Below are 57,671 nucleotides of genomic sequence, written 5' to 3' on the forward strand. Positions count from 1 at the left end.
GATCCGGTAACTTGCTTTTACGAATCGCAATTACGGCATTACTGATGTCTTTTAAAGTAGGATTGAGGATGCTTTTTTTTTCTAATTCTGATGAAATGTCACCGTAAGAAGTATTGATTTTATGGTTGCGTTTTGTCAATTTAAAAACTACCGATGTAATGACATATTGGTCTTTTACTACATTTTTGAAAACACTTTCCCGGTAGCCAAAATGGCATTCGTCTTTTGTAAACGTTTTAATTTCCTGATTTTCTCTGGTCATCGCCTCACAGGAAATGAAAGTGTCTTTAATCTCAGTGCCATAAGCACCAATATTTTGTACTGGAGTCGTGCCCACATTTCCGGGAATAAGCGACATGTTTTCTAAACCGCCAAAATTTTGGTCGATGGTCCAAAGCACAAATTCATGCCAGTTTTCTCCAGCCTGGCTTTCGACCCAAACAAAATCATCGTCTTCTTTTATTATTTCCTTGCCTTTCAAATCAATATGAATAACCAGTGCATCAATATCTTTTGTTAAAAGCATATTGCTTCCGCCACCTAAAATAAATTTATTCTGAGATTTATTTTCTTGTAAAATAGTTTTCAAATCTTCGCTTGAATGAACTGCAACGAACTGTTTTGCTTTGGCTTCAATGCCAAAAGTATTGTATTTTTTTAAAGAGAAATTATGTAGTATTTCCATAAAAGAAAGTGCTTTTTTGAATAGTTTAATCCTAGGCCAAAAGTAAGAATTAAAATTTAGTTGCATACGTTTTCATCCAGATATGCATCATAAACAACGGCATAATGTATGAAGTCATTCGGGTGTCGCCTTTTTGTAAATTCTGAACGAGTTTCTGAATGTCTATGTGTTCGAAATAAGGAATTTGGAATAAATCACTTTTAGAAAAAGATTCTAATTCTTCTTTGAAAGCAGGACTTTTTGTTATGTAATCTCCCCAAGGAGCACTCAATCCTACTTTCCTGAATTGTAGAATTTCATCTGGTAAACGTTGTTCCATTGCTGATTTCAGAATGAATTTCCACTTTTTCCCTGCAAACAGCCATTTGTCCTCCAAGGAGCCTAATCCAACAATCAATCTTGGATCTAAAAACGGTTCCCGACATTCAATAGATGCGCCCATTGTGCAACGGTCGTTTCTGTCCAAAAGGGAACATAGATAGGTGTGTTGGTCAAAATAAAGGGCTTGTCGGCGTAAATTATTCGGATACAAAGATTTCGCTTCTTTGTAAATTTGTTTCCTGTATTCGTTTTTAGGAGGTGTATTAATTCCAAAAGTTTTCGCAATGTCTGCGGGATAAATATTAGAGCCATTGTAAAGGATTAATTCAGATTTTTTTTTGATTTGAGCATAACGCATTAACTTTTCGTATCGTGGGTTTTTTATGAAAACATCTAAATTACTAATGGTTGCAATAGAATTCAATAATGATGGATATTGTAAGGGTTTGTATCGCACATAACCACCCATTAATTCATCAGCACCTTCACCGGAAAGTAATACTTTTACTGATGGTTTTGCCATTTGTGAAACTGCCAAAAGATGTGGTTCACTCAAATGCATAATTGGTTCGTCTTGAAAATAAGTGGAACGGATTAATTCATCATGCAGCTTAGTATCCTCCAATTGCATCGTATGAAATTCATAGTCGAATTTCTCCGCCATCATTTTAGCCAAATGTGCTTCGTTATGTTCTTTCTCTTTGAAACCAATATTAAAAGTTTTTATGCCTTTATAATTTTGATGGTATAATGAAGCCAAAATGGAGGAAGAGTCCAGTCCACCACTCAATAAAACGCCAACAGGAACGTCACTCACCATTCGCAATTTTATGGAATCATCAAAAGTTTCGCGAAACCATTCTACCGGATTTTTTATTTCGGGCTGATTTTGAATTTCCTTTTTTAAGTCCCACCATTTTTTGGTTGTTACTTTTCCACCTTCATGAATGGTCATGATATGTCCGGGCAATACTTTTTTTACATTTTGGTACAAAGTGTTTTCACCGGCAACAAATCGGTTAAAAATATATTCTTCCAGCCCGTCTTGTGCCATTTTGAGAGGAACTCCAGCCGTGAAAAGTGCTTTTTGTTCGGATGCAAAATAAAAAGTCTCGTTGTAAAAAGAATAGTATAGCGGTTTAACTCCCATTCTGTCACGAACAACAGTTAACTTTTTTTCCATTTTATCCCAAATAGCAAAAGCAAACATTCCGTTAAGACGGTTGAGCATTTTTAAGCCATGTAATTGGAATAATTTCATCAAAACCTCGGTATCCGAACTGGTTCTAATGTCAAATCCATTGCTTTTTAACTCGGGATAAAATTCTTTAAAATTGTAGATTTCGCCATTATAAACCAGCACATATCTTCCATCGTCTGACAAGAAAGGTTGGTGCCCGGCTGAGGAAATATCCAGAATTGAAAGTCTTCTATGTCCAAAGCCAATATTATTTTCTATAAACAATCCTTTATCATCCGGGCCACGATGTTCCAGCGAATCGCGCATCTTTGTTAGAATCCGTTCGTCAATTTTTTTTTGTAATTGTAAATGTAAGATTCCATTAATTCCACACATAGTTAATTTGGGCTATTTGTGTTGATTAATTCGTGGTATTTGTTGGCAATAATTGTCATGTTTATAGTGTAATCTGCATTTTTTTCTACAAACTTTCTGTTTTTTAAAACGGCTTCGTTCCGATGCTTATTGTTTTCAAATGCCCAAATTAATTCTTTTGCGAGCATTTTGTAATCATCAACTGTAACTAATTGTCCGTTTTCACGGTGTTTAATCCAACTTTGATTTCCTGCAATATCGGTTACAATTGGATAACAATTGGTAGCCATCGCTTCAAATAAAGAGGCCGAAACACCTTCAGTAATTGGCATACTTATATAAATATTAGATTGCTGCAATAGTTTTGGTAATGCTGTATTTGGAATTCTTCCAGTAAAGTTGACTTTGTTTTCGATATTTAATTTTTTTGCTAAATCTTTCAATGAAGAAAGTTGTGTTCCGTCTCCTATAATAGTAAGTACGAAATCTATTCCTTTTTGGTTTAAAATGGCAAATGATTTTAAAATAATATCATGACGGTATTCCGGAAACAAAGAACGAGTCACAATGGCACAAATTTTTTGGGGATTGGCGTTGTTTTTATTACCGAATTTCTCTAAATCAATTCCCTTTGGTAAAACCAAAACTTTATTCATATCGACATTGGCTGCCAGCATAGAAATTGTCATCACAGGTCCCCAAGCATGAATTAAATCCGCTTTTTTGAAAGCGTAATTCTGAACAAGTTTTTTTAAAGGTAATGAAATCGATTTTTCAGGCCATAAATCGGTTCTGCCTTGCTGTGCAATTGCTATTGGCTTTACACCAGATAATGCGGCAAGAAAGCCATAACTAGTGGTTCTCTCTGCAATTACCATATCCGGCTGCTGGGCTTTTATTATTTTCCGGATTTTAAAAATAGCTAATTCAAATTCGAAAATCCTTAAAATTCGGTTATGAATACAATCACTGGGTGTTTTTAATTCCCAAGTAATGATTTCAAAATCACCAAATTGCTTAAGACCGTTCATCCAAGTGATGGCATCAGCTCTGTAGGATTCTCCCAGAAAAAGAATTTTCTTTTTTTGCATCAGTATAAATTAGAATTACTCAGAAGTTAAAGCGCGATTTATAAAGTCATTTAGTGGTTTCAGGGTAATTAATTTTTTACTCATTGTAGCAACAAAATCTTTTTTTGTTACTTCTGAAATATCAATTCTTTGAGAAGATTCGAAGCTTTTCAGTTTAAGTAAATCAATGGCTGGATGGTCTTTTTCGTACCCTCGTGGTGGGTTTTTTAGTGTATTTTTTTCATTTCGATCAAAATCCTTAAATTCCTTTTTGAAATTTTTATCCTCAAGAATTGCTTCTAAATCATCATGGAAATAAGCAATTTCCTTACGCATTTTTTTCAAATCATCCGCTTCGGGACAATACAATCCTCCGGCAATAAAACTAGCGCCTTTTTCTAAATGAATATAATATCCGGAGCGATTTAAACCTTTTGCACCCGAAGAAAGCCAAACACCTAAGTGCGATTTATAAGGAGTCTTGTCCTTAGAGAACCGAATGTCACGATTGATTCTGAAAGTACAATTTTTTACTTCCAACATTTCCAACGAAGGATCCATTGGTTTCATCACGTCAAGTAAATCAGCAACTAATTGCTGGTAATCTTTCTTGAAAGCTTCGTACCTTTTTTTATTGTCCAAAAACCAATCCCTATTATTGTTGGCCTTTAAATCATCCAGAAATTGGAGTGTGTCTTTTGAAAGCATCTTAAAACTATTGTAATTGTTTTCTTAAATCAGTTTCACTTATAAAACCAGAATGTTTCCATTTTACTTCTTTGTTTTCATACAATAATAAGGTAGGAAGTTCACTAATTTTCATTTCAGTCATCAAGGTTTTATTTTTATCTGCATCCAATCGAATAATAACGATTTTATCTGCTAATTCTTTTTCCATTTGCAAAAGATACGGTTTCATTTTTTTGCATGGAGCGCACCATTCTGCATAAAAATCAATCAATACTTTTTTATCTGAGTTTAATAATTTGTTGTATTCCTGAGTTGATAGGCCAATTATTTTGCTACTTGGTTTAGAAAGGCCAGCTGCATCCCATTTTAATATTCCGCCGTCTAATTGGTATATGCTTGTAAAACCTAATTCACTTAATTTTTCAGCAGCTTTTTGACTTCTTCCTCCACTTTTGCAATACACAAAAACAGGTTTTGATTTGTCGAATTTTTCGGCATTTGTAACAAAATCATTGCTAAGCCAATTTATATTTTTAGCATTGTCAATATGATCTGACGCAAATTCTTCAGGAGTTCGTACATCTAGGATTTGTGGATTTGTAGTCTCCTTTATTCTTTCAGCAAAAGCTTTGGCTTCAATAGTTTTTACGTCTTTTGAAGTTTGTCCATTACAGGATAAAACTACAAAAGATAGGATTATAAGGAATATTGAATGAAATTTCATTGATCTGATTTTAAATTGGAATAGGCTAAATTAGGTAAATTTTCATTTTGGTAACCTTAATTAACTATTAAATAAAATTACAAGTTGAAAATTTTATAGGTCTGATGTGTCGATTTTACAATCGTTTCCGTGCGTTCCGGATGTGTATCTGAAATAAAGAGCTGTCCAAAAGTATCGCTGTTGACCATTTCAATAATTTTAGAGACCCGGCTTTCGTCTAATTTATCAAAGATATCATCAAATAATAGAATCGGTTTTACGCCACTTTGTTTTTTTAGGAATTCAAACTGTGCTAATTTTAAAGCGATTAGGAATGATTTCTGTTGACCCTGTGATCCAAATTTCTTGATGGGATGTTCGTCTATTTCAAATGATAAGTCATCTTTATGAATTCCCACACTTGTATAATGTAACGCCCTGTCTTTATTGATGTTTTCTTGTAAAAGTGTCAACAACTCTTTTTCGAATAAATGACTTTCATACACCAGTTGAACAGTTTCTTGTGAGCCCGTTATGGCTTGATGGTGTGTATTGAAAATAGGAATAAACTGGTCGATAAATTCTTTTCTTTTTTCGAAAATATAATTTCCGAAACTGTTGAGCTGCTCATTATATATAGAGAGCGTATCGTTTTCAAAAACATGATTCAGCGCGAAATATTTTAACAAAGCATTACGTTGGTTCATTACTTTTTGGTACTGAATCAGTTGCTGTAAATAATGGGAATCGAGCTGCGAAATTACGCTATCCATAAATTTTCTTCGAGTTTCACTGCCTTCCACAATCAAATCCCTGTCGGCAGGAGAAATGATTACCAAAGGGATGAAACCAATATGATCTGAAAATTTATCGTACGCTTTCCCGTTGCGTTTCAATATTTTTTTTTGACCTTTCTTTAAACTGCAAAGGATTTGCTCATTTCTTTCGTTTTTTTCAAATTCAGCATCAATCACAAAGAATTCTTCTCCGTGTTTAATATTCTGAACAGCTAATGGATTGAAATAACTTTTTCCGTACGATAAATGATAGATTGCATCAAGCACATTTGTCTTTCCAATACCATTCTTACCTACAAAACAATTTATTTTGCTGTCAAAATCAAAATTTGCTTCTGAAAAATTCTTATAATTGAATAATGAAATCTTTTTTAAATACATCTTTAAGGCTTGCTGGTATTGAGAACTTTGATGTTTTTGAACGGGTTTTTCAAAGCGGGTGCAAATTATTGAAAAATATCGATAAAAATGGCTTTTAGATTTTTTCTATGGAAATTATTTTTCCTTTGGAAAGAAAGAACCTCCTATAATATTTTTTTGAATATAAAAGCATATTTTTTATGTCGGTTTGAATAAAAATTTTATTTTTGCGACTCACTAAATTAAAATTAAATGGCTACGTACAGTAAAAGAGGATATAAAGCACCAAAAGAAAAAGAAGTAAATGATGCGGTTGAAGAGGTTAAAATTGATGAAAAAGACAGCACAACAGCTGGTGTTTTTTCAACATTAGACGAAACAGCTTCAAGAACTGAGGATTGGGTAGCTAGAAATCAAAAAGTCATTATAGGATTAGTTGCAGGTGTTGCATTGTTTACTGTAGGTTATTTAGCATATCAAAAATTTGTTGCTACTCCAAAACAAGATGAAGCGGCTAATGAAATGTTTGTTGCGCAAGAAAATTTTCAAAAAGCTACTGATGGAGTTGCTAGCGATTCATTATATAAGTTGTCTTTGAATGGTTCCGAAGGGAAATTTGGATTTTTAAAAATTGCTGATGAATATTCTGGAACAGATGCAGGGAACCTAGCTAATTATTATGCAGGATTAGCTTATTTGAATACAGGAAAATATAATGAAGCTATCGAATATTTAGGGAAATTTAAATCTGAAGATATTGTTTTAGGTGCTTTGGCAAAAGGAGCGATAGGGGATGCTTATTCTCAAAAAAATCAACCAAAAGAAGCTTTAGAAAATTACGTAAAAGCAGCTGAGTCAAATAAAAATGATTTTACAACACCACGTTTCTTGTTAAAAGCTGGAAAAATAGCTTTAGCGTTAGGAAACAAAGCGGATGCTTTAAAATATTTTACAGATATAAAAGAAAATTTTGAGGCAACTCCAGAAGCTGCTTCAATTGACGTCTTGATAGGATTGGCACAATAGTAAAAATGATTTAAGATTCCTGATTGAAGAGTGTAGGTTTTTGTTTTCAAAATGCTATCTTTAATATCTGAAATCAAAACTCTATAATCAAAAATCAAATGGCTACCGTAAATAAAAATTTATCTGATTACGATAAAAATTCAATCCCAAATGCGAAAGATTTTCGCTTTGGGATTGTTGTTTCAGAATGGAATGATGCTATAACTGAAGGACTTTATAAAGGTGCTATTGAAGCCCTTTTGGAAAACCAAGTTCCACCACAGCATATTATTCGGTGGAATGTTCCTGGAAGCTTTGAACTTATTTATGGCTCTAAGAAAATGTTGCAAACGCAGAATGTAGATGCTGTTATTGCTATTGGATGCGTAATTCAAGGGCAAACGAAACATTTTGATTTTGTGTGTGAAGGAGTAACTCAAGGAATTAAAGATTTGAATGTACAAACTGATATTCCGGTTATTTTTTGCGTTTTGACTGATAATACTATGCAACAATCCATTGACAGAAGTGGAGGAATTCATGGGAACAAAGGTACTGAGGCTGCTATTGCGGCTATAAAAATGGCTTATATTCGTCAACAAGCTTCGTTGTCACATCAAATAGATAATCAACATTTATTGTCTGCAGGAGCTATCCAAATAGAAGAAGGATCGCCTTTAGAGTTGAAGGAATAAATAATATAATTTTATTAAAATTTAAGTAAAAACCTACTCCATTGGAGTAGGTTTTTTATTGAGCCACTAATGCATTTATAAAAGATTCTTCATATATATCTTGGCATTAGCAATTAATAAAGTAGTAAAGAATCTGTGGAAATCCGTTTTATGAATTATAAATCATTACCCAAAGGATTATTCATGTGCATGAGCTGCTTCAAGATTAATATCAGATAGCGCAATTTCTGTTAAGGATACGTCTGTTTTTTTCTCTTCTTCGAGAGTTTTAGCCAATAAAGTGGCAGCTTTATTTTCACCTAATGTTACAGCATAAGCACGCAAAGTACCGTAAGTGGCAATTTCATAATGTTCTACTTTTTGAGCTGCGGCTATAATTGCTGCATCGCGGACCACTCCAATTTCTGTTTCTTCCATAATGCCATCAGCTTCTTTCAGTAATCCTTCCATCGCATCACATTTTTTACCTACTGCTTTTATGCCCAAAGATTCAAATACTTTTTCTAAACGAACTACATGTTCCTCTGTTTCTTTTAAATGGTGTTCAAAGGCATGAATCAGTTTAGATGAAGTTGCATTTTTTGCCATTTTTGGCAAAGCTTTCGTCAACGCATGCTCTGCCCAAAAGATGTCTTTCAATCCGTCTTCAAAAAAATCTCTCAGACCTTGTGCCGCATCTGGTTTTGCTTTTACAGCTCCTTTTTTAGATTCTGCTTTTGCATTTTCTTGTTTTTCATTGGTTGCTTTCATAACGGTTGTTTTTAATTATTTTACTTGTTTGAAATAACAAATTTAAGTTTTAAACGTGTAGAAGGGTTATATAATTTCGTTAAAAAATTTCAAAATTCATACTTTATGTTGTTGTTTTTCAAGTATTTGAATTTTTGTATTGGCCTTGGGATTTTAGTCTTTGATTTAGAATTAGATGAGGTTTGATAATATATGCGGAATATTTGTATCACAGTGGATTTGAGGGTTAGCTTGCTGAAGTTAGTTCTTAACGAGGCTATATATGCCGAATTTTTAGGGTGTGAATTTTTCTTTTTTAAAAGCACATTAATAATAAAACCCAATAGAAATTCATTAAATTTGTAGTTCTTGGTTTTAAATTTTTTTAAACCATAAACTTTAAACCTAAATTTGTTAATGTCGAGTATAATTCAATTACTTCCTGATCATGTTGCCAATCAAATTGCTGCTGGAGAAGTCGTTCAAAGACCAGCTTCAGTTGTCAAAGAGTTGCTTGAAAACGCAGTAGACGCGAGAGCAATAGATATCAAATTAATTATTAAAGATGCAGGAAAGGCATTAGTACAAGTGATTGATAATGGTTTAGGAATGAGCGTAACTGATGCGCGTTTGTGTTTTGAACGTCATGCCACTTCTAAAATTCGTCAAGCTGAAGATTTATTTTCTTTGCATACCAAAGGATTTCGTGGAGAAGCATTGGCTTCTATTGCGGCGATTGCCCATGTAGAAATGAAAACCAAACAAGACCAGGAAGAACTTGGAACACACATTATAATTGAAGGCAGTAAGTTTGTATCTCAAGATGTTGCTGTTTTGCCAAAAGGCACTTCATTTGCAGTGAAAAACTTATTCTTTAATATTCCGGCACGACGCAATTTCTTGAAATCGGATACGGTGGAATACCGTCATATTATTGATGAGTTTCAACGTGTGGCTTTGGCGCATCCAAAAATTCATTTTACGTTTTATCACAATGGCAGTGAAATGTTTAATTTGCCACCTTCCACTTTGCGACAACGTATTGTCAATATTTTTTCGGGTAAAACCAATGAAAAATTAGTTCCGGTTCAAGAAGAAACAGAAATAGTGGCGATTCAAGGATTTGTAAGCAAACCAGAATTTGCCAAGAAAAATCGTGGCGAGCAATTTTTCTTTGTGAATGACCGTTTTATAAAAAGTGGTTATTTACATCATGCTGTTATGGCTGCTTATGACGGGATTTTGAAAGATGGTGCACAACCTAGTTATTTTTTATATTTATCTGTGCCACCCAATACAATTGATATCAATATACATCCTACTAAAACGGAGATTAAGTTTGATGACGAACATGCTTTATATGCTATTTTAAGAGCTTCAATAAAACATAGTTTAGGACAATTTAATGTGGCTCCGGTTTTGGATTTTGACCGGGATTCTAATTTAGACACTCCTTATCATTATAAAGATTTAGAAGGCGCTACACCAACCATTCAGGTTGATGGAAATTTCAATCCGTTCTCTGATGATAAACCGAATAAACATTTTTCAAATTACAAGAAACCAGAATCAACAGCAAATTGGGAAAGTTTGTATGTAGGTTTAAAACAAGATACGGATGAAATAGGACATATTACTTTCGAAAATGAAGAAGTGACTTCCTCTTTATTCAATGATGAAGAAGTAGAACATGCGGTTCATAAAACCTATCAAATTCATAAAAAATATATTGTTTCCTCCATAAAATCAGGAATGGTAATTGTTGATCAACAGCGGGCGCATCAGCGTGTTTTGTACGAACAATTCCTTGTTAATATGACAGTTAATCAAGCTTCAAGTCAGCAGTTATTATTTCCATTGAACTTGTTTTTTTCATCAAGCGAAATGGATCTTATCGCTGAATTGCAACTTTCATTGATGAATACTGGGTTTGTTTTCGAAGAAAATAATACAGATCATATCGTCATTTCAGGAATACCGGTGAACGTAACAGAGAGTGAAGTCTCAATTGTTTTGGAACAATTATTAAGTGATTTACAAGACGGAATTCCAGAAAGCAGTTTTAGCCAGAACGATACAATTGCCAAATCTATGGCGAAAAGTTTGGCCGTAAAAACAGGAACACACCTTACAGAAAAAGAACAGGAAAATTTGGTTAACGGGCTTTTTGCCTGTAAAGACCCTAATGTTTCCCCATTTCATAAACCCACTTTCATCACTATGCGTGTGGAAGATTTAGATAAAAAATTTGCACTATGAGAAACGTAACAGAGACGGTTAAGCAATTAATCATTATTAATATTTTATTTTTTGTTGGTACACTTGTCATAGGTGATCCAGCTTATAAAATGCTTTCCATGTATTTTCCTGAAAATCCAAATTTCCAAGTTTGGCAGCCTATTTCACACATGTTTATGCATGGTGGATTTATGCATATTTTCTTCAACATGTTTGCGCTATATTCTTTTGGTTCTGCATTAGAAAGTATTTGGGGAAGCAAAAAGTTTCTCTTTTTCTATATTTCTTGTGGCTTAGGTGCAGCATTGCTTCATACAGGAATCAACTATTATTACTATCAGGATGGAATAAATTCTTTAATGGGGCAAGGATTTTCAAAAACAGAAATTTTGGCCGTTTTGAATGGAAAAGGTAACGACCAGATAGTTCCAATTTTAAATAGTCCCGGTTTTCAAAATTTCGTAAGTGCCTATTTTGGAACTGTTGTTGGAGCTTCTGGAGCTATATATGGTGTAATTGTTGCTTTTGCTTTTATGTTTCCTAATGCAGAATTGGCTTTAATGTTTATTCCAGTGCCAATAAAGGCAAAATATTTTGTACCCGGTTTAGTTTTAGTAGATTTGTATTTAGGAGTGTCAGGAAAATCAATTTTTGGAGGCGGCGGTGGAATAGCTCATTTTGCTCACGTTGGAGGTGCCTTATTTGGTTTCATTATTATGTGGTACTGGAAGAAAAATCAGTTTAATAGTAATCGTTGGAATTAATTTAAGAAAATGGGTAATATTTTAGACGACTTGAAATTGCAGTATAAATTAGGTGGAATAGCCCAACGGTTAATCTATTGGAATGTTTTTTGTTTTCTGGTTTCATTACTTTTTTTTTATCAATTTAAAGTTGGTGCCTTTGATTTTCCAAATTGGATTGCGCTTTCTTCAGAGCCTTCTAATTTTATTATAAAACCCTGGACTTTTCTAACCTATGCTTTTTTTCATGATGGATTCTGGCATTTGTTTTTTAATATGATGGTTTTAAATTTTTCAAGTAGTTTGTTTTTGACTTTTTTTACACCAAAGCAATACTTAGGGTTGTATTTATTGAGTGCTATATTTGCCGGAATAGCTTTTGTAGCCGGTTATTATTTTTTAAATTTAAGTTCATCAATTGTTGGCGCTTCGGCTGCAATCATGGCTGTTCTGGTAGCTACAACAACGTATCATCCTTTGATGAATATTAGATTGTTGCTCATTGGTAATGTGAAATTATGGCACATCACTTTTGTGATTATTTTGATCGATTTAATGCAATTCAGATTAGGAAATACAGGAGGGCATATTTCTCATCTTTCAGGAGCTTTTTTTGGTTTTATTTTTATTAAATTGCTTCAAAATGGGATTGATTTAAGTAAAATTGTTTCTCGTATTCTAGATTTTTTTACAAATTTGTTTAAAAAAAATGCAGCAACGCCATTCAAAAAAGTACATAAAAATTATAGCAAGCCAGTTGAAAAAAGTACTTCGAGAATAATAGCCAAAGATAAAGCACAGCAACAAATTGATGAAATTTTAGATAAAATAAGTCAATCAGGTTATGATAGTCTGACCAAAGAAGAAAAAGAATTTTTGTTCAAAGCGGGCAAATAAATTAGCAGTTTTAGTTAGAGAAAATAAAAAAAATGAAAAACCTTTCATGGTTCAATAAAGTAATGTTTGTATTTAATATAGCGCTCGCTGTAATGACTTTCATTGCTTATGTTTTTCCTTTTTTAGCACCAAAATCGTTCCCTCTTCTATCAGTATTGACGCTTTTTATGCCTCTTTTCTTTATTATAAATGGATTGTTTTTCGTTTATTGGGCTCTTCAATTCAAAAAGCGAATGATTGTCTCCGGTTTGGTACTTTTAATTGGAATTACTTTTATCAATAAATTCTATAAATTTTCTGCTGTCGAATTGCCCAAAGGAGAAAATGATTTTACTATAATGAGCTACAATGTTCATTTATTCAATGTGTTTAAGTGGATTGATAGAGATGATGTTCCTTCTGAAATTTTAACCTTTATAAATGATAAAAATCCTGATGTATTGTGTATTCAGGAGTACTCTTCTTCAGCCGATATTGATTTTAAAGTGTATCCGCACCGCTATATTTTTACAGATGGAAATAATATTAAAAGTGGGCAGGCTATTTTTTCTAAATTCCCCATTATTAATCAAGGAAATATTGTTTTTGCGAACACAACTAACAATATCGTTTTTGCTGATATTAAAAAAGGAAAGGATATCATCAGAGTGTACAATATGCATTTGCAATCATTGAAAATATCTCCCGATGTTAATGAAATTGATGAAAATATTGATGTGATTAATCAGAAGAAATCAAAAAAGATGCTGATGAGAATTAGTGAAGGTTTCAAAGAGCAACAAGAACAAGCTGAGAAGCTAAAAGAACATGTTAAAGATTGTGAATATCCAATTATCATTTGTGGGGATATGAATAATAGCGCTTTTTCGTATGTTTATAGAGGTATAAAAGGAAAGCTAAAAGATAGTTTTGAAGAAGCAGGAAAAGGTTTTGGAGAAACGTATAAGTTTCGGTATTACCCAGCACGAATTGATTATATCTTTGCCGATGAAAAAATTAAGGTCAAGAAATTTGAAAACTTTCCCGAATTTATTAATTCAGATCATTTTCCTATTATGGCTAGATTATCTTTTGAACAGCAATAATTATAACTTCTATTTTATAATAAGTTTTTGTTTTTTCAAATACTCCATAGCAAATTTTCCTTCATTAAATAATAAATCCAGAACACTTAGATTGTTAATGAATCCATGTTTATCATCGAAAACCTGAGTGTAAGGTTCAAATACGGATTTGTCTTTTTTTCCTTCTACCAAGCCTCTACAATCAGTTATTACAGTTGTTTCAACTTCATGAAAATATTCAGTTGTAGTTGAATATTCGATTTTAAAACGCAAGCATTTAGATAGAATGGCTAGAGTTTCAAAATTTAAATCCAATAAAAAAGTTTGCTTTTTTTCGAATATTGGACGTAAATCATCTTCAAAAAATTCAAAAAAGGGAGAGCTTCTGTACGCCGCTTCCAATGATTTAAAATGCTGTTTTTGCCAATCGAAATCGGTTTCTATTTTTATATCTTTTGTCTTTTGATGACTTTCTTTCGAATGTTTTACAGGAATATTCAATAACTGAATTCCATTTGGACTGTAAATATAAGTGCGATTGCGATTGGTTTGTTTTTGGAAATTATCTTCAATTTCAAACGTAATACTTTCAACCTGAGCCATGGCCACAAAATGACTAATTGATGGAAAATAGGTTGGATGTAATAAAGTGTTCATCTTTGAAAGTATTTTAAAAACAAAAGTCATAAAAACATTTTATTGAAATTATGACCTTAGTTATCTATTGTGAAATTTTAGTATTTATCAATCTTCAAATTAATCTTTTTTCGCTTTTCTTTTTTTCCAGAAATATTCTCCAACAAAGAAAGCTACTAAAGCAAGTAGGAATAATTTAAAGTACGATTGTGGCTGGCCTTCACCGCTAACAGTCGTGAAAACCCTGTCCCAACGAATTTTATTTATTCCTTTTCCATGAGGGTCTATGCTTAGCCATATAAAGATTGGTTTTCCTACAATATGATCTTCTGGAACATATCCCCAATACCGGCTGTCTTCAGAGTTATGGCGGTTGTCTCCCATCATCCAATAATAATTTTGGTCGAAGGTGTAACTGTTAACTACTTTCCCGTCAATTCTTATTTCGCTTCCATTTACTTTTAAGTCTTTTTTCTCGTATTCAGAAATAATCATTCTGTAAAATGGTAATGTTTCAGTTGTTAAAGAAACTGTTTTCCCTTTTTGTGGAATATAAATCGGACCAAAATTATCACGATTCCATTTGTTGATATGAGGGAATATACCGCCTTCTATACCTTTTGAGATTTGTCTTGTTACGGATACAACTCCGGGAACATTTTTTAATCTTTCTGCTCCGGCAGCAGTAAGTGCTTTTAAGAATAAAGTATCTCTTAAATCATTTTTAAACCCGGCATCATCCGTAATATCCAACTCTTTTAATAAAGATTCAAAATCGATTGATGTTTTTCCGTCTAGTGCAACTGCATAAGAAAATTGCGGTTTAGCTCTTTCCGGTAATTGTAATATTTTGCCGTTGATGTAAACTATCCCGTCTTTTATTGACAAGCTATCGCCAGGAATACCAACACATCTTTTTACATAATTTGATTTTTTATCTACTGGTTTGTAAGCTCTTCTTTTTGATGTATCAAAAAACTTATAAACGGTGTCTACAGGCCAGTTGAAAACCACTATATCAGTTCGATTTATGTTTTGAATACCAGGTAATCTCAAATAAGGCAATTGTGGCCATGTAAGATAAGATTTGCTTTTAGTCAAAGGAATTGAATCATGAACCATTGGCAAAGCCACAGTAGTCATGGGAACTCTTGCTCCATAATTCATTTTGCTCACAAATAAAAAATCCCCAATTAATAATGATTTCTCCAGTGAGGATGTAGGTATGGTATACGGTTGAATAAAATACGTATGAACTAAAGTAGCTACGATAACTGCAAAAAGTAACGAACTTATAGTATCTGCCGTTTTATTTTCAGGTTGTAAACTTCTGTCTGCTATGTAATCTAATTTTTGGGTATAGTTAACATAATAGATATAGAATCCAAAAGTTACAATGCCTAAAAAAGTATCTAAAGAAGATTTTTTTCCAAAACTCCTTAAGGTTTCAACCCAAATTACAGGGAACATAATGAGGTTAATAATTGGGATAAAAAGTAAAACCGTCCACCAGGTAGGTCGATTTATTATTTTCATTAAAACAATAGCATTATAAACAGGAATGGCCGCTTCCCAACGCTTTCTACCTGCACTTTCGTATAATTTCCAAGTTCCTAGAAAGTGGACTACCTGCATAATTAGAAAAAACACAAACCATTGATATGCTGTCATAATTTTTTATTTAAAGTTTAAAGTTGTTTCATTCGAAACTAGCTTAGATTGAAACAAGTTTATTTTAAATTTAAAACGTCTTTCATTGTAAAAACACCTTGTTTGCCTACAATCCACTCTGCTGCAATTACGGCTCCAAGGGCAAAACCTTCCCGATTGTGTGCGGTATGTTTGATTTCGATAGCATCAACAACGGAGTTATAAGTTACTGTATGGGTTCCGGGAACGGTCCCAGTTCTTTTGGTATCGATGTAAATTTGATTCGCTTCAGGATTTTCTAATGTCCAATTAGTGTACTTACTATTTTCAATTACTCCTTTTGCTAATGAAATCGCAGTTCCACTTGGTGCATCCAGTTTTTGAGTATGATGAATTTCTTCCATTTCAACAGTGTAGTTGTCGAATTTTGACATTATTTTAGCTAAATACTCATTGAGTTCAAAGAAAATATTTACACCTAAACTGAAGTTAGAGCTGGATATAAACGCTCCGTTTTTTGCTGCGCACAACGCTAGCATTTCATCATAATGTTCTAACCAGCCTGTAGTTCCTGAGATTACAGGTACATTAGCATGAAAACAACTTGAAATGTTACTTACAGCTGCTGTTGGAACACTGAAATCGATAGCCACATCAGCATTTGAAAGCCCTTCATAAGTATTGAATTCATCCTTTTTCAAAACGATTTCATGACCTCTTTCAAGAGCAATTCTTTCTATTACCTGACCCATTTTTCCGTATCCTAAAAGCGCAATTTTCATTTGTTTTATTTTTTAAATTTAAATAAATAGTAACCTGACGAGTCGTATCGTCCTGTGGTTAAAAGTTATAGTTAAGAGTTAGTCCGAAGTTTGTTTTGAATGTTACATCATTTGGATAAATATTTGGTCTTACGGATAAGTTTTCATCCACATTAAATTGCAACAGGGCAGCATCCACATTGGCGTCAACAATATTTAGAACATAAAACCCTAAAGTTACCAAAGCGGATAAATCCCTATTTCTCTGATAAAATTTCTGACCTGCAATTAATCGGCTATTGTCTAAGAAGGCTAAATCATCAGTAGTATATCCTTCTAATCTGCTTTTATAAGCATCTCTATATTGATGGTACTTTTTATTATTGCTAATGTAATAATAAAGGCTAGTTCCCATAGCACCGTAAACAAGAGGTATTTTCCAGTATTTTTTGTTGTAAGCTTGTCCAAGTCCGGGTAGAATTGCCGAATAAAAGGCTGCTTTTGCAGGAGTCAAAGGGTCTATATCATTCGATTTCAAAGTGTCTTTTGCTATCAGAACCGCATCCTTAGTTTTCGATTGTGCAAAAACAGTAGCGTTTCCTGTTATAAAGAGGAATAGACCTATGAAAATGATTTTACGCACTACTCGTTTATTAATTTAATAATTCTGTTGAAGTCTTCTTCAGAGTGAAATGGAATAGTGATTTTCCCTTTACCGTTTCCGGCTACTTTTACATCCACTTTGGTTCCAAAATAATTCGTAAAAGTACTTTTGTGAGCATCTGCAATTTCAAACGAAGCCGCTTTAGGTTTAACGGCAGGCTTTGGTTTTAAACTTTCCTGATAGTTTTTTACCAAAGCTTCTGTGTCGCGAACCGAAAGGTTTTGACTGACAATTTTTTGATAAATATCAGTTTGAATATCTTGATCTTCAATGTTGATTATTGCACGACCATGCCCCATACTGATAAAACCATCACGAATTCCGGTTTGGATTATCGGGTCTAATTTTAAAAGTCTCAAATAATTGGCAATTGTAGAACGTTTTTTTCCTACACGCTCACTCATTTGTTCTTGAGTCAGCTGAATTTCATCAATCAAACGTTGGTACGAAAGTGCAATCTCAATTGGATCCAAATCATGGCGTTGAATATTTTCAACCAAGGCCATAACCAGCGACTCATTATCATTTGCAATACGAATGTAAGCGGGAACGGTAGTCAGTCCCACAAGAGTTGACGCACGAAGACGACGCTCACCCGAAATCAGTTGGTATTTATTGAAGTCTAATTTACGTACGGTAATGGGCTGAATAACGCCTAATTCTTTAATAGAAGTCGCTAATTCTCTCAATGATTCCTCATTGAAATTACTTCTGGGCTGAAACGGATTTATTTCTATCGCATCAATTTCAAGCTCAATAATATTCCCCACAACTTTATCGGCATTTTTATCGTTTACGGATTTTATATCGTTTTCCGGATCTTTCAATAATGCAGATAATCCTCTTCCTAATGCTTGTTTTTTTACTGCTTTTGCCATAAAACTATTTACTGTTTTTCTTTATAACCTCTTGAGCAAGATGTAAGTAATTGGTAGCTCCTTTGCTTGTCGCATCGTAGTTTATTATACTTTCTCCAAAGCTTGGCGCTTCGCTCAGTTTTACATTTCTTTGAATAATGGTATCAAAAACCATGTCGTTGAAATGTTTTTGAACCTCTTCAACTACTTGGTTTGATAAACGCAATCTAGAGTCAAACATGGTCAATAATAACCCTTCAATGTCTAAGTCGGGATTGTGAATTTTTTGGATACTTTTTATTGTGTTTAGTAACTTTCCTAAACCTTCAAGTGCAAAATACTCACATTGAATAGGAATAATTACAGAATCAGCAGCAGTCAAAGCATTCAAGGTAAGTAATCCAAGAGATGGTGCACAATCTATAATGATATAATCATACTCGTCTTTGACACTTTCCAATGCTTTTTTAAGCATATACTCCCTGTTTTCTTTATCGACTAATTCGATTTCAATAGCAACAAGGTCAATATGAGATGGAATCACATCTACATTTGGAGCGGAACATTTTATAATGGCCTCTTTCGGCGTATGACTATGCTCCAGAATTTGGTACGTACCAATTTCAACAGATTCAACATCAATACCCAATCCTGATGAGGCATTTGCCTGGGGGTCAGCATCAATAAGTAATACTTTCTTTTCTAAAACACCCAGTGAAGCAGCCAGATTTACAGACGTTGTAGTCTTTCCAACTCCACCTTTTTGATTAGCAATCGCGATGATTTTGCCCATTTATTTTTCTAAATTTTGAACCGTAAAAATACAATTATTTATGGTTTCTAAAAATCTATTTTGTTAACATTTGTTAAAGGTTGATTAGTCGCCATTTGACAGATTCGAATTTTTAAGACGGATATGATTTTCGGGAGCTATTCCTGCGGTTCGTTTCAATCCCGAAGTTTTTTGCTACCCATTGCTAGAGACGAGATTTTAATATTTATTTATCTAAAAACGAAGAATTTCAAGTATTTAAATTAATTGGTATAATAAAAGATATCCTGTGGCTGTACCTAAATTGAAATGTCTATGTTTACATTAACAGCTATAAATAGTAGGAGTTTATTTTTAGATTGCAATGCCTCGATTTATTTTCTCTTAATCGAGGGCTTGTTGCTGAACCTTATTGTCGGTTTTTATTTGAAATTTGAATACTTATCAATCTTTACAATTAGATTTTTATAAAAAAAGCAATTAGCGCCATTTCAAAAAAATAATGTTTCAAAAATATCTGGCAAGGGTAAAAATAGAAATAAAATTATTTCAGTAGTACTTTAATTATTCAAATTAATATGCTTCTTTATTTTAATAAAATAAAAACAATAACATGAAAATTGGATTAATAGGATTTGGAAAAACAGGTAAAGCCGTAGCTTCGGTAATTCTTCAAAATAAAGAATTTTGTTTGGAATGGGTGTTAAGGCAAAGTACACTTTTAGAACATAGATCAGTTCCTGAATTCTTAGGGGTACATTCTGATGAACCAGGATTAATATATTCCAGTTCTAAGATTTCAATGGAAGAACTTTTAGATAAACACCCGGTGGATATTATCATTGATTTTTCTTCAGATCAAGGGATTTATACGTATGGATTGATAGCAGCCGAGCGGGAGATTAAAATTATTTCGGCTATATCGCATTATAAAGAAAAGGAAATAGAATTACTGAAAGAATTAGCACTGAAAACCACTGTGTTTTGGTCTCCAAATATTACTTTAGGGGTTAATTATTTATTATTTGCAGCTAAATTTTTAAAAAAAATTGCACCATGGGTAGATGTTGAAATAAATGAGGAGCATTTTAAATTAAAAGAGGGAACTTCGGGTACTGCAATTAAAATTGCGGAAGCATTGGATGTTGAAAAAGAGAATATAAATTCGGTTAGGGCAGGGGGTATTGTGGGGAAACATGAAATAATTTTTGGATTTCCATTTCAAACGGTTCGACTGATTCACGAATCCATTTCAAGGGAAGCATTTGGTAGCGGAGTGATTTTTGTTGCCGAAAATTTAAAAAATAAAAGTAAAGGTTTGTATAATTTTGAGGATATTTTACAACCTTATTTTACGACTTAGATTATAAAGGTCCATTCTTCGGACCTTTCGGCTTCGCCTTTTCGGGATACCATAATGATTTTATTATACAAAAAAGTCGAACATTTCTGTTCGACTTTTGTCGGGGTGGCAGGATTCGAACCTGCGGCCTCCTGCTCCCAAAGCAGGCGCGATAACCGAGCTACGCTACACCCCGTAATTCCGGTGCAAAGATAGAAATATTTTTTATTTGACCAAGCCAAAAATCAAAATAGGAGAATATTATTTCGGAATAGGTAAAAACGATGTTTTTTTAGTCATAATTTTTATTAAAAAACTACATTTGCAACATCAAAAAATATAATAATCTTTACTATGTCAGATACGATCGAAAAAATTAAATGTCTTATTATAGGTTCTGGTCCAGCAGGGTATACTGCAGCTATTTATGCCGCCAGAGCTAATATGAATCCAGTTTTATATCAGGGAATTCAGCCTGGTGGCCAATTAACAACAACCAATGAAGTGGAAAATTTTCCCGGATATGTTGATGGAGTTACTGGTCCTGAGATGATGGTTCAATTACAAGCGCAAGCGCAACGTTTTGGTACTGATGTACGTGACGGTTGGGCAACTAAAGTAGATTTTTCAGGAGATATTCATAAAGTTTGGATCAATGGCACTAAAGAATTGCATTGTGAAACCGTCATTATTTCAACTGGAGCATCTGCTAAATATTTAGGTTTACCTTCAGAACAACATTATTTAAAAATGGGTGGTGGCGTTTCTGCTTGTGCAGTTTGTGACGGTTTTTTCTATAGAAACCAAGAAGTAGTAATTGTTGGAGCAGGAGATTCAGCTTGTGAAGAAGCACACTATTTGTCTAAGCTTTGTAAAAAAGTAACGATGTTGGTAAGAAGTGAAAAATTCAGGGCTTCTAAAATCATGGAAGAACGCGTTCGTAAAACGGAGAACATAACGATATTAATGAATCACGATACGGTTGAAGTATTAGGGGATGAACAAGTAGTTGAAGGTGTGAAAGCAAAAAATAAAACTACGGGGGAGATTTTTGATATTCCTGCTACCGGTTTCTTTGTCGCTATTGGTCACAAACCAAATACAGATATTTTTAATGAGTTTATAACATTAGATGAAACAGGATATATCGTCAATACTCCTGGAACATCAAAGACTAATGTTGATGGAGTTTTCGTAGCCGGAGACGCTGCGGATCATGTGTATCGTCAGGCAATTACTGCTGCTGGAACAGGTTGTATGGCTGCTCTTGATGCCGAAAGATATTTGGCTTCTAAAGAATAATCAGAATTCTATTTTTTTAGATAAAAGATAATAGACGGATAGATAAAAGATTTGTTAGGAAATTTTCTATCGCGTTAGCTTTTCAAAATGAAAAAAGTCCCATTTGCCTTAGCAAGTGGGACTTTTTGTTGGTGATTTATGGGGTAAGTTTAAATACAATGGTATTACATCTCTTTTTCTCCCCTCCTTCGGAGGGGTTGGGGGAAGATTCTCTATTTCAATTTTTTAAACAATTTAGCTTCATCGGCAAATTTTCGTATTTCGATTTTTTGTGTTCCCAAAAGCTGAATTTCTGATTTTTCGGCAGCATCTACAATAACTGTTACAGTTGCGTTTAAACTGCAATTGGAATAACTTTCGGTGGTTACATCGGCATTTTTTAGGGTAAGTTTACTGGCTGTTAATGCTGAATTGTTATCCAATCGGATACTTGCATTGGTCGCGTCACCCTCAATAGTCGCGGTTGATTTTTGGTACATATCCACTTTCAAATCAACAGTAGTAGCTAATGCTTTTAGAGATGCATTTTTACTTAATTCGATAATTGCGTTTTCGGATTTCAAATTAAGTTCTGTTTTTGATTTGTCATCAGCCTGTAGTATAAAATTCTTGGTATTGACATTCAAATAAAGTTGGGAAAAATCATAAGCTTTAAATGTTAAATTGTCCAATTGAATTTCTTGTATTGCATTTACAGTCGATTCGTTTTTTGAAATTATCAAGTTTAAATCTTTAGTATAGGTAACTCTTACAATTATTTTTTTGGGACTTACTGCTTCCTTAGTGGTATAAATGCGCAGTGTTTTGTCTCTTAAATCAACTGAAATAATATCATGTAAATTATCGTCAGCTTCAATTTTCAGTTCCGTTTTTTCTCCTCTTTCCAAATGAACTTCAATATTATCTTCTACTTCAAGCGATTCAAAATTACCAACTTCTCTTTGTTCAACGGTAACCGTTTTCGAACCTTTTATTTTATCTTTTTTCTGTGCAAATGTCAATACAGTTGATAAAAGGAGCAGCATTATTACAGTATGTTTTTTCATTTTCATTTGAATTAGGATGTATACAAATATAAAAAAATCATCCACTTTTGATGGATGATTTGTCTAATTTTTGATTAAAAAAGGAATTCTTATTCCTGATGAATACTCCCTCCTGAATGAGCTTCTTTCCGAATCGATTTTGGAATAGTATTATAATTTATGCTTGCTCCGCTTGATGCTTCTGCATCTAAGCTCACAATTGGATGAACATTTACAGTACTGCCACTTGAGGAATGGGCTTTTATTTCATTTGCCAATAAATCTTTGGCATCTATAGTACTTCCACTTGACGCTGTTGCTTCGAGTTTAAGTGCTTTACCATTGATGACAATAGTACTTCCGCTACTGGATTCATTATAAATAGCATCGGATTCAATATTCAAATTTATTGAAGCTGCGCTGGATGCTTCGAGTCTGATACTTTCCCCTTTTATTGTATTTATGCTTTTGATTGTAGCAGCTCCAGACGCTTCTAACTGATCAATAATAGGCATTTTTACGGTTACTTTTTTTGATTTTATATTGTTGAAAGAATTGTAATCACAGGCAATAATAAGTGTGCCATTTTCTACTTTTGTTGTGATTTCTTTTTGCAAATTATCATCAGCTTCAACAATGATTTCTATTTTGTCTGATTGTTCAATGACAAGATCTATAGCATTGCTGACTTCAATGCTCTTAAAATCGCCTTGTACAATTCGCTTTTCGGTTGTGACATGGCCACTTCCTGCTATTGATTTTATGTTTATCATGTGATTACACGATGCAAACAATAAGGCAACCAAAGTGACAATAATGAATTTTGTGATTAATGTGATGATTTTTAGCATGGCTATTTGGTTTTAATGATAATGCCGTCTTTATTAATTTTTAGTTCTTGAATGTTGTTTTTGGAATTAATGATAGTATCATTTTTTACAGAAACCCCGTTTTTATTGATAGTAACAGATGTTTGAGTGCTGTCATTTTCTGAATCATCTTCTACGTCATCATATTCATTTTCATCAGCAGGGCAATTCAAACATTTTATTTGTGAATTTTCTACTCTATAAATATAGTTGTCAGAGCTGTAATGTAAGTTGAAGAACGAATCATCTGATCTGTCATAATCCTGAACTGAAGAATCGGGTTTCAATAGAGTTCCTTGAGGTAAATATAAGAAAATTTCCACTTCCTGATCACGGAATTTATTAGTCACTTCAGTCAATAAATAATTGTCTAGAATCAAATTATTCCCTTCAATTTTAATACTGTATTTGATTTTTTCAGCCCTTTTTTTGGCATCTTGAAATGATTTTCCCCTTGCCATCTTCTCAATTTGAATGAATGGTAATTTCTCGTCAGTATGTAAAATTTGTAATCTTACATTGTTAGAATAAATTAATTCATTATTTGCAGAATCTTGAACAAACTTGAAGTTTTCTCTGTCATTAATGCTTTTAGTGTAATAATCATTGTATCTAAATTTCACATATAAAGTATCATTTGGCATTAGATTAATAGTTTCTTTTTGAACTGTTTTTCCTTCGTATGCCACTTCAGATGCTTGTTTTATTCCAATAGAAATTAGGATGGTTATGGCAATTATCCAAAGTGCTAATAAAGTGTATTTTGCAATATTTCCTATTGACTTCATATTTGGGGATAATAATTTAAATCCTAATAGGGTCAAGAAAAAGAAGGGTATACCAACAGCAAAGAACATCAATAGTCCAAAAGACCATATAGGATAATCGGTAAAATTTCCCGCTTCAATAAAACTTTGCCACGGTACATCAATAAAATTCGAAGAACCTAAAGTGAAAACTGCAATTAGCAAACAAACTAGAGTAGCTATTCCTGTAATAATCAAAATCACACCCAGGAATTTTGCGAAAACCTTGAAAACAGTCATTATAAAATCACCAAATGAGTTTCCTATTCTACTGGCACCCGTTTTTATTTGATTGCCATATTTGTCGTAATCAACATTTTTTATTTTTCCGGAAACGCTTTCAAATTCTTCTCTAACTTTTTTTTCGATATTCGAAATGTTAACCGGTTCGCCTGTCATCTCTAGTTTTTCGGAAGTCGTAATAGCTTCTGGTGTTACAACCCAAAGGATAATGTACGCTAGAATACCAGTTCCAAATCCACCAAAAACTAATAATAGTAGAACAATTCTGATCCAAACGGCATCGATTCCAAAATAGTGTCCTAATCCTGCAGCAACACCGCCAATCATCCCTTTTTCTTTATCTCTGTACAGTTTTTTTGATCTTCTATTTACGTTGTTGCTATAATTGTTAGAAACTTTCAATTCATCTTCAATAATGTAATCTTCAGGTTGTCCCATTACGGCAATCACCTCATCTACATCTTTTAATCCTACAACGTGTTTATCGCTTTTTTGTTTGTCGTTCAATAATTCCGAAACACGCATTTCAATATCTTTTATAATTTCATCATGACCTGATGAATTCGATAAAGAACGTTTTATAGCATCAAAGTATCGCGTTAATTTTTGGTATGCATCTTCATCTATATGAAAGAACATTCCGCCTAGGTTTATATTTACAGTTTTGTTCATGACTATTGTTTTTGATTGGTTATAAGGTTTACGGCATCAGATAATTCAGTCCAAGTGCCACTAAGTTCATTTAAAAAAGCTTGTCCTATTTCGGTCAGACCATAGTATTTTCTTGGTGGTCCTGATGTTGATTCCTCCCAACGGTAGTTGAGCAAACCATCATTTTTCAATCGGGTGAGCAGCGGATAAATGGTTCCCTCCACGACTAACAATTTTGCGTTTTTCAAAGTGTCTAATATTTCCGATGTGTAGGCATCTTTTTCTTTTAATACAGATAAGATGCAAAACTCGAGAACACCTTTACGCATCTGGGCTTTTGTGTTTTCAATGTTCATAATTTCTTTTTTTTGATTTTTGGTTGATTAAACTATTCATTTTTTGATTGATGATTGATTTTGTCATTGCGAGGAACGAAGCAATCTCTCATTGCTTAGCACTCTTTCTTTTTGGAGCTATTTCCTGCTTTCCATTTCAATCTTTTTTATTTTTAAAAGAAAAATAAAAAAGGATTTCCATTTCAATCAGGGCTATTTAGAAACTGCTTACCTAATTTAGTATTTACTATTTAATAAACGGAATTGTAATTGGGTAGTTGTATTTTTCACCATTTGATGTTTTTATGGAAGCATAAATGATTAAAAAGAATTCAGCCACTTTCAAAAGACCAAAAATTAAAACAGCTACTAAACCTACTGTTAACATTCCGATGTTACCCTCAAAACTAAAATTTCTTAAAACAATATCGTGATCATTTATTAGCGCTTCAAAAGGAATATTCTTTAAGAAAGTAATTAGAAAGATAGGAACAGCGATCATAATGAGTACTAAAGAATACAGTAATAAACTCAATTGGAAATTCAGCACTTGTTTTCCACTATAATCCACAAATTCCGATTTGTCTTTTTTTGAAGACCAAATCAATATTGGAAAAATGTAATTCCCAAAAGGAATAAAGTATTGAGTTAATGCACTCAAATGCGTAAATGTAGCGGTGTTTTTTTCGGTAGTTGTTTCCATGATTAAAAGTATATAGTAATTTCTTATGCAAATATATAGCTAAAAGACAGTATCTTGTATCACATAGTACTTAATATTAACAAATAATTAACAAAATATTTTAATATGTATGCATAGTATTTTTTTGTATTTTAGCAAAAAAAACCAGTAATAATGAACTCGCCATGATTCAAAATCCCAAAAAGAATAAAGAATAGCGATACCATATTGCTTCGCCTGTTCGCTCTCGCTCGAGTCCTATAAAAAACAAATAGTAGCTTCATATGAAACTTACCGCATCAAAACTTAATAAATTTCTATTGTTCAAATTACCCTCGGCATTTATATGTGGCGTACGTGTAAAAGAGATAGACGAAGATAAATGTGTAGTGTCAGTAAAACACCGCTGGATTAATCAAAATCCATTTAATTCCATGTATTTTGCGGTTCAGGCTATGGCTGCTGAACTCTCTACAGGAGCTTTGGTCATGTATCAAATTCAAAAAAACGATAAGAAAATATCGATGTTAGTAGCTAACAACAAAGGGAATTTTACAAAGAAAGCAACAGGAAGAATTACTTTTACTTGTACCGATGGGCATTTAATTGAAAAAGCCATTCAAGACACTATTGCTAGTGGAGAAGGGCAAACTTTCTGGATGAAATCTATTGGAACAGACGAAAAAGGAATCCAAGTTTCCGAAATGGATTTTGAATGGAGTGTAAGAGTTAAATAAAAAACGCTTAATAATTTTGTATCGGAATTATAAAAAATAGAAAAACGCCTCAAAATCAAGAGGCGTTTTTTATGAATAATGGAATAGTTACGCTTTAGCTTAGCATTTTTTTCCATTGGCTTTAGCCATTGATGCATCACATTTTTTTCCTTCCGCTTTTGATTTTGAATCTTTTTTACTACAACAAGATTCTTTTTTAGCTTTTTCTTTTACAACTGGTTTTACTTCTTGTGCGCCAACAGTAACTGAAAAGAAAGCGATAGTTATAAGTATAATAATTTTTTTCATTTTAATAACTTTAAGATGGTTTTTTTTTCTTTGGGTTTGAATCCAAAAATTCGATCCAAATATATGTAATAAATTAAACCAATTTTAAAATTACGAATACTATTTTACTAAAATGAGGCTTTTTTAATCATTTGTAATTGAATTTATTTGATAATTATTTTTTTGCTATAATCTCCTTTAGAAGTTTTCAGTTTTACAATATAAACTCCAGAAGGTAGATTTTTGATCGAAATTTGAATTCTGTTTTGATTTTCATTTTTCACATCCCAATTTGCTACTGCTTGTCCTAACAAATTGAAAAGACGTACATCATTCACCGTTAAATCCAGAACTTTATTTTGGATAATTAAGACTTTATAATTAGTTGAATATAAAATCATAAGTCCGTCATTCAAATTGTTCTCATCAACACCAAGTGTTTTATTTGTGAATTGAAGGGAGAAACGGTTTCTGTATTCGCCGGCAGCTAATGAAATTGTAAAATTACTATTACGAATGTCATGATAAATGCCCGTTACGTTATCATATAAATAAATTTTAGTCGTTTCAGATATATTTTCAAGGGCATCAATTTTTATAGCGGCGATGCCTTCATTTACTATAGTGAGGCCTAAAGAGATTATCCGATCATCATTAAAATCGGGTATTGCTTGAATTATAAATTTACTATTACTAAATTCCCAGTAGATATTATCTCCTTCTATTTCTAGCATCGGGGCATCGTAACCAATGTCAAATTGATTTGTAGTATTACTGTCAACTCCCACCAGTAATTGTCGATTTATTCCTATTGAAGATGCTAAACTCAATCTGATTTTAGGTCTTTGGTCAATGGAAACAAGTTGTTCTTTTTTAGAAAGACTTTCTTTCATAAATATAGAATTTCCAGAACTTTCTCTAATAAAGGCTCGTTGACTGTTTTTAAAATTCAGGGTTCCGCCCTGAACCGTAGCTACTGTTCCTGCTAATGATGAGGCTAATGAAGCATCTACAAAGAAGCCTTGAGCCACTGGAATGTAGCGTTTTGGTGTTTTAGCTCCGGTTGAACCATTATTTATGTTTAAAGGGTCATTAGCAATGGCAACTAATCCACCCATTAATGTATAAGTTGCATAACCTCCAACATATTCAGCCAGAAAGTGATTGCTTGTTAATCCAAAATGATCCCAAAAATAAAGAGCTCCATTAAAGATATTTGCACTGGCTCTACAACCGCTACAATCTTTTAAATTATCTTTTATAAACTCATCGGCATCAAGTGCTGATGGATATGGATTTCCTATCAGATAAGTTTGGTCTACGGCTATATTTAATGGGATATTCCCGGAATTTGGCTTGCCAACAAAAACATAATTTTGTGAAAATAAAAGAGAAGCCGTTCCATCAGTTCCTTTCATTGTAAATCCTTCGCCTATTTTTATGACTCTATTACTTCCAATATAGTTCCATTGAAAATAGTTTTGTAAACCAGTATTAGAATCAGGGGTAAGAGAATTATAGCTGAACAACCAGCGGTTACTTATTTTTATTGGGTTTGTAGCAGCTCCATCTGCAAAATAAGCTCCATCTCCAAAAGTTATGGTTCCAGGACTAAATGGACTTGTGGTAACATCAGTACCGTCTCTTAAAACACCGCCAATGGAATAATTAGTGTTATTTGTACTTACAGGTGAGGACCAGTAATTGTAATTGAAACTATTTTTTTGACCTTGTTGGTCTCTCAATAATTTTCCTTGACCACCAATTGGATTTGCTGCTATTCCAGCCTGAACTAATTGTGCTTCTCCAGTTAAGCGTAAATCACCTTGTGTTAAAGTCAAATTATTCAAAACTGTTAATTCAAAGCCATCAACTACACTTATTCCTTTAGCTGTACCTGAATTATTTGTGGTTAAATTATAAAAAGTTTCATTGGTTTTTATTGCTGCATTTATAGTCTGAATTTGATTTGCTGTTGCACCATTAAAGGTTACTGTTCCAATTCCAGGAACAAAAGAGCCACTGTTTTTCCAGTCGCGACTAATTTGTAAATTTGAAATACTAGATGGCGCCATAGTAACCGAAGCCCCGTTGGCAATTATTAAATCTTGTGCGCTGGCAATATTACTGTATGCTGCCGCAAAAGGAGATGTTGATGGGTTTATGACTGGCATATTTGTAAATCCGGAATTGATAACAGCATTTATTGTACTTGAAGGCAACCCTTGCTCCCAGTTTTTACAATCAAACCAATCGGTACTTACCAATCCTGTCCATATACCGGCAGTACCAGTTAAAACTGTAACTGTAGCAGAACCTGTCAAATCTTGCGGTAATGCAGGATTACAATTTGCATCACTCAATCCTGTAATGGTATATGTTTTATTTACGGTGATGCCACTTATATTAAAAGTATAAGGGTTTGTGGTGGTAGTTACTGTTGTAGGTGTTATCCCATTAGAATAGGTTATAGTCCAAGGTGCAGTTCCTGTTAATGCAATGCTAAAAGTAGCTGTACCATCATAACAGATCGTTTGTGATGGTCCTATGTTTGCTGTAGGTCTAGGATTTACTGCTATCGTTACTGTTTTTGCTGTTCCCATACATCCGTTAGAAGTAGGTGTAATTGTGTAAACAGCTGTTCCGGCTGTAGCGCCTGTTGTTGTTAATTTTTGCGCAATAGTATTTAAAGTACCAGGACTTGCCCCCGATACTCCAGTTTGAACTACAGTCCATGCAAATGTTGTTCCCGGCTCACTACTTGTTAGGGGAATATTAGTGGTGTCATCTGAGCAAATTATCCCGGGAGGAGCGCTAACTACAGGTCTTTGATTAACTGTTACGGTCACATAAGTAGTTCCGTTAGGTCCAAAACTAGTACAACCGTTAAGGTAGGATGTTACAGCGTAGGTTGTTGTTACAGTTGGCGATACAGTTGCATTGGTTGCATTGGTATTGCTTATAACAGTATTCGTATTGGTATCAACCCATTGAGATGTTAGCACTCCTATAGGAGCTTCAGGGATTTCAATGTTATCTATTGCCCATGAACTTCCAACTGTACCTTGGTAGTTAAATCGTATTTTTAAGTTGGTTTGTCCCAAATAAGCACTCAAATCAATACTCATATTAGTAGTAATAGTATATGGAAGCTGAGTGGCTGGTCCATTATACTGTGCCAAAATAGCGTTGTATGAGGTGCCTCCATCTATAGAAATTTCAACTTTTGCTGAAGCACCAGCTAATAAATTATAGGCATGATCAAAATGCAAACTTGCCGATGATAATCCTAAGGTATTGAAAACAGGTGTTTGTAATATGGAGTTGAAATTACCATTGGCAATCACAAATTTTCCGGAAGAGGTATAATTGATGCCAGAATAAGTTCCTCCATTGGTAGCACTTTCCTGAAATGGTCCTGGATTGGTATTACTACCACCGGCAGACAGACAATTTCCACAACCATCCACCAACCAGTTTTTTGGATTGGCAGTGTCAAAAGCACCCCCGGAGGCTAAGCTTTGACTCGTCGCGTAACTGCTTTGAGAAGATAGAATGGTAGAATCACCGTTGCATATTGTGGATGGTGTAGCAGTTACTGGTGAAGGTTTTATATTTGGAATTACGTTTATAATTGATGTGGAGGAATAGGCCAGCGTACATAATGATCCGTTTTGGATAATGGCTCTAAAGAGTGTAGTGGCCAAAATATTTGAATAATCGTATGTTATACCAGTATTTGAAATTGGAATCCAACTAGCTCCTCCTGTAGTTGAAGATTCCCATCGTACTATACTGCCTGTATGCCCACTTAAGTATATCGTTCCGCTGGCAGAATGGCATACGGTAACGATTCTGACAACTGGTAAGATACTGGGCTGAGAAACGGTAACTACGCCTCCTGCTGAAGCTGCTTCAATACTAACTCTTGCAGTTGTTGGTGTCCCGGTACAACCATTTGCCGTCGGTGTAATCGTAAAAGTCACCGTTACAGCTGAATTGGTATTATTTATTAAGCTTCCACTGATGTTTCCACTTCCGCTGGAAGCTATTCCCGTAACGGCTACTGTATTGTCTCTAGTCCAATTATAAGTAGTTGATGGAACATTTCCCGATAAAACTATTGCTGTAATTGCACTTGCAGAACATAGTGTTTGTGTCACCGGAGTTGCTATTGCATTAGGAGTTGGATACACCAAAACTGTCGTGGTTATTGGTGTTCCATTGCAACTGTTAGCAGTTGGTGTGATTGTAAAAGTTACGGTTATGGGTGCACTAGTTGTGTTAGTTAAGTTTCCACTGATGTTTCCGCTTCCACTGATGGCAATTCCTGTTACTGAAACTGTATTATCTCTAGTCCAATTATATGTAGTTGCAGCTACATTTCCGGAAAGAGCCATTGTTGTAATTGCACTTGCTGAACAAATTGTTTGAGCAGCATTTGTTGCCACTGCATTTGGCGTAGGGTTAATGATAACTGTTGCGGTTATGGGTGTTCCACCACATCCATTAGCTGTAGGGGTAATAGTGAAAGTCACGGTTACTGGTGCGTTAGTATTGTTGGTTAAGCTTCCGCTGATGTTTCCGCTTCCGCTGGCGCCAATTCCGGTTACGGCTACTGTATTGTCTCTGGTCCAATTATACGTAGTTGAAGCCACATTTCCAGAAAGAGCCATCGCTGTAATGGCACTTTGTGAACAAATGGTTTGAGCGGCATTTGTTGCTACTGCATTTGGAGTAGGGTTAACGAGAACTGTTGCTATTATTGGTGCTCCATTACAACCATTAGCCATAGGAGTTATTGTAAAAGTCACCGTTACAGCTGCATTAGTAGTGTTTGTTAGGCTTCCGCTAATATTTCCACTTCCACTGGCTGCAATTCCGGTTACTGAGATAGTATTATCTCTAGTCCAATTATAAGTAGTTACAGCTACATTTCCGGAAAAAGCCATTGTTGTAATTGCTGTTGTTGAACAAATTGTTTGAGCAGCATTTGTTGCCACTGCATTTGGTGTAGGATTAACGAGAACTGTTGCTATTATTGGAGTGCCGGAACATCCATTAGCTATAGGGGTAATAGTAAAAGTTACGGTTACGGGTGCATTAGTAGTATTAGTTAGACTTCCACTGATGTCTCCACTTCCACTAGCTGTAATTCCCGTAACAGTTCCTATATTATTTCTAGTCCAATTGAAAGTCGTTGAAGCTACATTTCCAGATAAAACCATTGTTGTAATTGTAGTTGTTGAACAAATTGTTTGAGCTGAATTTGTTGCCACTGCATTTGGTGTAGGGTTAATAAGAACTGTTCTTATTACCTGTGCCGAAGGGCCGTTACAACCATTTGCCGTTATTTGGATATTGACTGAACCAGAAAATCCTGTTGTCCATGTCATCAATCCTGATGAATTGATAGTTCCTGCTGCTGGATTACTTACTGACCAGTTAAAGCCTGTACTGTTAGTTGCTGTGGAAGTAAAGGTAGTTGTTGGAGTAGAAGCTGTTATTTGACAACTTGGTTCTGTCCCTGCAGATACGGTAATCGCTGTTGGTGTACCAACTGTTGGTGTAATAGCAACTGTTCTGATTACTTGTACCGAAGGACCGTTACAACCATTTGCCGTAACTTGAATATTGACGGAACCAGAAAATCCTGTTGTCCATGTCATTACTCCTGATGGGTTGATAGTTCCTGCTGCGGGATTGCTTACTGACCAGTTAAAGCTGGTGCTGTTGGTAGCTGTGGAAGAGAAGGTTGTGGTGGGAGTAGAAGCTGTTATTTGACAACTTGGTTCTGTCCCTGCAGATATGCTAATCGCTGTTGGTATGCCAACAGTTGGTGTAATAATAACTGTTCTGATTACTTGCACTGAAGGACCGTTACAGCCATTTGCTGTTACTTGAATATTGACTGAACCAGAAAATCCTGTTGTCCATGTCATCACTCCAGATGAGTTGATCGTTCCTGCTGCTGGATTACTTACTGACCAGTTAAAACTGGTATTGTTGGTAGCTGTGGAAGCAAAGGTGGTGGTTGGAGTAGAAGCTGTTATTTGACAACTTGGTTCTGTCCCTGCAGCTATGGTAATCGCTGTTGGTGTACCTACTGTTGGCGTAACATTAACTGTTCTGATTACCTGTACTGAAGGGCCGTTACAGCCATTCACTGTTACTTGGATATTGACTGAACCAGAAAATCCTGTTGCCCACGTCATCACTCCTGATGAATTGATAGTTCCTGCTGCTGGATTACTTAATGACCAGTTAAAGCCAGTACTGTTGGTAGCTGTAGTAGCATAGGTAGTGGTAGCAGCAGTTATTTGGCAACTTGGGTCTGTTCCTGAAGCTATGGTAATTGCTGTTGGTGTGCCTACTGTTGGTGTAACCGTAAGTGCTGCGCTAACAGAAGTAACCGTTGGACAAGTATAACCCGAAGGTCCTGAAACAATCACATCATAATTACCTGTACTAGCTAAAACTGCTGTTGCAATTGTATAGGTTGGAGTTGTTGCCCCTGAAATGTTGGTGCCATTTTTTCTCCATTGATAAGTAATAGGATCACCGCCTGCATTTGCAGTAACTGAGAAGCTAATATTGGAAGCGCCTTCACAAACAGTTTGTGCAACAGGCTGGGCTGTAATTAAAATGGATTGGTCTACATTTAAGGTTACCTCATTTGACTTTACAGAGGCACAAGGACTTGCACCACTTACGACAATATAATAAATACCATCATCAGACAAAAATGCCTGACTAAAATTTAAAATATTTGTTTGAGCCCCAGTAATAAATGCAGTATTGGTAACCGCAGTGCCAGGGAAAGTTCCTTTGTACCATTGGTAAGTAAGATTGTCACCACTGGCCACCACACCAAATTGTGCAAGGCTACTGGCACATATGCCCACATTAGATGGCTGAGTTCCTATGATAACTCTACGATTTACTAGCAAGATTACGTTGTTTGAAGTCACTTGTGCGCAAGGGCTTGTGCCAGTTATCACAACATTATAATTATTCGCAGTATCCGTTGTCGACACATTTGAGATTGTTAAAGTCGCACTAGTTGCGCCACTGATATTGCCTCCGTTTACAAGATTAGTAGTACCTTTTCTCCACTGATAGGTTATAGCTGTACCCGTTGCCGTTACGCTGAAACTTACGTTCGTTCCAGAACATGCTGTTTGGGTAGCTGTAGGTTGTGACGTAATTGCCACTGCATCATTCACGACCAGAGTTGAATTATTGGAAGTCACAAAAGTACATGGTGCCGTTCCTGTTATTACAACATTATAATCCACTGCAGCATCGCCTGATGCCACAGGGTTAATAGTTAAAGTATTGGTTGTGGCTCCACTGATGTTGCCGACATTAGAAAGATTGGTTACACCTTTTCTCCATTGATAGGTCAAACCTGTACCGGTTGCTGTTACACTAAAGGTGGCTGAATTTCCTGAACACACTGTTTGGGTAACTGCAGGCTGGGTAGTGATTGCCACTACTTGGTTTACAACGAGAACAGCATTTGAAGAAGTAACCGCAGCACAAGGACTGGCTCCATTCACCACGACATTATAGCTTCCGGCATCGGCTGTTAAAACACCGGTTAATGTTAAAGTCGCACTAGTTGCGCCACTGATATTGCCTCCGTTTACAAGATTAGTAGTACCTTTTCTCCACTGATAGGTTATACCTGTACCCGTTGCCGTTACGCTGAAACTTACGTTCGTTCCAGAACATGCTGTTTGGGTAGCTGTAGGTTGTGACGTAATTGCCACTGCATCATTCACGACCAGAGTTGAATTATTGGAAGTCACAAAAGTACATGGTGCCGTTCCTGTTATTACAACATTATAATCCACTGCAGCATCGCCTGATGCCACAGGGTTAATAGTTAAAGTATTGGTTGTGGCTCCACTGATGTTACCGACATTAGAAAGATTGGTTACACCTTTTCGCCATTGATAGGTCAAACCTGTACCGGTTGCCGTTACACTAAAGGTGGCTGAATTTCCTGAACACACTGTTTGGGTAACTGCAGGCTGGGTAGTGATTGCCACTACTTGGTTTACAATGAGAACAACATTTGAAGAAGTAACCGCAGCACAAGGACTGGCTCCATTCACCACGACATTATAGCTTCCGGCATCGGCTGTTAAAACACCGGTTAATGTTAAAGTCGCACTAGTTGCACCGCCTATATTGCCTCCGTTTACAAGATTAGTAGTACCTTTTCTCCACTGATAGGTTATACCTGTACCCGTTGCCGTTACGCTGAAACTTACGTTTGTTCCAGAACATGCTGTTTGGGTAGCTGTAGGTTGTGACGTAATTGCCACTGCATCATTCACGACCAGAGTTGAATTATTGGAAGTCACAAAAGTACATGGTGCCGTTCCTGTTATTACAACATTATAATCCGCTGCAGCATCGCCTGATGCCACAGGGTTAATAGTTAAAGTATTGGTTGTGGCTCCACTGATGTTACCGACATTGGAAAGATTGGTTACACCTTTTCGCCATTGATAGGTCAAACCTGTACCGGTTGCCGTTACACTAAAGGTGGCTGAATTTCCTGAACACACTGTTTGGGTAACTGCAGGCTGGGTAGTGATTGCCACTACTTGGTTTACAATGAGAACAACATTTGAAGAAGTAACCGCAGCACAAGGACTGGCTCCATTCAGCACGACATTATAGCTTCCGGCATCGGCTGTTAAAACACCGGTTAATGTTAAAGTCGCACTAGTTGCACCGCCTATATTGCCTCCGTTTACAAGATTAGTAGTACCTTTTCTCCACTGATAGGTTATACCTGTACCCGTTGCCGTTACGCTGAAACTTACGTTTGTTCCAGAACATACTGTTTGGGTAGCTGTAGGTTGTGACGTAATTGCCACTGCATCATTGACGACCAGAGTTGAATTATTGGAAGTCACAAAAGTACATGGTGCCGTTCCTGTTATTACAACATTATAATCCGCTGCAGCATCGCCTGATGCCACAGGGTTAATAGTTAAAGTATTTGTTGTGGCTCCACTGATGTTGCCGACATTAGAAAGATTGGTTACACCTTTTCGCCATTGATAGGTCAAACCTGTGCCGGTTGCCGTTACACTAAAGGTGGCTGAATTTCCTGAACACACTGTTTGGGTAACTGCAGGCTGGGTAGTGATTGCCACTACTTGGTTTACAATGAGAACAGCATTTGAAGAAGTAACCGCAGCACAAGGACTGGCTCCATTCACCACGACATTATAGCTTCCGGCATCGGCTGTTAAAACACCGGTTAATGTTAAAGTCGCACTAGTCGCACCGCCTATATTGCCTCCATTAACAAGGTTTGTTCCACCTTTTCTCCATTGGTAAGTTAATCCTGTACCTGATGCCGTTATGCTGAAACTTACGTTCGTTCCAGAACATGCTGTTTGGGTAGCTACAGGTTGTGACGTAATTGCCACAGTCTGGTTTATAGTAATAATTAATTGATCAGTTCCAGAGGTGCAACTTCCCGCAGGGTCATTTGAGGTTGCATCAATTGTTACCGTGCCACTTGAAATGTTTGGTGTATAAGTATATATTACTGGATATGGTCCTCCGCTAATTGTTCCACTAGAGGATGTAAATGTAAGGGCATTTGCATTACCTGTTAATATAGGATTTAAACTAATACTTGTTCCAGAACACATACTAATATCAGCACCAAGGTTCACGGCCGCAAAAGTATTTACATCAACATTAAAAGTTTTTAAATTACCAGTGCCACATGGGTTACTTACTTGAACACTAATGTTTTGATTATTTCCTATTGTTGCTGATCCTGTTGCAGTTGCATTAATTGATATAGTTCCTTGTCCGGAATTTATTACCCAGCCTGTAGGAACAGTCCAAGTGTAAAGAGTCGCACCACTCACGGCGGATACTGAATATGTAGTGGAAGCAATGGGGCAAACTGCTGTAGGACCTGATATTGGATTTGCTGGGAGTAAAGGAGTTCCTGTATAAACTGTCATCACAATACTATTACTGGTAGCTGTAATTGGTGATGCACAGGTAGCATTTGAAGTCATTACAACCGTGATTGTAGATGGGTTTGCTAGTGATGTAGTGGTATAAGTGGAGCTTGTTGCTCCAACAATAGTTGTTCCGTTTCTTTGCCATTGGTAAGTTGGAGTAGTTCCACCATTTGTTGGACTTGCAGTAAAAGTTACTGAAGTTCCGGAACTTGAACATATTGATGTTGTAGTACTGGAAATATTTACCGAAGGAACAAGTGCCGGATTAACTATTATTGTGCCTGTTGCTGTAGCTTGGGCACAGGTACCTGTTGTAGTTACCGTATAATTAAAAGTACCCACTGTAGTTGGAGTTCCACTGATGGTGAATATACCTGTATTAAAAGTGCCTGTTACGCCTGATGGTAAACCTGTTACACCTGATCCAGTACCTCCACCGCTTACTGCAAATGTGATATTGCTTATTGCAACATTAATACATCTTGTTTGGTTATTAGTACCTGCTCCAGAAGTTAAACTGATTGTTGCATTGGGATTTACGGTTATTATTCCGGTAGATGTAGTTTGAACACAAGTTCCGGTTGTTGTAATGGTATAAGGAAACGAGCCACTCACGGTAGGAGTACCACTTATTGTAAACACACCTCCACTGAAATTACCAGATATTCCTACAGGTAAACCAGCTACTCCTGCGCCGGTTCCTCCACCACTAATACTAAATGTAATATTTGTCATTAATGTGTTTGCACATAATGTCTGATTATTAGTTCCAGCTCCCGAAGTTAAACTAATTGCTGCATTCGGATTAACTGTAATTGTTCCTGTTGCTATAGCTTGGGAACAAGTACCAGTTGTTGTTACAGTATAATTAAATATACCTGCAACGGTTGATGTTCCGCTGATGGTGAATGTACCTGCACTAAAAGCACCTGTTATTCCTGCAGGTAAACCTGTTACTCCTGCTCCGGTTCCTCCACCACTTACAGTATATGTGATATTACTTATCGCAACATTAATACATCTTGTTTGAATATTAGTTCCAACTCCCGAAGTTAAACTCATTGTTGCAATAGGATTAACTGTAATTGTTCCTGTTGCTATTGCTTGGGAACAAGTACCAGTTGTTGTAATGGTATAAGGAAATGAACCACTCACGGTAGGAGTGCCACTTATTGTAAATATTCCTCCACTGAAATTACTAGATATTCCTGCAGGTAAACCTGTTACTCCTGCGCCGGTTCCTCCACCACTAATACTAAATATAATATTTGTCATTAATGTGCTTGCACATAATGTTTGATTATTAGTGCCAGCTCCCGAAGTTAAACTGATTGCGGCATCCAGATTAATTGTAATTATTCCAGTCGCAGTAGTCTGAGAACAAGTACCTGTTGTTGTTACCGTATAATTAAATATACCTGCAACGGTTGGTGTTCCGCTGATTGTAAAAGTGTTTCCACTAAAACTACCAGTAACGCCTGATGGTAAGCCTATTACCCCTGCTCCGGTACCTCCGCCACTTACTGTAAATGTGATGTTACTTATTGCAACATTAATACATCTTGTTTGGTTATTAGTACCTGCTCCAGAAGTTAAACTGATTGTTGCATTGGGATTTACGGTTATTATTCCAGTCGCTGCAGTTTGAACACAAGTTCCGGTTGTTGTAATGGTATAAGGAAATGAACCACTCAAGGTAGGAGTGCCACTTATTGTAAATATTCCTCCACTGAAATTACCAGATATTCCTGTAGGTAAACCTGTTACTCCAGCGCCAGTTCCACCACCACTAATACTAAATGTAATATTTGTCATTAATGTGCTTGCACATAATGTCTGATTATTAGTTCCAGCTCCCGAAGTTAAACTGATTGCGGCATCCGGATTAACCGTTATTGTTCCTGTTGCTGTAGCTTGGGAACAGGTGCCTGTTGTAGTTACCGTATAATTAAAAGTACCTGCTGCAGTTGGAGTTCCACTGATGGTGAATGTACCTGCACTAAAGGCACCTGTTATTCCTGCAGGTAAACCTGTTACTCCTGCTCCGGTGCCACCACCATTTATTGTATATATTATATTACTTATCGCAACATTAATACATCTTGTTTGAATATTTGTACCTACCCCTGAAGTTAAACTGATTATTGCAATAGGATTTACAGTAATTGTTCCAGTCGCTGTAGTTTGAGTACAAGTTCCTGTTGTTGTAATGGTATAAGGAAATGAACCACTCACGGTAGGAGTGCCACTTATTGTAAATATTCCTCCACTGAAATTACCAGATATTCCTGCAGGTAAACCAGCTACTCCTGCACCGGTTCCACCACCACTAATACTAAATGTAATATTTGTCATTAATGTGCTTTCACATAATGTTTGATTATTAGTGCCAGCTCCCGAAGTTAAACCAATTGTTGCATTCGGATTAACCGTAACTTGGATTGAATTACTGCTAACCATTGCAGGTATGGCACAGGAAGCTGATGATGTTACATCTAATGTAATAACATCATTATTTGAAAGTGTTGAGGAAGTAAATGAGTTGCTGTTTGTTCCAACTAGAGTCCCATTTAAACGCCATTGATAGGTTGGAGTGAGACCGCCATTGGTCAATGCATCTACACTAAATGTCACTGATGTCCCTGCACAAAATGTTGTTTCAGTTGCTTCAATAGTAACAGATGGTGTTAGCAAAGGATTCACCGTCATCGTTAAAATATTACTGGTTACTGTAGCAGGAGCTGGGCAGATTGCATTTGAAGTCATTTCAACTTTCACCTGATTTCCATTAACAAGAGAATTGGTTGTGAAAGTGGGGCTATTTGTACCAACAGCAATTCCAGCAAGATACCATTGGTACGCTGGAGTGCTACCTCCATTTATAGGAGTCGCAGTAAATGTTACCGAAGTTCCAGAGCATATAGGACTAACAGGATTTGCAAGAATTGATACCGATGGAACGGAAATATTATTTACAGTAAATGTGCCCGAGCTAATAATATCCGGACCTAAAGCCGGTTTCACCGAAATAAGTCCAGTTGTGGCAGTTGCAGGTAAGACGGCAGTAATTTGGGTATCATTGTCTACAATGAAAGAAGTTGCTGCGACACCATTAAAAGTTGTTGAGGAAGCTCCACTAAAACCGGTTCCAGTTATGACAACTGAAGCACCAGAACCAGTACAGGCATTAGTTGGAGTAAAACTTGATATTGTTTGAGCAAAACTATCAATGTTAACAAAAAAAACAAGCAAAACAATCAAAAACAAATGGTAATTTTTCGATACGATTAATGCTAAAGATAAATTTATATGGAAGTTACAGTAATTTTTTTTCATGATACCTACATTTTAAAATCAAACGATTAATATTTTTATAAAAAGGCATAGAGAAATTCATGCTGTCCTTAGAAACAAATAATGTTTTATTGTAGTGGTATTGTTTTCAATGAAAATCTATCTGCCTGTTACAGTTTTTGGTGTAATTTTTATTTTTTACACAAAAAGTAACAAGAAGAATTGTGCTCGGAGTACTATTTATTTACTTTTCGTTTTAATGTGTTTGGCTTACATGTCTTAAAATTAAGTATTTATGATGATATTGTTTAAAAAAAATTTTTTTTTTCGATGAAAGGATTTTATCATCCGACAAACTACTCGTTTTAAGAAAATTAACTTTAAATGGTTTAGTTTTTTGTTCATTTAAGGTCAATTTAGACATAAAAAAAACTGTCTTTTCAGACAGTTTCTACATCTTAAATTTATTTTTTCTTATTATTAAGGGATAATTATTTTTTTGCTAAAATCTCCTTTTGTGGTTTGAAGTTTTACAATATATACCCCGGAATTTACTTTTTTAATAAGTAAGTGAATGTTTTGTTGGTCTTGATTATCAATTTTCCAAGTGTCTATCGATTGGCCATTTATATTGAATAAAGTAACTTTTTTAACGGTTGTGTCCAATATGTTATTGTTGATTATAAGACTATTTCCATTTTGTAAATGCGTAATTTTAATGGTATTATCATTAATGATTTTGTCATCAATACTTAATGTTTTATTAGTAAATCGTAATGAAAAACGGTTGTTGTTTACACCTTTTGGCAGAATCACTTCGAATGTTTTATTGCGAATATCATGATACATCCCTGTCAAATCATCGTAGATGTAAATTACTTGTGCTGAGTCGAAGTTTTCTAATTCATCAATTAAGAACTTTACTGTTCCTTCAGCATCTGTTTTTACACCAATCGGGTAGGAGGCACTTGCATCAAAAAATCCTTCTCCTTCTATTACTAATTGGTTTTCACCATTCAATAAGTACATGTCATTTGGAAAGTCATCGATATTAAAACCATCATAACCGTAATCGATTTCGCGAGTTGCTTTTTCATCCATGAATCCTAACAACAACTGTCTATGATAATCATTATGGGAATTGAAACCTAAACGAATTCTTTTATAAGTATCTTTTATTACAGGGTCATTATTGTTATTATTCCAGGTTGTTTCTTTATCGGTTTTAGTTTTATACATTATATTCGAATTTAAAGCGTCATTTTCTTTATGAAAAGCTCTTTGGCTATTTCTAAAAGTAACAATGCCACTAGAACCTATTTTTCCAATTATAAAAAAACCTTGTCCTACCGGAATATATCGGTTAGGGATTCCTCTTGACGGAGTTCCTGATTTGCTGATGAAATCTACACCTGCAGATGAAGGGGCTAATCCTCCAGTTAAATTTCGTACAGCATATCCCCCTTGATAATCACGTAAAACGTGTGTGTTATTAGTAGCATAATGTTCCCAAAAATATAAAGTGCCATCTGTAGAAGGGCTTGAGAAAGTTTCTAAAGAACTTATATTATCAGTTATAAAAGCATCAGCATCTAATGCTGATGGATAGGGATTACCAGCTAACAATAATTGATTATCACCTATAGTATTTGTTAAAATTGTACCGTTATTTGGTTTTCCAACAAAAGTATAATTTTGAGTTCCTGATATCGCTCCACTTCCTTTTAATGTAAATCCTTGGCCTACACGTAGTGGATTTGTTTCTAATATTTGAACCCAATTAGCATAAGTATTGACATAATTATCAAATTTATAAAGCCAGTAACGAGGTAAACTAATAGGGGTTGTGGGCGCTCCATCATAGCCACCAATCCAGTTAATATTTTGTGGAGTTGTTGTAGTGCCATCTTTCATTACTCCACCAACAGTATAATTAGTATTGTTGGTAGCAGTGTTTGCAGGACTTACTGGAGAACTCCAATAGTTATAATTGTATTTGTTGGATTGACCTTGTTGGTCTCTTTCTATTGACCCAGAGCTTGTAATATCTAAGTCGCTCTCCATAGTTTGCACTAACTGTGACATTTCCACTAAATCTAGTTTTCCATCTAGTTTTAAATACCAATCATTTTGTATTTTGGTATCATTATTCATCACAATTTTTTTTCCAGAATCTACCAGCATTCCCAAATCAATATTATTAGCCGTTTCAGTAATATCATGTTGTACTTTTACGATAGACCAATCCTGATCCATAATATCATTCCCTCTAATTTCTTTTGTAGGACTGTTTACAGCAGTAGCAAAACTTCCGTTTCTTTCCGTTAAAAAAGGCATAGGGGCCTGTTGCACATATATATGTTTATGGTTATATATTTTTGTTCCGGTAACATCAATAGCTGTTGTTGTTAAGTCATCAATAATGTCATTTATATAGTTGTCCATTCTATAATAACGAAGCAAATTAGTAAAAGGCAAAGAAGTAGGGGATGTGGTGACATTTTTAGGAACAATTGTACCTCTAATTTCTGAACCGATATCTTGGATTTCTTGATACACCATTCTTTGTAAGTGGGATGCAGTTAAAGCCATATTAAACACCCGTACTTCATCAATTTTTCCTTTAAAATATTTTGTATTTGAACTAGGGTCTTTTCCTAAAGTAAGTAATGTTGCATCAGCTGAGATGCTTCCGGTTTTAGCTTGGGTTGCCACCAAAGCACCGTTTAAATATAACTTTATATTTGCTCCGTCGTAAATTACCCCAACATGATACCACTGGGATACATTTAAAGCTGTATTGTAAGTTACTGTTGTACCGTTTACAACTGCTTCCAATTTCTTAGCGGCAGTAATTCGGATTTGAAAATTATTTTGTCCTGCAATAACTCCATCAGTAGAAAAAGCGGCATTTAAATCAATCCATGCCATTAAAGATGCATTGGCTAATCCCCCAAGAATTGCCGTACTTTGACCATAATCGTTTCTACCGTCAAAGTCTAGAAATAATTTGGTGTGTAAATCTCTAGGAGAACCAAACAGAGCCGTGTTGGTGTCAAAAGTATCCAGAATTCCATCTTTATCAATATCGGTTGTGCCATCAATAACGCCATTATTATTGGTGTCTAAAGTTTTATAGTCATAGATTAATAAAGTATTGGCAATATCAAATGTACTTTCATTAGATTTTACATCAAGATAATCAGGGATTCCGTCTCCATCTGTGTCTTTTAGATAAGTAGTTGCAGGATTTGCAGTTGCAATACCTTGTCCTAAATTTCCGTATTGGTTCGTAGCTCCCGTACCATAGTCATAAATGTCTAATATTCCGTCACCAAAACCTTCTGTTATTCCATCTCCATTAATGTCTTTACTTCTAAATGTTTCTGATTCCGGACCGTCTCCTGTTCCATCTCCATTAATGTCTCCGTCACCATTTTCATATCCAGAAACAGCATTTGTATTTCCTGCCCCAGATTCGTCCACGTCAAAAAGACTATCGTTGTCGCTATCTAAATCAATATAATTTGGGATTCCATCACCATCAGAGTCTAGTGCAGCTAGTACGGCTGTCGACTCAGCACTATCAAGAAGTCCGTTTCCGTTGATATCTACCCAAGTCACATCTATTTTTCCTTTGGCGTTACTCAAGTTTCCTAAGCCTGCTTCTATAACATCTTCAATTCCGTCATTATCGGCATCCAGATCAAACATGTCAGCAACGCCATCATTGTCTAAATCACATAAAGTTTGTGAAATTAGGATATCATCCAATGCAAGGTCATTACCGCCACCACCAGGAGCATTGTTTTTGAAACGAATGGTAAAGGCATTCACATTTCCTAAGTTGACACTAGTAGTAAATTGTTTCCAAACTCCTTGAGTGCAGGTATTGTCTGTTGTGCTTCCGGAACATCTTCCGATGTTTCCTGTGTTGAAAGTTGTAAGAAGATTGTTTGATAAATCATAAAACTCTACTGTTACATTGGGTAAAATTGAGTTTGGGAAAGTAGAGGCGGCCATTATGTTTAATACCCAAAAACTGTAAGTTATCGGTAAATTTGACAAAACCCCGGTAATAGTTGTTTCATAGAATGTTCCGGGAGTAAAGCTGGCATTAAAAACAGCCATTCTTCCATTGGTATCTCCTGTGGTATGATCTTCTCCGTTATACCAAGCTAAATCACCATGAATATTTTCAGGGTCGCTAGCTACTGTTCCTGTTATTTTAGAGACTACCGTGTATTCACCATCATCCAGTATCCAGGTTGATTGACTAGGACATGCAGTCGTATTGGTGCCTGCAATTCCGTCTTCATAACAATAGGTTGTTGTGGCATTATAGGCAGCAGTAAAGCTTGAAGTTTTTCCTCCTGTGCCAAAGGTTTCATTCAGAAATTTATAATCAACTTTATGGCCATTTGAGCTGTTACAATTAACTTCCTCAGTAGCATCTAGAATGCCATCATTATCATCATCTATATCAAAATTGTCATATACACCATCCCCGTCGCTATCAAAAAAGGTTTGAATTCCCGTACCTTGAATAGAAAAGTCATAAGGATTTTCATTAGAGTCATTGTTTATAATTGAAATTACGGCAGTTTTTAAACCTAAGGTATTAGGATTAAAACTAACAGAAAATGTAGAGCTGACTCCAGCTGCAATTGAAGCACTCGGACTAGTGGTAACGGAGAAATCACCAGCGTTAGTTCCAGAGATAGTTATGGCTCCTATGGATAAGGCTGAAGTACCAGTATTTTGAATAGTGTATGTTTTTGTGATGATTCCCGTACTGGTCTCCATTGATCCAAATTCTGTCCAGTCTATGATGCTTGGGGTCGCATCACCATCAATAATTGAAGTGGTGTTACCCAGAATATTTATTTCTGGAGAATTTACCGTTGCAACTATTGCGGTTCTTGGAGAAGATGTACAAGAAGCATTGGTGGTTTCAACATAATAAGTTGTAGTTGTTGTAATAATGGGAGTGGTAAAACTTGTCCCTGTAGCTAAGGCACTTCCTCCAGTTGATGCTGCAAACCAAGAAATTGTTCCTGCAGAAGGTACAGCTCCCAACACGACTGTTCCGGAACCATTTCTAGAATCAGGAGCCGTACTCGTAATTGTAGGATTTGCATTCACAGTTACGCTTGTCGAATTATTTGTACCAATAGCAGAACTACAATAATTTGGAGAAGTTCCACCACTTGCAAGATTTGTAATTGTTATAGTGGTTGTGCCTGAATTTGATAATGCACCTGTGGTAAAACTTCCAGAACCGGCACTTGTTACGGTCATAGTAACTGTACTTCCTGTTGCAGTATTTCCCCCTGTTAAGTTGTATGTAACTGTGTAAGTTCCTGCTGGTAATCCTGCAGCTGAAGAAGTTACGGACACGCTTGCATTATTTGTTGCACATATCGGTGATGCAACAGCTGTTGTGCTTAAGCTATAAGTAGGACAGGTCCATGTGATGTTGATTTTACCTGTTCCTCCAAAAGCTCCATCATCATTGTTTTTCCCACCACCTCCACCACCTCCTGGAAACGAACCAATAACAGTAGCTGAGCCAGAAGAGCCGTTTCCTCCATTTCCTCCACCGCTAGGGGCAATTGCTCCGTTCTGATTAGTAGCATTAACGCCAATTAAAACTGTTCCTGCAGAAGAACCACCACCACCACCATTTGTTGCGCCACCTGCACCATTACCACCAGAGAGAACAACATCTCCTATAGAAGCCGCTGAAGAACCACCATTGGCACCTGTTGCTGTATTATTAGACACACTGTTCCCCCCTTTTGCAAGGATAGAAGTGTTGTTTGAAAACCACGAATCTCCTCCAGCTGAAGTTGTTGAGCTTCCTGGTCCCACTGTTACCGTATGTGATGATCCAGATGTTACGGTTAATACTTTTTTTGCATAAGCGCCACCACCACCACCACCATAGGTACTGTTACCAGTTGTTTTTGAACCACCTTTTCCTCCACCGCCCCAAGCTTCGACTGTTAAGGTTGTAACTCCTGCAGGAACGATAAATGTTCCAGATGAACTGTATGTTTGCGTTGTTTGTGAATATCCAAAAATTGTAATAAAAAGAAAACAAAATGTGAGAATTAGTTTTATATTTATTAAAGTAATTTTCTTCATGATTTTCTCCTGTTTAAATTAATTATGGCACATGTTTTTTTATTTTAAATGAATTCAGATTAAGAATCATGCTTATTGAGGATTTAAATTTATGCGTTTTGCTTTATTTAATAGATTAAAAGCTTAAAAAAATCGATTAAAAGCATTTTAAATAAAATTTTGTACGTAAAATTATATATAAAAATATTTATTTATTAAAATAAATCACTTGATTAGGTTGATGAATTCTCTAAGTAACAGTATTAATAGTGCTATTAATACTGGGAATTTTATAGGGTTTTGTTGACTAATAATAAGGAAATAAAAATATTGAAAAGGCTTTGTGTAGATTGCCCAAATTTAATTTCAAAACGAAGTTTTAACTTGCTTTGTCAATTTCTTGCATATATTTTGTAAACGAATTCTTTATACAATTAGATTAGTTTTATTTAAATACTCCCAAGAATGGTCTATCAAACTACTACTGGCTTTCTTTGATTACTTTTTTCCTTGTCTTTAAGAGTTCTACATTACCAGTTACGATGATAAAAAGCAAACGAATGATTTCATACTATTTCCAGAGAGAAAAATATTATCAAAACTATGATGAATGATGTGTCAAAAGGATTTACTCATTATAAAATATGGTGGATATTGATAAAAAAGTAAATTTTAAAGATTTAAGAAAGACTTATATATCTTGGGTCCATGAAGTAATGAACAAAGACACGGGTATTTTATCATCACATTCAACCCATAAGATACTCGAAAGATATTATATTGGCTCAACTATTTTGACAAAAATAGAAGAGGGGTACTAAAAATTTCAATCTTTGGAGCTTAATATGTCACTCCTTTTCGTCACTCCTAAGGGTTGGGGTCTGAGGAATATACTAAATTTTAAGCATAAAAAAACCCTAACATATTGATGTTAGGGTTTTTGCTTTGGTAGCGAGACCGAGATTTGAACTCGGGACCTCAGGGTTATGAATCTGAAAATAGTTTTTAATTCCCTGTGTTTACTGGGGTTTACAAAGCTATTTTAGTATGAAAAAATATAAATCGTATGCGTTTTAGTATTCCTAGATTGTTAATTATTAAGGCGTTTGTATTTCAAAGATAAAGAATTTATTAATTGTTTTTAACTGTCTTTTTTGCTCTTTCCTTTTTGCTCTTTTATTTAACACGTTAATTAAACGTGTTAACTTTTTTCTGTTTTTTTAACATGAGATTTTTAACATGTTAAGTTTTTTCATTTTTTTGAACATGACATTTACCACGTGTTAAAAAAAGCAAACTATTTGAACTTGAAGCGTTGCGGTGCATTGTGCAAAAAGTCGTATAAGGCTGTATTGATATAAAAATTTTCTTTCCCTATCTTGTGTAATGTAATTAGCTTTAATTCTATAAGTTGGTCTAAATACTTTGAAGCGGTTTGTCTTGTAATATCCAAATCTTGCACTAGAAAATCAATCTTTGTGTAGGGGTGTTTGAACAGATTATTAATTAAATCTTGTGAATATATTTTTGGCAACTCGGTACGGATTTTTTGTTTGTAATCCATCATTAGTTTTTTGATACCTCTAATGATACCCGTTGTTTGAATGGAAGTTTGCTCAACTGCTTCAAGCATAAATAATATCCATGGTTCCCAATTTTGAGTTATTCTTGTTTCTTGTAATAAGTGGTAATAGTTGCCTTTGTTTTGATTGATGTATCTACTCAAATAGAGAATAGGTAAATGCAACAAATCTTCCTTTACCAGATATAAAATATTGATTATTCTACCTGTTCTACCATTACCATCGTAGAATGGATGAATGCTTTCAAACTGGTGATGAATAATAGCCATTTTCACCAATGGGTCAATATCTGTCAAAGTATCATCGTTGATAAAGTTTTCTAAATTACTCATCAATGTAACAATCTCGTCATGGCTTTGTGGTGGAGTATAAACGGTTTCTCCTGTTTCTCCATTTTTGAGTGCTGTACCTGGTAATTTTCTAAAACCTGATTTAGTTTCTTCCAGTATGCTTTGTATTTCTATAATTTGATTACAGGTAATGAGTTGCTTGTTACGAACAATGGCAAAACCTTCTTTTAATGCTGTAGCATAATTATATACTTCTTTGGCAGCAGTACTGGCAAATTGTTTCGCTATACTGTCACTACTAAACAATTCATCATGTGTTGTGATAATGTTTTCTATAGCCGAACTGTCTTTTGCTTCTTGTAAGGATAAGGTATTAAGTATAATAACCTCGTTAGGGATTGTTTCTGCAACTCCATTCAACTCGGCAAGGGCTTTGTGTGCCAATGCCAATTTTTTAAGCACCACTTTGCTTTCTACTTCGTGCTGTAAAGGCAATGTTGGGAGGGGATATTGGCTCATTTTTTTTAAATTTTTATATTAACCAGTTGTTTAGTTAATTCATTTATTAGCACTCTGGCAATAAATTTTTAAAGGGTATTATTTTGCATTAGTTTATTCAATCTAGTTTGTTTTCGGATAATTTCTAAAAACACTTTATTTCTTGCTTCTGCATCTTTTATCAAAGTCGAAGCACTTATAACAAATATTGAAATTCCAGTTTCTTTATAAAATCTGTGAAAAATCGGGTTTTCAGTTGAAAATAAAGGTGTATAATCATCTTCACGAAGTCTTGCTTCTAGTTTAGCATCAATTTCAGTTATTAAAAATGCAGAAACTTCATCGATTTTATCTTTTGCTTTGAATGCTTTAACGTAATCTAATAATTGCTGAATACCTGCAAATTTTTTGCGGTCAGGTTTGGAACCAAAATCAAATGGTTTAATTTCGATTAGTACCGATTTTAATCTTTCGGGATTGTTTGGGTTATGTGAAAAGAAAAGTGATAAATCTGGTTTGTCGTCTAGTATTTCTGTATCGCCATTCACTTCATCGATTCCTTTCAAAACTTCACGAATACGCTTATCACTTGCTACATAACTATAGGTAGTATAACGGTCATCTAAAAGCCAAAGATTATTTTTACCAACACTGTAGTAATCATCAGTAGTTCGCATTTCCATAAACAAATTATGAATAATTTTTTCAACACGCTCGCTTTTATCAACTAATGTTTTTAGTCTTTCAATGACTTGAACTCTGTCATTTATATAAGATACTAATTCATTTTGTGCGAGTTGGATTGCTTCATTTAATTCCTCGTCTGAATAGTCTTCTTTACCCGCATTTACCAGTACCTTTTCTTTTGCAACATCAAATCCTTTTTTAGCTTTTTCAATAATATGTTTTTTATCTAAAAAACCAGCCATTTCAATATCTTCCTCATCAATATAATTCATCAAATAAGGTCTTTCCTCTTGAATTTCTTGCAATTTTTCTATATTTCTTTTTTTGGTTTCAGGGATACCAGCTTTTACTAATTCGCTAATTTCCTTTTTGAGATGTGAGTTTATCATTTCCCAAGATAGTGTAGAAAAAACATCTGTTTTGACTGGATAAATATCAAAATCATTACGTTCATTATTGGCGTGTATATTAAGATAATCGGATTCTAACAGCATAAAACCTGAATAACCATAAGGCATTGCTATTTTTAAATCTTTATCGCTAAACTCACATACAGTTCTGTTATTGGCACAATAATAAGCATTTAGAGAACCTACATTGTTATCAATTTTGTGATGTAGGTTGAATTTAAAAACATTACCATCCTTATTTTTGACTTCAAAAAAATTGTCTTGAAAATCTGGAATATCACTTGAACTTATTTTGTTCAAGGTAGTGTCGTATTCGTTATGAATTTCAATTGTTATAATAGTTCCTTTTTGTTTATAAAAAAACAAAGTTGGAATAAGATTCATTAAAACCTTTTCTCTTATTGTAGTAATGTCTAACTCAATTCTACGGTCATTTTTCTTGGCATCATCGTAGTATTTGGCTGTCAAACCCGACAAAGTAAGTTCCGTTTCATTGCTTTCAACTGCAACGGATTCTTTTATTAAATTTTCTGTATCAAATTTAAAATCAAACTTAAATTTTCTCTCTTCTTGTTCTTCTTTTAATCTACTCTTGTAATTGACATTTTTGAAAATCTTTAGAAAAACAAATCTGCCAACTCCTTTGCAACCTAATTCTTTTTTGTGTTCTGTTCTGTATGTAGAAAATGAAGAAAAGTTTTTATCGGTTAAGCCATCTCCATTATCAACAATTTTTATAGTATCTATTTTTATTGCACCAAATTCTTTATCGCCTTCTTTAAGTTGATTATCAGTAGTGTTTAGATAGCATTTGATCTCAGTAGCATTGGCGTGAATAGCATTAGTAATTGCTTCAAAAAGTACATCATATTGAGTAACTCTTGGGCTAATATCTTCATTTACAATTCTACTTATTTCTGCTAACATTTGACTCATAATGCAAGTATTTTATCTTTAATATTGGCTTTTTCTATAACTTCATTAAAACTCCAAATAGAGTTTTCAATAAATAAATTTTCAACAAACATTTCATTTGTGATATTCAATAGAGTATCTCTTTTTAAGTTTCTAAGAATATCATCTATCCTGTCATCCTTTCTATTTTGATTTTTTTCAATTTCATTTTCAGACAGAATTCTACCACTAGCAGGAATACAAAAATCAACTCCTTGAAATTGCCAATGTAATATTTTACATTTTGGCAATTCTAATATTGAAGTTCCTAAAGCCCCTACATTTCTAAAATCAGATAATAATTCAAATTTAAAACTATAATCTATACTAGGATGCTTAAAAATTAAAGACATGCCTCTAGCCATGAAAATAGTTAACTGTGGTATTGGATACTCATCATAAATCTTTTCAACCAATTTAAATACTCTTTCGAGTTCAAGTTTATATACTGGTAAATTTAGATTATGATGTGCTGCTGGATTAAGAATTAATAATTTTGATTGTTTAAAATAATCCTTAATCTCTTCTGAAATATTTTTACCCAACATTTTGTATCTCTCGACAAACAATTTCCAATAATGTTCTAAATTATGAAATTGTCCGTCAATAGTTTTTGTGTATTCTTCGGGAAGTCTTTCTATTACTAATTTTTCTAATTCTTTTCTTAAATATAATGAACTAGTTGTATAATCTTTTGCTTTAAAATATTTTATTGCTTTATCATAATAATTTAAACCCGATTGAATTATTACTGGTTTTTCTATTTTAGTTTCACCAGAGTGAATTTCCATAATTTCCCAGTCTTTCTTTTCTTTTTTCTGTTCTATTTTAAAAACACAAAAATCATAGTAACTTTTCTCGTGTGTGAAAAAATAAATCTTAAATCGTTTTGCATAAATATTTAATATCGCATTGAGTACAATATCCCGATTACTCATATCCAAGCTAATCAATAAATCATCTAAAGCTAAAAACTGACCAGGATAAGTAGGTTTTATTGTTTCATGAAGTAAACTAAATCTTAGGGATAAAGCAATTTGAGTGATTTTTGCTTCATTCAAATATGATTGTGGTCTGTGAATCAATGAATAAGTACCGTCATTATTTTGTCTTCTAATGTTTAATACTAAATTAGGAACATTTAAACTGGCATGATTGGATGGGCTAACAGACTTTACACCATTTTTATCAATAATATTAAGAGAGCTATCTTCAAAACGTAATGGATTTTCATACTTTAGAAAAAAAGCAATGTTATCCTTAATCTTCAATTCATTTCGATAGACCTCATTCGCAATAGTGTTAATTCGACCAATCCAATATTCTAAATCTTCATTGAATTTTTCAATTTCTTTTTTAATTCTTTCTTGCTCTGCTTTATGATTTGGATGTTTGGATGTGCGACGTAATTTTTCATCATTAGTAACTAAATCTTTTTGAAGTTCTGAAAAATTCTCCCATAAAGTAATATCACCATTTCCTTTATTTATGCGAAGAAATGGTAAAAAATCACGAACAAAAACTTCCCAAAGGTCAATCTTTTCTGAATTTCTAAAATTATAAAAGTTTACTAATAATCTGTGTGTAATAAAATCGCTATGGCGGTTCAGCTCCTTAATTTTATTTGGGACACTTTCGTAATTTCCGTCCTTATCTATTTTTAATGAAGTGCTATCTTCTAAAAGTACTTCTATTTCAGCATTTTTACCTATATCAGTCGGATTTGTAATTTTACCCTCTGCATCAATTTCAAAATCAGGCCTTTGATTAAGGTAATTAAAATTTAAAAGTTGTTCATCGTGGGTTGGTGTAAAATACTTAGCAATTTCATCCGCTCTTTTGGTTTCCGATTGAAATAATGTGTATAAAGCCCAATAAATGGAGCTTTTACCACTACCATTTTCGCCATACATTAATAAATGCTTACCATTTAATTTTATCTCTTCTGGTTCAGCACCTGTATAAAAAGCTTTAAAATTGTGTATTCTAACTTTGTCTATATTACTCATACTAACTCTGTAATATAGGTTTTAAAATATCAGGACTTTTGGTTGTAAAATCAGTCATTTTTACTTGAACAATTCCTGTACTCATATCTTTGTATAACTCCCAAATCTTTTGCTTTTTAATCTCCTCTTCAATGTTTTCAAAATCTTGATTTAAACCACTTTCATCAATATACTTTTTGACATCATCTATAATATTAATGCCTTTTTCTTTCATATGGGTTTCAAAATACAACTCAAATACGCATCCATCAATTACTTCTTCAAAGAATTGAGCTATATGGTCATTTTTAACGATGTCGTTTATTGAAGAAGTTGATTTAGATTTGGTATATAAAATCAAGTCAATAATATATTCAAATAATTTCATTTCTGTAGAAAAAATAATTGGAATTTCTGATAGAGGTTTTTGGTATAATTCTAACATATCTCCTTTCCGTTTACCTTTATAAGATAACCAAAGAAAAAATAATTTTGAATTTAGCAGAGCTAAAATGTATTTCAAATTATATTTTTTATCTTTAGTTTTTATGTAATAAACATCTGCGCTAGAATACCAAGAAATATTATTATAACCGAATGTATTTGATTTTGATCTTTGTGGTGCAACAATCTTTTCTCCTTCAAATAGCCATTGCTCTCTTGTTCTATCTAATTTAAACCAATTTTCACTATCTTCTTTATTACCATATCTAATTTTCTGAATTAATTCCTTATAGTTTATAAGGTGATTATAAATATTTAAGTTATCATTGATTAAACTATCTAATGTTATATTTCCATCAATATAAAGTAGATATTGATTAGTGTTTTCATTAGTTAAATATTTATTAACATCACTATTTTTAAACAATGGCTTCACAATAGGATTTTCAATGGATATTCCTTTTTTATTCAATTCGTCTAAAGACAAAATAAAAACTCCTTCACCTTTATTTCCTTTATATTTAAATTTATTTATATGAGTATCAGAGATTTTATCAACACCAGTTCTCAAACCTTGTCTAACAAAGCAAATATCCCCAAGCAAATCATTTGTTTTTAATGCCATAAATATTGAGGATAATTCATCATTACCACCCGAAGAACCACCAATTCTAATATAATTTTCTTTGCCTTCAAATATTTCATCTTGACTTAATTCAAAATAATCTGTATTAGTATCTTTAAAAGACAATATTTTTTCAATCTCAATGCTATCTGCGAAACCTTTGTTTTTTGTAAATAAAGTTTTTGCTTTAGTATTTTTGTCAAATCCTTTTTTAAATATTGATATTAAGTTATGTTGCCCCATAGCGGAAGCAAATAATTTAATTTCATTAAAATTTAAAAGGCTTAAAATTGTTGTATCTTCTTTTAAATTAGTTCTTAATAAATTAGCATCTGTTGCAGTGATAAAATAATTAGTTGTAATAAATGTATTAATACAATTTGTCTTCCCAAGCTGTATAGCTTTATGCATAAAAAAATAAAATAATTCTGATCTGCCTTTAAAGTATTTTGATAAATCAGTGTTTTTTATTTGTTCAAATGTTTTACCATTACCTTTAACACCAACATAAGGTGGATTAGCAATTACAATATCAAAACCACCATTATTAAAAACATCGGCAAAAAACAAATGCCAAAGAAAATAAGGTCTTTCATCGGTGTTTTGAAAATCAATTAATTCATTTTCAATAATTTCTATTTCTGAATAACGTTTTTTTAGAATTTCATATTCCTTAAATTCCTTTCCTTTAGTATTTAATTTTTCTAAATCGCCTTCTTTTTTTATATTAAATTTTCGTTCAAAGACCTTTATTTTATTTTCAGTATCTTCTTTTTCTTTAAATATCTTTGCGTGTATTTTGCCTTCAATTACGTTGTTAATTTGTTTTTTTACTGCAATCTTATCCACTTTTTCTTTTGTTTTTTTCTCCCATTCTTCTGGAGAAAAATACTTGTCCATTAAAGTTTGGAATTGTTCCATACTAACGGCATCAAACAAAGTTACTTTGGTAGTAAATGCATCGCCAAAATTAAAAGTAGCTTGTTCGTCAATTATTTGCTCATCTGCTGAAGCAAGATTTGATAAATCAATTCCATCAAAACTTTCAATTAAACTATTTCCTTGCATAATTTTATAGTCTAAATTAGGCAAAGGTTTTGGTGTAGGTTCATCAACCACTAATGATAACCAAAAACGTAATCTTGCAATATCTACTGCACCAGGTTCAATATCTACTCCGTAAATTGAATTTTGAATAATATCTTGTTTTATCTTGGCTGGCGACCAAACATCATAACCCAATTCATAATGTATTACTGCTTTTAATGCAAATATTTCCTGTAACAACCCCATCGGAAATGCACCAGAACCAATGGCTGGGTCACAAATTTTAACAGTATCAATTAGTTTTTCAACTTTTTTTAAATCTTCTCTTGTAAAATCTTTTGTAATATGATTTTTAATTAAGTTTTCAATCGCTTCTCTAGAATGTGATAAATGCGTTTTGAGGTATTCTATCAAACTTTCTTGTGTCATATAATGCACAATCTCTTTGGGTGTATAGAACGCTCCTTTGTCTTTGTTGTCTTCTAGTAAGTTTTCAAAAATGTGCCCTAACATTTCTGGGTCAACTGCTACAGTGTGGTCTTCGGGACTGTTTTCGTAAATGGTAAAATTATAACCATTAAAAAACTTGAATAGTAATTCAAAAAGTGTTGGTGGAAATTGTATTTCTCTGTGTCTTTCCGGTTCTTGGTGTTCTTCGAACAATCCACCGTTTAAAAATGGTATCCAAACATTATTGCCATTAGGTAACTCAAAACCATCATTGGTTCTGTTAGCTGTATTGAGTGCATTAAAGAATAATTTACTCAACCATTTGTTGTAAAAATGGTCTTTGCTGTCATTGTTATAGTTGAAGAGATTGAAAAGAAAATTGGTATCGCCATCATCATAGTTTTTGTTACTTGCACCTAACCAATGTTTCTTTTGCAAGAAATAAAGAAATACCAAACGTCCTAATAATCGCTTTACAAAGTTGCGAATGTCTTTTTCTACATCATCACTTTTCTCCAATTCAAAAATAGCTCTGCTGTTTTTGTCATTGCTTAGTTGAAATACAAAATCTTGATAGAAGTTTTTATATTCTTTAAAGAAGTTATTTGAAACAGGTTCTACATTAAACGCTTCGAAGAAATCTTCTAATCTAAAACGTGATTGTTCTAAATTGTATAATCTTTCTAAAGCCGTTCTATGTTCTTCGGAAGTTCCAAAAATATACGTGTATTTTTTTGGGTTGGTTTCTACGCTTTCGGCTTCGGCAAAATAATCACTACCAAACTTGCTGATGAAAGAGAAACGCCATTCTGATTTTGCATCATTACTCGCAATGACTGGAGTTGGATAATGAAACGTAACAATAGCACCTTTTACAGCATCTTTTAGTATGTGTGTTTTTAGTAATTCATTAACGCCAACACGGTTATATTCTATTTTAATGCCGTTTTGCAAGGTAACATCAAAAATAGGTAATGTAATGCCATCAGTAGTTTTTAGTGTTCCTAATTGGACTACTTCAACTACTATTTCTTTTGCTTTAGCGGATTTAATTTCAACAAACTTTGGCTCTAATGAAATGGTTAAAAGGTTTTTACTTCCCGAAAGGAATTGTAACGTTTTAATCCATTTTTCTTGGCTGTAGCTGTTTTGTAGTATGTCTTTTAATTCTTCTCTCTTCATTAGGCAAAGGTTTCTGTAATGACAATTTTAGGTTCTTCAAATTGGTTGTTTTGCTCTTTTTCGTTTTCCCAACGCAAAGCATCCATTCGGGCAATTTGCTTGATTGGGTAATTATTCATTACAGCATTTAATTCTAATATTATTTTTGCCAAAGGCAATTTTTTCTTTTTTTGTCTAGCTGCTAATGTGGCTATTTCGTTTCTGAATTTTCTGAATACACCCATATAAATAATTTTCAAAGCTGTTTTTAATAACTCTTCAAAATCATCTGAAATCTCGTTAGGGAAGTTTCTTTTTAAATCAATAATACTGCTTAAAAACAATATCGAGTTTCGTTCTTGTACAGAAAGATTGGTAGTGTCATATTCCTCGGTAGTGAAAATAGTATTGTACACTTTTTTGAAATGTGTAGTTGCTAAATTGACCGCATCAAAATGATTAGCAATTAAATCCGTTCTTTTTTCTTTTGGTGTGGCTTCGTATAATTTGACTGCTTGAATAAATGTAATTTCTACGCAATTCGTTTCATTACAAACATAAAAACCTTCTTTGATGTTGTTTCTCAAATAACACAATACACCGTTTTCGATGGTTTGACCGATTACTTTTTGAGCCATATCGTTTTTAGTAGTTGCCAAACGACCAACACGGCTTTTCATTGGTAAATCACGCAAACGTTTGTATTCTTTATGATTGTCATTAAATAACTCTCTAACTATTTCGAGGTACATTAAACGTTCATCAACTTCTTCTTTAGGTTGAAGATTGCCTAACGTACTTTCGATTAATTCTTCTTGCTCTGAATAGATTTTGTTATCTTCTCCAAAAGCAGAATGAAAGCCTTGTAATTTCTTTAATGCTTTTTCGTTCAATTGGATTAAATCATTGGATTGTGCCGTTGGATAAAAGTTATACACTAAAATTTC

At 34.3% G+C, this 57,671-nt stretch carries 35 protein-coding genes and 1 tRNA gene (2 of these 36 cut by a window edge); 9 read left to right on the top strand and 27 right to left on the bottom strand.

From position 1 onward, the window contains the following. From murB to recF, 6 genes are all read right to left on the bottom strand, one after another. On the bottom strand, positions 1-685 hold the 5' portion of the coding sequence (gene murB, locus ACM55M_RS10440; RefSeq protein WP_416857562.1) for a UDP-N-acetylmuramate dehydrogenase. Its footprint begins 329 nt before the window's first position; 685 of the gene's 1,014 nt are visible here — the first part of the coding sequence; it begins with the start codon at positions 683-685; its stop codon lies beyond the left edge, outside the window. 49 nt (positions 686-734) lie between these two features. Beyond that, positions 735-2,582, bottom strand: coding sequence for an asparagine synthase (glutamine-hydrolyzing) (gene asnB / locus ACM55M_RS10445; RefSeq protein WP_416857564.1), 1,848 nt, complete (start codon positions 2,580-2,582; stop codon positions 735-737). Positions 2,583-2,584: 2 nt separating this feature from the next. Next, positions 2,585-3,652 (bottom strand): glycosyltransferase, encoded by a 1,068-nt coding sequence (locus ACM55M_RS10450; RefSeq protein WP_416857566.1) that lies wholly within the window; start codon positions 3,650-3,652, stop codon positions 2,585-2,587. Positions 3,653-3,667: 15 nt separating this feature from the next. Further along, the gene (locus tag ACM55M_RS10455; RefSeq protein ID WP_416857567.1) at positions 3,668-4,339 is read right to left on the bottom strand and encodes a DUF2461 domain-containing protein; all 672 of its coding nucleotides are present in this window, start codon (positions 4,337-4,339) and stop codon (positions 3,668-3,670) included. Positions 4,340-4,346: 7 nt separating this feature from the next. Then, on the bottom strand, positions 4,347-5,045 hold the full coding sequence (locus ACM55M_RS10460) for a thioredoxin domain-containing protein (protein ID WP_416857568.1): 699 nt from the start codon (positions 5,043-5,045) through the stop codon (positions 4,347-4,349). A gap of 77 nt (positions 5,046-5,122) precedes the next feature. Further along, positions 5,123-6,202, bottom strand: a complete 1,080-nt coding sequence (recF, locus tag ACM55M_RS10465; RefSeq protein WP_416857569.1) for a DNA replication/repair protein RecF — start codon at positions 6,200-6,202, stop codon at positions 5,123-5,125. A gap of 231 nt (positions 6,203-6,433) precedes the next feature. On the opposite strand from recF, the gene ACM55M_RS10470 reads away from it, so the two are divergent. Both ACM55M_RS10470 and ribH read left to right on the top strand, forming a co-directional pair. Then, on the top strand, positions 6,434-7,207 hold the full coding sequence (locus ACM55M_RS10470; RefSeq protein WP_416857570.1) for a tetratricopeptide repeat protein: 774 nt from the start codon (positions 6,434-6,436) through the stop codon (positions 7,205-7,207). 98 nt (positions 7,208-7,305) lie between these two features. After that, positions 7,306-7,881, top strand: a complete 576-nt coding sequence (ribH, locus tag ACM55M_RS10475; RefSeq protein WP_416850091.1) for a 6,7-dimethyl-8-ribityllumazine synthase — start codon at positions 7,306-7,308, stop codon at positions 7,879-7,881. 177 nt (positions 7,882-8,058) lie between these two features. Here ribH and ACM55M_RS10480 read toward each other — a convergent pair whose 3' ends face one another. Beyond that, entirely contained in the window at positions 8,059-8,631 is a 573-nt protein-coding gene (locus ACM55M_RS10480) for a YciE/YciF ferroxidase family protein (RefSeq protein ID WP_416850090.1), read from the bottom strand. A gap of 396 nt (positions 8,632-9,027) precedes the next feature. On the opposite strand from ACM55M_RS10480, the gene mutL reads away from it, so the two are divergent. The 4 genes from mutL to ACM55M_RS10500 are packed head-to-tail and all read left to right on the top strand — an operon-like array spanning position 9,028 to position 13,573. Next, a complete protein-coding gene (gene mutL, locus ACM55M_RS10485; protein WP_416857572.1) occupies positions 9,028-10,869 on the top strand; it encodes a DNA mismatch repair endonuclease MutL in 1,842 nt (613 codons plus the stop codon). Next, the gene (locus ACM55M_RS10490) at positions 10,866-11,612 is read left to right on the top strand and encodes a rhomboid family intramembrane serine protease (protein ID WP_416850088.1); all 747 of its coding nucleotides are present in this window, start codon (positions 10,866-10,868) and stop codon (positions 11,610-11,612) included. Before mutL ends, ACM55M_RS10490 begins: the two co-directional genes overlap by 4 nt. A 9-nt stretch (positions 11,613-11,621) precedes the next feature. After that, the gene (locus ACM55M_RS10495; RefSeq protein ID WP_416857574.1) at positions 11,622-12,488 is read left to right on the top strand and encodes a rhomboid family intramembrane serine protease; all 867 of its coding nucleotides are present in this window, start codon (positions 11,622-11,624) and stop codon (positions 12,486-12,488) included. A gap of 32 nt (positions 12,489-12,520) precedes the next feature. Further along, complete coding sequence (locus ACM55M_RS10500) at positions 12,521-13,573, top strand: endonuclease/exonuclease/phosphatase family protein (protein WP_416857575.1); 1,053 nt, start codon at positions 12,521-12,523, stop codon at positions 13,571-13,573. Positions 13,574-13,582: 9 nt separating this feature from the next. On the opposite strand, the gene ACM55M_RS10505 is transcribed toward ACM55M_RS10500, so the two are convergent. The 6 genes from ACM55M_RS10505 to ACM55M_RS10530 all read right to left on the bottom strand — a co-directional run bounded on the left by ACM55M_RS10505 (position 13,583) and on the right by ACM55M_RS10530 (position 18,913). Next, positions 13,583-14,209 carry a WbqC family protein gene (locus ACM55M_RS10505; protein WP_416857576.1) on the bottom strand — a complete coding sequence of 209 codons (627 nt, stop codon included), beginning with the start codon at positions 14,207-14,209 and terminating at the stop codon, positions 13,583-13,585. Positions 14,210-14,308: 99 nt separating this feature from the next. After that, positions 14,309-15,859, bottom strand: coding sequence for a signal peptidase I (gene lepB / locus ACM55M_RS10510; RefSeq protein ID WP_416857578.1), 1,551 nt, complete (start codon positions 15,857-15,859; stop codon positions 14,309-14,311). 59 nt (positions 15,860-15,918) lie between these two features. Beyond that, positions 15,919-16,620, bottom strand: coding sequence for a 4-hydroxy-tetrahydrodipicolinate reductase (gene dapB / locus ACM55M_RS10515; protein WP_416857580.1), 702 nt, complete (start codon positions 16,618-16,620; stop codon positions 15,919-15,921). Positions 16,621-16,678: 58 nt separating this feature from the next. Then, entirely contained in the window at positions 16,679-17,242 is a 564-nt protein-coding gene (locus tag ACM55M_RS10520; protein ID WP_416857581.1) for a DUF5683 domain-containing protein, read from the bottom strand. After that, complete coding sequence (locus ACM55M_RS10525; protein ID WP_416857582.1) at positions 17,242-18,141, bottom strand: ParB/RepB/Spo0J family partition protein; 900 nt, start codon at positions 18,139-18,141, stop codon at positions 17,242-17,244. The genes ACM55M_RS10520 and ACM55M_RS10525 overlap by 1 nt, the downstream gene beginning before the upstream one ends. A gap of 4 nt (positions 18,142-18,145) precedes the next feature. Then, on the bottom strand, positions 18,146-18,913 hold the full coding sequence (locus ACM55M_RS10530) for a ParA family protein (RefSeq protein WP_416837053.1): 768 nt from the start codon (positions 18,911-18,913) through the stop codon (positions 18,146-18,148). 592 nt (positions 18,914-19,505) lie between these two features. On the opposite strand from ACM55M_RS10530, the gene ACM55M_RS10535 reads away from it, so the two are divergent. Beyond that, entirely contained in the window at positions 19,506-20,255 is a 750-nt protein-coding gene (locus tag ACM55M_RS10535) for a 4-hydroxy-tetrahydrodipicolinate reductase (protein WP_416857583.1), read from the top strand. Between the two features lie 100 nt (positions 20,256-20,355). Here the strand turns inward: ACM55M_RS10535 and ACM55M_RS10540 are convergent. Continuing rightward, positions 20,356-20,430, bottom strand: a tRNA-Pro gene (locus tag ACM55M_RS10540). A gap of 158 nt (positions 20,431-20,588) precedes the next feature. On the opposite strand from ACM55M_RS10540, the gene trxB reads away from it, so the two are divergent. Beyond that, positions 20,589-21,536, top strand: a complete 948-nt coding sequence (gene trxB / locus ACM55M_RS10545) for a thioredoxin-disulfide reductase (protein ID WP_416857584.1) — start codon at positions 20,589-20,591, stop codon at positions 21,534-21,536. A gap of 212 nt (positions 21,537-21,748) precedes the next feature. Here the strand turns inward: trxB and ACM55M_RS10550 are convergent, their stop codons facing one another. The 5 genes from ACM55M_RS10550 to ACM55M_RS10570 all read right to left on the bottom strand — a co-directional run bounded on the left by ACM55M_RS10550 (position 21,749) and on the right by ACM55M_RS10570 (position 26,168). Next, positions 21,749-22,582, bottom strand: a complete 834-nt coding sequence (locus ACM55M_RS10550; RefSeq protein WP_416857585.1) for a GIN domain-containing protein — start codon at positions 22,580-22,582, stop codon at positions 21,749-21,751. An 89-nt stretch (positions 22,583-22,671) separates the two neighbouring features. Next, on the bottom strand, positions 22,672-23,412 hold the full coding sequence (locus ACM55M_RS10555) for a head GIN domain-containing protein (RefSeq protein WP_416857586.1): 741 nt from the start codon (positions 23,410-23,412) through the stop codon (positions 22,672-22,674). Positions 23,413-23,414: 2 nt separating this feature from the next. Continuing rightward, positions 23,415-25,151 carry a PspC domain-containing protein gene (locus ACM55M_RS10560; RefSeq protein ID WP_416857587.1) on the bottom strand — a complete coding sequence of 579 codons (1,737 nt, stop codon included), beginning with the start codon at positions 25,149-25,151 and terminating at the stop codon, positions 23,415-23,417. Positions 25,152-25,153: 2 nt separating this feature from the next. Beyond that, on the bottom strand, positions 25,154-25,486 hold the full coding sequence (locus tag ACM55M_RS10565) for a PadR family transcriptional regulator (protein WP_314897111.1): 333 nt from the start codon (positions 25,484-25,486) through the stop codon (positions 25,154-25,156). 226 nt (positions 25,487-25,712) lie between these two features. Then, a complete protein-coding gene (locus ACM55M_RS10570; protein ID WP_416857589.1) occupies positions 25,713-26,168 on the bottom strand; it encodes a DUF4870 domain-containing protein in 456 nt (151 codons plus the stop codon). A gap of 263 nt (positions 26,169-26,431) precedes the next feature. Between ACM55M_RS10570 and ACM55M_RS10575 the strand changes: the two genes are divergently transcribed. Continuing rightward, positions 26,432-26,884 (top strand): DUF4442 domain-containing protein, encoded by a 453-nt coding sequence (locus ACM55M_RS10575; RefSeq protein ID WP_416857590.1) that lies wholly within the window; start codon positions 26,432-26,434, stop codon positions 26,882-26,884. Between the two features lie 99 nt (positions 26,885-26,983). On the opposite strand, the gene ACM55M_RS10580 is transcribed toward ACM55M_RS10575, so the two are convergent. The 8 genes from ACM55M_RS10580 to ACM55M_RS10615 form a co-directional block, all read right to left on the bottom strand. Next, entirely contained in the window at positions 26,984-27,172 is a 189-nt protein-coding gene (locus tag ACM55M_RS10580; RefSeq protein WP_416857591.1) for a hypothetical protein, read from the bottom strand. A gap of 143 nt (positions 27,173-27,315) precedes the next feature. After that, positions 27,316-40,500, bottom strand: coding sequence for a T9SS type A sorting domain-containing protein (locus ACM55M_RS10585; protein ID WP_416857593.1), 13,185 nt, complete (start codon positions 40,498-40,500; stop codon positions 27,316-27,318). Positions 40,501-40,938: 438 nt separating this feature from the next. Then, complete coding sequence (locus ACM55M_RS10590) at positions 40,939-46,608, bottom strand: LamG-like jellyroll fold domain-containing protein (RefSeq protein ID WP_416857594.1); 5,670 nt, start codon at positions 46,606-46,608, stop codon at positions 40,939-40,941. Positions 46,609-47,884: 1,276 nt separating this feature from the next. Further along, complete coding sequence (locus ACM55M_RS10595) at positions 47,885-48,979, bottom strand: Fic family protein (protein ID WP_416857595.1); 1,095 nt, start codon at positions 48,977-48,979, stop codon at positions 47,885-47,887. Between the two features lie 68 nt (positions 48,980-49,047). Beyond that, on the bottom strand, positions 49,048-50,991 hold the full coding sequence (locus ACM55M_RS10600) for an ATP-binding protein (protein ID WP_416857596.1): 1,944 nt from the start codon (positions 50,989-50,991) through the stop codon (positions 49,048-49,050). After that, positions 50,988-53,018, bottom strand: coding sequence for an AAA family ATPase (locus ACM55M_RS10605; RefSeq protein ID WP_416857597.1), 2,031 nt, complete (start codon positions 53,016-53,018; stop codon positions 50,988-50,990). Before ACM55M_RS10605 ends, ACM55M_RS10600 begins: the two co-directional genes overlap by 4 nt. A gap of 1 nt (position 53,019) precedes the next feature. Further along, positions 53,020-56,745: an Eco57I restriction-modification methylase domain-containing protein gene (locus tag ACM55M_RS10610; protein ID WP_416857599.1), complete on the bottom strand. Its 3,726-nt coding sequence runs from the start codon at positions 56,743-56,745 to the stop codon at positions 53,020-53,022. Then, positions 56,745-57,671, bottom strand: partial view of a helicase-related protein gene (locus ACM55M_RS10615; RefSeq protein WP_416857601.1) — the 3' portion only. The gene runs 2,406 nt beyond the window's last position; 927 of the gene's 3,333 nt are visible here — the last part of the coding sequence; the start codon falls outside the window, past its right edge; its stop codon occupies positions 56,745-56,747. The genes ACM55M_RS10610 and ACM55M_RS10615 overlap by 1 nt, the downstream gene beginning before the upstream one ends.

Origin of the sequence: Flavobacterium galactosi, assembly GCF_048158585.1 — a bacterium.
In the GTDB taxonomy this organism is placed as follows: Bacteria; Bacteroidota; Bacteroidia; order Flavobacteriales; family Flavobacteriaceae; genus Flavobacterium; species Flavobacterium galactosi.

Excerpts from the sequence above, each read along its gene's own strand:
- ACM55M_RS10505 (WP_416857576.1), bottom strand. The coding sequence starts at position 14,209 with ATGAACACTTTATTACATCCAACCTATTTTCCATCAATTAGTCATTTT.
- ACM55M_RS10605 (WP_416857597.1), bottom strand. The coding sequence starts at position 53,018 with ATGAGTAATATAGACAAAGTTAGAATACACAATTTTAAAGCTTTTTAT.
- ACM55M_RS10480 (WP_416850090.1), bottom strand. The coding sequence starts at position 8,631 with ATGAAAGCAACCAATGAAAAACAAGAAAATGCAAAAGCAGAATCTAAA.
- ACM55M_RS10565 (WP_314897111.1), bottom strand. The coding sequence starts at position 25,486 with ATGAACATTGAAAACACAAAAGCCCAGATGCGTAAAGGTGTTCTCGAG.
- mutL (WP_416857572.1), top strand. The coding sequence starts at position 9,028 with ATGTCGAGTATAATTCAATTACTTCCTGATCATGTTGCCAATCAAATT.
- ACM55M_RS10610 (WP_416857599.1), bottom strand. The coding sequence starts at position 56,745 with ATGAAGAGAGAAGAATTAAAAGACATACTACAAAACAGCTACAGCCAA.
- ACM55M_RS10455 (WP_416857567.1), bottom strand. The coding sequence starts at position 4,339 with ATGCTTTCAAAAGACACACTCCAATTTCTGGATGATTTAAAGGCCAAC.
- ACM55M_RS10550 (WP_416857585.1), bottom strand. The coding sequence starts at position 22,582 with ATGAAAAAACATACTGTAATAATGCTGCTCCTTTTATCAACTGTATTG.
- ACM55M_RS10570 (WP_416857589.1), bottom strand. The coding sequence starts at position 26,168 with ATGGAAACAACTACCGAAAAAAACACCGCTACATTTACGCATTTGAGT.
- ACM55M_RS10560 (WP_416857587.1), bottom strand. The coding sequence starts at position 25,151 with ATGAACAAAACTGTAAATATAAACCTAGGCGGAATGTTCTTTCATATA.
- ACM55M_RS10450 (WP_416857566.1), bottom strand. The coding sequence starts at position 3,652 with ATGCAAAAAAAGAAAATTCTTTTTCTGGGAGAATCCTACAGAGCTGAT.
- ACM55M_RS10555 (WP_416857586.1), bottom strand. The coding sequence starts at position 23,412 with ATGCTAAAAATCATCACATTAATCACAAAATTCATTATTGTCACTTTG.
- ribH (WP_416850091.1), top strand. The coding sequence starts at position 7,306 with ATGGCTACCGTAAATAAAAATTTATCTGATTACGATAAAAATTCAATC.
- ACM55M_RS10530 (WP_416837053.1), bottom strand. The coding sequence starts at position 18,913 with ATGGGCAAAATCATCGCGATTGCTAATCAAAAAGGTGGAGTTGGAAAG.
- ACM55M_RS10535 (WP_416857583.1), top strand. The coding sequence starts at position 19,506 with ATGAAAATTGGATTAATAGGATTTGGAAAAACAGGTAAAGCCGTAGCT.
- dapB (WP_416857580.1), bottom strand. The coding sequence starts at position 16,620 with ATGAAAATTGCGCTTTTAGGATACGGAAAAATGGGTCAGGTAATAGAA.
- asnB (WP_416857564.1), bottom strand. The coding sequence starts at position 2,582 with ATGTGTGGAATTAATGGAATCTTACATTTACAATTACAAAAAAAAATT.
- trxB (WP_416857584.1), top strand. The coding sequence starts at position 20,589 with ATGTCAGATACGATCGAAAAAATTAAATGTCTTATTATAGGTTCTGGT.
- ACM55M_RS10575 (WP_416857590.1), top strand. The coding sequence starts at position 26,432 with ATGAAACTTACCGCATCAAAACTTAATAAATTTCTATTGTTCAAATTA.
- ACM55M_RS10580 (WP_416857591.1), bottom strand. The coding sequence starts at position 27,172 with ATGAAAAAAATTATTATACTTATAACTATCGCTTTCTTTTCAGTTACT.
- ACM55M_RS10595 (WP_416857595.1), bottom strand. The coding sequence starts at position 48,979 with ATGAGCCAATATCCCCTCCCAACATTGCCTTTACAGCACGAAGTAGAA.
- recF (WP_416857569.1), bottom strand. The coding sequence starts at position 6,202 with ATGTATTTAAAAAAGATTTCATTATTCAATTATAAGAATTTTTCAGAA.
- ACM55M_RS10525 (WP_416857582.1), bottom strand. The coding sequence starts at position 18,141 with ATGGCAAAAGCAGTAAAAAAACAAGCATTAGGAAGAGGATTATCTGCA.
- ACM55M_RS10590 (WP_416857594.1), bottom strand. The coding sequence starts at position 46,608 with ATGAAGAAAATTACTTTAATAAATATAAAACTAATTCTCACATTTTGT.
- ACM55M_RS10490 (WP_416850088.1), top strand. The coding sequence starts at position 10,866 with ATGAGAAACGTAACAGAGACGGTTAAGCAATTAATCATTATTAATATT.
- ACM55M_RS10500 (WP_416857575.1), top strand. The coding sequence starts at position 12,521 with ATGAAAAACCTTTCATGGTTCAATAAAGTAATGTTTGTATTTAATATA.
- ACM55M_RS10460 (WP_416857568.1), bottom strand. The coding sequence starts at position 5,045 with ATGAAATTTCATTCAATATTCCTTATAATCCTATCTTTTGTAGTTTTA.
- ACM55M_RS10470 (WP_416857570.1), top strand. The coding sequence starts at position 6,434 with ATGGCTACGTACAGTAAAAGAGGATATAAAGCACCAAAAGAAAAAGAA.
- ACM55M_RS10495 (WP_416857574.1), top strand. The coding sequence starts at position 11,622 with ATGGGTAATATTTTAGACGACTTGAAATTGCAGTATAAATTAGGTGGA.
- lepB (WP_416857578.1), bottom strand. The coding sequence starts at position 15,859 with ATGACAGCATATCAATGGTTTGTGTTTTTTCTAATTATGCAGGTAGTC.
- ACM55M_RS10585 (WP_416857593.1), bottom strand. The coding sequence starts at position 40,500 with ATGAAAAAAAATTACTGTAACTTCCATATAAATTTATCTTTAGCATTA.
- ACM55M_RS10600 (WP_416857596.1), bottom strand. The coding sequence starts at position 50,991 with ATGAGTCAAATGTTAGCAGAAATAAGTAGAATTGTAAATGAAGATATT.